The sequence below is a fragment of the Pedococcus sp. P2_E4 genome (genome assembly GCF_056403935.1).
In genome coordinates this window covers 1-55,059 of sequence record NZ_JBFUEO010000023.1, presented here as the reverse complement: position 1 = coordinate 55,059, position 55,059 = coordinate 1, and the positions used below count along the sequence as shown (strand labels likewise).

The window sequence follows — 55,059 nt, the reverse complement described above, 5'->3', positions numbered from 1 at the left end:
CCGCCCAGCTGCGCGAGGACGCCGACCTCCTCGACGAGCTCGCGGCGGCGGCGGTCACGTCCCTCGGGGCCGGCCCCTGGGAGGTCGACGCGCTGTCCGCGCTGCCCCGCCCCGTGCGCACGCGCGTATGGCGCCGGCTCGCCATCGCGGCGGGCGCGCCGCCCGGGCAGGTGGGCACCCGTCATACCGAGGCATGTGACGCCCTGCTCACCCACTGGCACGGGCAGGGCCCGGCCCACCTGCCCGGCGACCTGAGGGTCACCCGATCCGGTGGCCGGGTATCCATCGCGTCGCGGGCTCGGGTTGAATAGCCTCGCACCGGAGCCATCGACCTAGGAGTTGTGCCGTGGACGCTGCCCACATGGGAGCCGATCTCGAGAAGGTCCTCATCACCGAGGAGGAGATCCACAGCCGGCTCGACGAGCTCGCGACCGAGATCTGGGCGGAGTACGCAGGCAAGGACCTCCTGCTGGTCGGGGTCCTCAAGGGCGCCGTCATGGTTATGGCAGACCTGTCCCGGGCGCTCCCGGGCACCGCCCCCGTCGACTGGATGGCCGTCTCGTCCTACGGCTCCGGCACCAAGTCCTCGGGCGTCGTGCGGATCCTCAAGGACCTCGACACCGACATCAGCGGCAAGCACGTGCTGATCGTCGAGGACATCGTCGACTCCGGGCTGACCCTGTCGTGGATCAAGTCCAACCTCGAGTCCCGCTCCCCGGCCTCGGTCGAGATCTGCACGCTGCTGCGCAAGCCGGAGGCGGCCAAGGTCGAGATCGACGTCAAGTGGGTCGGGTTCGACATCCCCAACGAGTTCGTCGTCGGCTACGGCCTCGACTACGCCGAGCAGTACCGCAACCTGCGGGTCGTCGGCACGCTGGCCCCCCACGTCTACGCCTGACGCCATGGCGCCCACGGTCCACAGCGACGTGACCTCCGTGGCTCCCGCGACCCCCGCGCCCACGCCGGTGTTCTTCCTGGCGGGCGGCACCGGGATCTCCGCCGAGACGCTCGGCAACCTCATGCTGGCCCAGTTCCCGACCCTTCGGTTCGCCCGCCGCAAGATCCCCTTCATCACGACGGTCGAGCAGGCCAGGGTCGTGGTCGAGGAGCTCGACGCCGCCATGACCGACTCCGTCACCCCCCTGGTGTTCTCGACGGTGTCCGACGAGGAGGTCCGCAAGGAGCTGCAGCGCACCCAGTGCGCGTTCATCGACCTGTTCGGGTCCCACCTCGACACCGTCGAGCGCGTCCTGCACGTCAACGCGACCCACGGCGTCGGGGCGCTGCACGGCGTCGGAGACACCCGCCGCTACGACCTGCGGATGAAGGCCATCGAGTTCGCGATGGAGCACGACGACGGCGCCAGCCTGCGCAACCTCGAGCAGGCCGACCTGATCCTCGTCGCACCCTCCCGGTGCGGCAAGACGCCGACGTCGATGTACCTCGCCCTGCAGCACGGGCTCAAGGTGGCCAACTACCCCCTGGTCCCCGAGGACTTCGACACCGGCAACCTGCCCCGACCCATCAAGGACCTCGGTGACCGCTGCTTCGGCCTGCTGTCCACCGCGGCCCGGCTCAGCCAGGTGCGCGGCGAGCGGCGGCCGGGGTCGACCTATGCCAGTCTCGCCCAGTGCAGCTTCGAGCTGCGCCGCGCGGAGGCGATGTACCGGGCCCACCGGATCCCCTCGATCAACTCCGCCTCCATGTCCGTGGAGGAGATGGCTGCCGTCATCATGCAGAGCAGCCGCCTGCCCAACCTCGGCTAGCGCCGAGCTGACGAAAGGAACGCCGTGAGCGGCACCCCGACCGGCAACGACGCCGGCACCGACCCCGGCACCGACTCCGCCGAGTCGGCCGCCAACATCGCCTGGTTCGCCGACCTTGGCCTGCACGACGTCGAGACGGTGGGGGGCAAGAACGCCTCGCTCGGTGAGATGGTGCAGCACCTGTCCAAGGCAGGAGTGCGCGTGCCCGACGGCTTCGCGACGACGGCCGACGCCTACCGCCGCTTCCTGTCGCACGAGGGCCTGGCCGACCGGATCAACGCCGTCCTCACCGACCTCGACGTCGAGGACACCCGGGCGCTGGCGCTCGCGGGCAGCCAGATCCGCGAGTCGGTCGAGCAGCAGCCCTTCCCGGAGGACCTCGAGAGCGACATCCGCGCTGCCTACGAGCGGCTCGTCGGCGACACCGGCGACGAGGTCAGCTGGGCGGTGCGATCCAGCGCCACGGCGGAGGACATGCCCGACGCGTCGTTCGCCGGGCAGCAGGAGACCTTCCTCAACGTGCGGGGGATCGACAACATCCTGCTCGCGATCAAGCGCGTCTTCGCCTCGCTCTACAACGACCGCGCCATCGCCTACCGCGTGCACAGCAGCTATGACCACGAGGCGGTCGCGCTGTCCGCGGGCATCCAGCGCATGGTGCGCTCCGACATCGGCTCCTCCGGCGTGATGTTCACCATCGACACCGAGTCCGGCTTCCCCGACGCCGTCTTCGTGACCAGCAGCTACGGCCTCGGCGAGGCGGTCGTGCAGGGCGCGGTCAACCCTGACGAGTTCTACGTCTACAAGCCCGCCCTGCGGGCCGGGCGTCCCGCGATCCTCAAGCGCGGCGTGGGCGGCAAGGCGACCAAGATGGTCTACACCCAGGACTCCGAGGTCGGCCGGTCGATCGACTTCGTCGACGTCGACCCCGCCGACAGCGCCCGCCTCAGCCTCACCGACGCCGAGGTGACCGAGCTCGCCGAGCACGCCCTCAAGATCGAGGAGCACTACGGCCGCCCGATGGACATCGAGTGGGGCAAGGACGGCGTCGACGGCTTGCTCTACATCCTCCAGGCGCGTCCCGAGACGGTGAAGTCGCGGCAGTCGGGCTCGACCCTGCAGCGGTTCCGGATGGACGAGCGCGGCCCGGTGCTGGTCGAGGGGCGTGCCATCGGCCAGAAGATCGGAGCAGGCGCCGTGCGCGTGCTGACGTCCCACGCGGCGATGCACGAGTTCAAGCCCGGCGAGGTGCTCGTCGCCGACATGACCGACCCCGACTGGGAGCCGATCATGAAGAGGGCGAGCGCGATCGTCACCAACCGCGGTGGCCGCACCTGCCACGCCGCCATCATCGCCCGCGAGCTCGGCATCCCCGCGGTCGTGGGCACCGGCTCGGCGACGCACGACCTGGCCGACGGGCAGGAGGTCACGGTCTCGTGTGCCGAGGGCGACACTGGTCTGGTCTACGACGGGCTGCAGAAGTTCTCGGTCACCGAGACCGAGCTCGACGACATGCCGGACGTGCCGGTCAAGATCATGATGAACGTCGGGACGCCCGAGCAGGCCTTCGAGTTCTCCCGCCTGCCGCACCGGGGGATCGGCCTGGCCCGGCTGGAGTTCATCATCAACCGCCAGATCGGGATCCACCCGCGGGCGCTGCTCGAGCTCGACGACCAGGAGCCGGGGATCAAGTCCGAGATCGAGGGCCTCATCGCGGCCTACGAGAGCCCGCGTGACTACTTCGTCAAGCGCGTCGCCGAGGGCATCTCGATGCTGGCGGCGGCGTTCGCGCCCGAGCCCGTGATCGTGCGGATGTCCGACTTCAAGTCCAACGAGTATGCCGGGCTGCTGGGTGGGGCCCGCTACGAGCCGAACGAGGAGAACCCGATGATCGGCTACCGCGGCGCGGCGCGGTACCTGTCGGCGGACTTCGCGGAGTGCTTCGCGATGGAGTGCGAGGCGATGCGGCTGGTCCGCGACGAGATGGGCCTGACCAACGTCAAGGTGATGATCCCATTCGTGCGCACGCTGGCCGAGGCGGAGGGAGTGATCGACCTGCTCGGCCAGAACGGCCTGCGCCGCGGCGACAACGACCTCCAGGTCGTCATGATGTGCGAGGTCCCGTCGAACGCGGTGAACGCCGACGCGTTCCTTGACCACTTCGACGGCTTCTCGATCGGCTCGAACGACCTCACCCAGCTGACGCTCGGGCTCGACCGCGACTCCTCACTCGTGGCCGGCAGCTTCGACGAGCGGGACCCCGCGGTCAAGAAGATGCTCAGCATGGCGATCGAGGCGTGCAAGGCCCGTGGCAAGTACGTCGGCATCTGCGGTCAGGGCCCGTCGGACCACCCCGACCTGGCCGACTGGCTGCTCGACCAGGGCATCGAGTCGATGTCGCTCAACCCCGACACGGTGGTCGAGACGTGGCTGCGGCTGGCCAAGCACGCCCAGGAGCCGGTCTCCTGACCTGCGCGCGCACAGGTGCCTGGCCCACCGCGGAACACGCGGTGGGCCAGGCACGTTGTGCAGGTCGTTGAGCAGCAGGAACGGCGCCGCCACCGCCGTAGTACCGTCGTGGCATCGTCACGCCCAGGCCGGGCGTGCACGCGCAGGCTGATCGAGCAGGAGGCACGGGGCGCCCAGCCCCGCTACACACATGGATTTCAAGCGCATCCTTCGGGCCCCACTGTTCTGGGTGGTCGCGATCATCGCGATCACGTTGATGGTGTTCACGTTCAGTGACACCGGCGGCTACACGCGCATCGACACCTCCGCAGCCCAGCAGCTGATCACGGAGAAGAAGGTCGAGCGGGTCGTCGTCACCAACAACGAGGTCGTCGACCTGGAGCTCAAGAACGGCCAGGCGTACTCCGACGGCAAGAACGTCAAGGACGCCACCAAGGTCCGCACCCAGTACGTCGAGGCGGCCGGCCCCGGCTTCATCCAGCTGCTCAAGGACAACCCGCCCCCCGGTGGCGTCAACCAGCAGATCAAGGACAGCAACCCGCTGCTGGCCCTGCTCGGGTCCCTGCTGCCGATCATCATCCTGCTCGGCCTGTTCTGGTTCCTCATGAACCAGATGCAGGGCGGCGGCTCGCGCGTCATGCAGTTCGGCAAGTCCAAGGCCAAGCTCGCGACCAAGGACACCCCCAAGGTCACCTTCGCGGACGTCGCGGGGGCCGACGAGGCCGTCGAGGAGCTCCACGAGATCAAGGAGTTCCTGGCCGAGCCAGCCAAGTTCCTGGCCGTCGGGGCCAAGATCCCCAAGGGCGTCCTGCTCTACGGCCCTCCCGGCACCGGCAAGACCCTGCTGGCCCGCTCCGTGGCCGGTGAGGCCGGGGTCCCGTTCTACTCGATCTCCGGCTCGGACTTCGTCGAGATGTTCGTCGGTGTGGGCGCCTCGCGGGTCCGCGACCTCTTCGAGCAGGCCAAGGCCAATGCCCCCGCCATCATCTTCGTCGACGAGATCGACGCCGTCGGCCGGCACCGCGGCGCGGGCCTCGGCGGTGGCCACGACGAGCGCGAGCAGACCCTCAACCAGCTGCTCGTCGAGATGGACGGCTTCGACGTCAAGACCAACGTCATCCTGATCGCGGCCACCAACCGGCCCGACATCCTCGACCCCGCCCTGCTGCGTCCCGGTCGCTTCGACCGCCAGATCGCCGTCGAGGCCCCCGACATGATCGGCCGTCACCGCATCCTCGAGGTGCACTCCCAGGGCAAGCCGATGGCCACGGGTGTCGACCTGCTCGCCGTCGCGCGTCGCACCCCCGGCTTCACGGGCGCCGACCTGGCCAACGTCCTCAACGAGGCCGCGCTGCTCACGGCTCGTGGTGACCGCAAGCTGATCGACGACGCCGCCCTCGACGAGGCGATCGACCGTGTCATCGCCGGTCCCCAGAAGCGCACCCGGATCATGTCCGCCAAGGAGCGCAAGATCACGGCCTACCACGAGGGTGGGCACGCCCTCGTCGCCTCGGCGATGAACCACACGGACCCGGTCACCAAGGTGACGATCCTGCCGCGCGGCCGGGCCCTCGGCTACACGATGGTCATGCCGACCGACGACAAGTACTCCACCACGCGCAACGAGATCCTCGACCAGCTCTCCTACGCCATGGGTGGCCGCGTCGCCGAGGAGGTCGTCTTCCACGACCCCACCACCGGCGCCTCCAACGACATCGAGAAGGCCACCGCCATGGCCCGCAAGATGGTGACCGAGTACGGCATGAGCGAGCGCGTCGGCGCCATCAAGCTGGGCCAGAGCCAGGGCGAGGTCTTCCTCGGTCGCGACATGGGACACCAGCGCGACTACTCCGAGGAGGTCGCGAGCATCGTCGACGAGGAGGTCCGCAAGCTCATCGACGCGGCCCACGACGAGGCGTGGCACGTCATCAACGACAACCGCGACATCCTCGACAAGCTCGTCCTCGACCTCCTCGAGCACGAGACGCTCAACGCCAAGGAGCTCGCCGAGCTGTTCGCCCCCGTCCGCAAGCGGCCGCTGCGCCCCACCTGGCTGTCCAGCGAGGCGCGTCACCTGTCCAGCCAGCCGCCGGTCCTGACCCCGGCCGAGAAGGCCGCGCTCAACGGCTCCGCTCCCGGTGGGCACGAGTCCGCCGGCTCCAACGCCGAGACCGCCGAGGCGATCGACCGGGCTGCCGAGGCCGGGGCGGTCAAGACCGAGGAGCACCCGCCGACCCAGGTCATCGAGGTGCCCGAAGGCGGCCAGGTCGATCCGAATGGCCACTGACGAGCGACGCCACCCGGTCGACGTCGCGCGGGCGGAGGCAGCGGTCCGTGAGCTGCTGATCGCCGTGGGCGAGGACCCCGACCGCGACGGCCTCGTCGAGACGCCGGGCCGGGTGGCCCGCGCGTACGGCGAGTTCTTCGCGGGCCTGGCGCTCGACGCCGGTGAGGTGCTCTCCAAGACCTTCGAGATCGACCACGAGGAGATGATCCTGGTGCGCGACATCGAGGTCTTCTCGATGTGCGAGCACCACCTCGTGCCGTTCCACGGCGTCGCCCACGTCGGCTACATCCCTGCCAAGGACGGCCGCGTGACCGGGCTGTCCAAGATGGCCCGCCTCGTCGAGATGTACGCCCGCCGTCCCCAGGTCCAGGAGCGCCTCACGACGCAGGTCGCGGACGCGCTGTGCACCCACCTGGGCGCGCAGGGAGTCATCGTCATCATCGAGTGCGAGCACCTGTGCATGTCGATGCGCGGCATCCGCAAGCCCGGGTCCCGCACCATCACCTCGGCCGTCCGCGGGCAGCTGCGCGACCCCGCGACCCGCGCGGAGGCGATGTCGCTGCTGCTGGGCGGCAAGCGGTGAGCACCAGCTCACCTGCTCGTACCCCCTCCGGCCGGCTCCCCGGCATACTCACGGCCTCGCGGGCGCCGCGCCTGCTCGGCAACCTCACGTATGTCGTCGGGGCGGTCGACCTGCTCACCGGGCTCCTGCACTCCTGGCGGGTGCGCCTGGCGGAGCTGACCGAGGTGCTGCCGGGCGCGCTGTCCGACGCGGCCGCCGCCGCGACGGTCGTGTCGGGCATCCTGCTGGTCGTCCTGGGGCACTCCCTCAAGCGCCGCAAGAAGCGCGCCTGGCGCGCGGCCGTCGTGCTGCTGGTCGTCTCGGTCGTGCTGCACACGGTCAAGCTCGAGCCGCTCTCAGGGCTGGTGTCCCTCGTGGGGCTGGTGCTGCTGGTGCGTCACCGCTCCCAGTTCCGGGCCCTCGGCGACCCGACCACGCGCTGGCGCGCCGTGCGCGTCTTCGTGATCCTCGCCGTCGTCTCGGTGGCGGCGGGTGTCACGGTGGTGCTGCTCAACGGCCGTGAGGTCGTCGGGGGCCGCCCGGGGGTCGGCGCGGTGCTCCAGGAGGTCTTCGCCGGTTTCGTGGGCCTGTCGGGGCCGCTGGTGTTCTCCCGCGACCGGTCCGCCGACATCGTGGGGTCCGTGCTGCTCGGGCTCGGCCTGATGACGCTGCTGACGACCGTCTACCTCGCGCTGCGGCCGCCGGAGCCCGCTCCCGAGCTCACCCTCGACGACGAGGCCAGGCTGCGCGAGCTCATGACGCGGCACTCGGACTCGCTGGCCTACTTCAACACCCGCCACGACAAGTCGGTCATCTGGTCGTCCTCGGGCAAGGCCGCCGTCGCCTACCGGGTCGTCTCGGGGGTCATGCTGGCCAGTGGGGACCCGGTGGGTGACCCCGAGGCCTGGCCGGGCGCGATGCGGGCCTTCGTCGAGGAGGCCGCCGCCCACGCCTGGACCCCTGCCGTGCTCGGGTGCTCCGAGCAGGCCGGCACCGTGTGGGTGCGCGAGACCGGCTGGTCAGCGCTCGAGCTGGGCGACGAGGCGGTGGTCGACACCACGCGCTTCACCCTGGAGGGCCGTCCGATGCGCAACGTGCGCCAGATGGTCGGCCGGGTCTCGCGAGCGGGGTATGCCGTGGAGGTGCAGCGGGTGCGTGACGTCGCGCCCGCCCTGCGCGAGCTCGCCCTGCGCGATGCCGCCGCCTGGCGCTCGTCCGACACCGAACGCGGCTTCTCGATGGCGCTGGGGCGCCTGCTCGACGGAGCCGACCCCGACTGCGTCGTCGTCACGGCCCGCCACGAGGGCGTCGTCCGGGCGTTCCTGCAGTTCGTGCCCTGGGGGGCTGACGGCATGTCGCTGGACGTGATGCGCCGCGACTCGGCCGCCGACGCCGGGGTCAACGAGCTGATGATTGCCGAGGCCCTGCGGGCCGCCCCCGCGCTGGGCGTGCAGCGGGTCTCGCTCAACTTCGCGGCCTTCCGCTCGGCCCTCGAGCGCGGCGAGAAGCTGGGCGCCGGGCCGGTGCTCAAGATCTGGCGACGGGTGCTGCTGTTCGCGTCACGCTGGCTCCAGATCGAGAGCCTCTACCGGTTCAACGCCAAGTTCCAGCCGACCTGGCAGCCGCGCTTCCTCGTCTACCCCACCGGGTCCGACCTGCCCCGGGTCGCGCTGGCTGCGCTCGAGGCGGAGGCGTTCCTCACGTGGCCGCGACTGGGTCGCCTCGGCCGGCTCGGGGGTGCGGCATGAGCGGCGGTTTCCCCGGGTGGCCCCTGCGGCGCGACGACGGCCTGCCCGTGGTGATGGGCGTCGTCAACGTCACGCCGGACTCGTTCAGCGACGGCGGCCAGTGGTTCGAGCCGTCGGCCGCGATCGCGCACGGGCGCGAGCTGCGCGAGCAGGGGGCCGACATCCTGGACATCGGCGGGGAGTCCACCCGGCCGGGTGCCCAGCGGCCGTCGCTCGACGAGGAGCTGCGGCGGGTCGTCCCCGTCGTCACGGCGCTGGCGGCCGACGGGGCGATGGTGTCGGTCGACACCATGCGAGCGTCCGTGGCAGCCGCTGCCCTCGACGCGGGCGCGGCGGTCGTCAACGACGTCAGCGGCGGTCTGGCGGACCCGCAGATGGCAGGGGTCGTCGCCGCCGCCGGGGTCCCGTTCATCGCGATGCACTGGCGGGGCCACAGCGTCGACATGCAGGCGCGGGCCACCTACGACGACGTCGTCGCAGACGTCTGCGCCGAGCTCGCCAAACGTGCCGAGACCCTGGTGGCGCAAGGCATCCTGGCCGATCGGCTGGTCCTCGACCCGGGCTTCGGCTTCGCCAAGACGGCAGCCCACAACTGGTCCCTGCTGAGGCGCCTCGACGAGGTCATCGCCCTCGGGCACCCGGTGCTCGTGGGGACCTCGCGCAAGACCTTCCTGGGTCGCCTCGGTGTGCCCGACGGAGCCGAGCCCAGACCCCCTCTCGACCGGGACGTGCAGACGGCTGCGACGTCGGTGCACGCGGCGATGATGTCCGCCTGGGCCGTACGGGTCCACCACGTGCCCTCGACCCTCGACGCCCTGCGCGTCGCCCAGGCCATCAAGGAGGCCGACTGATGCAGGTGACCCGATGACCGACCAGATCGTCCTCCGGGGGATCTCCGCGCGTGGCTTCCACGGCGTGCTCGACTTCGAGAAGCGCGACGGCCAGACCTTCGTCGTCGACGTGACGATGGACGTCAACCTGGCGGCCGCCGGTGCCAGCGACGACCTCACGGACACGGTCAACTACGCCGAGGTCGCCGGTGACGTCGTCGCCCTCATCGAGGGCGAGTCGCTCGACCTGATCGAGGCCCTGGCCGCGCGCATCGCCGACCGCGTGCTGTCGCGCCCGCTCGTCGAGGCCGTCGAGGTCGTGGTGCACAAGCCCGAGGCGCCGGTGGGGCACCCGTTCACCGACGTGCAGGTCCGCGTCGTGCGGGAGCGGCAGACGCCGGTCGTCATCGCGATGGGCTCCAACATCGGCGACTCGGTCGAGACGCTCCACGACGCCACGATCGCCCTGTACGGCCTGATCGACATCGTCGAGGTCTCGCCCCTGGTCGAGACGGACCCGGTCGGCGGACCCGACCAGCCGGCATACCTCAACGCGGTGGTCACGGGCACGACCCACCTGGCGCCGGCGTCCCTGCTCGCGAGCCTGCACGACATCGAGCGTGAGCACGGCCGCACCCGCGAGGTCCACTGGGGCCCGCGCACCCTCGACCTCGACCTCATCCAGTACGGCGACCCCGTGTTCGACACGGACGTCCGCATGGCGAGCCCCCACCTGACGCTGCCGCACCCGCGGGCGCACCAGCGGGCGTTCGTCCTCATCCCCTGGCTCAAGGCCGAGCCCGAGGCCGCGCTGCGGGTCGACGGACAGGTGCGCCGGGTCGCAGACCTGGTCGCGGGGCTCGACACCTCCGGGGTGCGCCCCGGGCCCGACGTCGACCTCCTGGAGGGGCCGTGGTGAACGAGGGGCACGGCCTGCGCTGGGCCCACCTGGCCGGCGTGGCCCTCGTGGTCGCGATGCTGGGGTGGCTCGGCTGGCGGCTCTACCTCAACTCCGGCCGCCTGCTCGGGCCGGTCTCGTGGGTGTCCCTGGTCCTGCTGGTCGCGATGGCCTCGCTCGTGGTCGCCGCCGGCCTGCCGGTGCGCCGGTTCCTGCGCGGCGAGGCGCGCAAGTCGCTCAACCCGCTGCGCGCGGCACGCACGCTGGTGCTCGCCCAGGCCGCCGCGCTGACCGGGGCGGGCGTGTTCGGGTGGTATGCCGCCCAGGCAGTGCACGCGCTCGCCGACCTGCAGCTGCCGGGTTACCGCGAGCTGCTGTGGCGCCTCGTGGCGCTGTCCGTGGGTGCTCTGGTCCTCGCGACGGCCGGCATGCTGACCCAACACATGTGCCGCGTCGACCCGCCCCGCAAGGACGACGACGACTGAGGGGCTACTTGTCGATGTCCCCGACGACGAAGAACATCGAGCCCAGGATCGCGACCATGTCGGCGACCAGGTTGCCGGGCAGGACCTCGCCGAGCACCGACACGTTGTTGAACGACGCCGAGCGCAGCTTGAGCCGCCACGGCGTCTTGTCGCCGCGCGAGACGAGGTAGTAGCCGTTGAACCCCAAGGGGTTCTCGGTGGCGGTGTAGAGGTCGCCCTCGGGCACCTTGAGGACCTTGGGCAGCTTGACGTTGACCGGCCCCTGCGGCAGTGACCGCAGCCGGTCGAGGCAGGCGTCCGCGAGGTCCAGGCTGACCCGCGTCTGCTCGAGCAGCACCTCGAGGCGGGAGAGGCAGTCGCCGGCGGTGCGCGTGACGACGCGACCGGGGCCGCCGGGCGCGAACAGCTCGGCGTAGGCGAGGTAGGGCTCGTCCCTGCGCAGGTCCATGTCGACTCCCGAGGCGCGGGCGATCGGACCTGAGACCCCATGTGCTGCAATGGTTTCCGGCGACAGCACCCCCACGCCGCGCGTGCGCGCCTCGAGGATCTCGTTGCCCACGACCATCGCCTCGAGGTCCGGCAGTCGGCCGCGGACGGCCGACACGGCAGACGCCACGCGGTCGAGCCAACCCAGGGGGAGGTCCTCCTTCAGCCCGCCGACGCGGTTGAACATGTAGTGCATCCGACCACCGGACGCCTCCTCCATGACCGCCTGGAGCTCCTCCCGCTCGCGGAACGCGTAGAAGATCGGGGTGATGGCGCCGAGCTCGAGGGGGTAGGAGCCGAGGAACATCAGGTGGTTGAGCACCCGGTTGAGCTCGGCGAGCAGGGTCCGGGCCCAGACCGCCCGCTGCGGCACCTCCATGCCGAGCATCCGCTCCACCCCGAGGACGACCCCGAGCTCGGAGGAGAACGCCGACAGCCAGTCGTGCCGGTTGGCCAGCACGATGATCTGGCGGTAGTCGCGCACCTCGAAGAGCTTCTCGGCGCCGCGGTGCATGTAGCCCACGATCGGCTCGGCCGACACGATGCGCTCGCCGTCGACGACGATGCGCAGCCGCAGCACGCCGTGGGTGGCCGGGTGCTGCGGGCCGATGTTGAGGACCATGTCGGCGGTGGCGAGACCGCCGGCGCCCATGCCGACGGTGAGCTCGCGCCGGCCCTCGGTGGTGGTCACGGCCTCAACCTACCGAAGTGCCGCGCCGGCGGACCCGGACCGCGCTGGCGGACCCGGACCGCGCGGCGGACCCGGACCGCGCGACGCGCAGCGGGCTCAGCCGGGGCAGCCGGGGATGTTCTCGGCCGCGGTGGCATGACCCTGCGCGTCGAGCGTGACGAGGACGGTGTTCTCGCGGTCCGCCAGGCCTGCCAGCTGGTCAGCCGACACCGACTTGGTCTGCAGGGGCTGGTCGGCCGCCACACAGTGGTGCTGCAGCACCCTGGCGCCGGCGGTGACCGGGATCGTGTAGGTGAGCTTGGCGTTCTGGTTCGTGTAGGGCGGGTCACCCTTGAACGGCCCGACCGGCACACCCTGCTGGGCGAGCTTGGCGTCGTCGAGCTTCTTCCACGTCCAGCGGTCGAGCTCGAGGACGATGACCCCGGCGACCTTCTTGGCGCTCACGATCGTGCCGAAGTCGAACTTGCGTCCCTTGACGTCGGAGGTTGGCACGGTGGGGGTGGTGGGCTTGGCCGGGCCCGAGGCCGTGACCGTGGGGGTGACGGTCACCGTCACGTCCTGGCCGGACGGGGGCGGGCCGCCGCAGGCGCTGAGGACGGTGACCGAGCCGGCGCAGAGCAGGGCGAGCATGGCGGGGCGGCGCTGGTGCTTCATGGGGACAGGGGGTCCTTTCGACGTACAGCAGCGATCCAGTCTGCCCGCCTGCCGACCGCCTGACAAAACCGTGACGACGCGGCAGGCTGCAGCTGTGCCAGACGCCTCCACCACGAACGCCTCGGTCGACGCCGCCGACCACCTCGACCTCAGCGACCCCACCGTCGTCGCCGATCCCTACCCGCACCTCGCCTCGCTGCGCTCTGCCGCGCCGATGGCCTGGCACTCGGGCATGGGCATCTGGCTGGCCTCGGGCCACGCCGAGGCGGGCGCCGTGCTGCGCGACCGCAGGCTCGGTCGCATCTTCGGCGAGCGTGCCCCGGCGGACGCGTGGGAGACGTTCAACTGGCTGCACGCCGACTCGATCCTGGACAGCGAGCCGCCCAAGCACACCCGGCTGCGCCGGCTGGTCGCAGGGGCGTTCGGCCGGGGTCACGTGCAGCGCCTCGCGCCGCGCATCGAGGAGCTGGCCGCGGGGCTGCTGGCCGAGCTGCCCGACGGCGGGTTCGACGTCCTCGCGGACTACGCCGAGCCGCTGCCCGTGCTGGTCATCGCCGAGCTGCTGGGTGTGCCGGAGGAGGACCGCCACCACCTGCGCCCGTGGTCGCAGGCGATCGTGCGCATGTACGAGGTCGACCGCACCCCCGCGGACGAGGAGGCCGCCCGGGCGGCGAGCGAAGCCTTCGCGTCCTACGTCGAGGAGCTCGCCACGGCGCGCGCCCAGTCGCCGGGCGACGACCTGTTGACCGACCTCGTCCAGGCCCGAGACGGCTCCGACCGGCTGTCGGCGCACGAGCTCGTAGCCACCGCCGTCCTCCTCCTCAACGCCGGCCACGAGGCGAGCGTCAACGGGTTCGGCAACGGCCTGCACTCGTGGCTCGCGGCTCCGGACCGGACGGCGGTGGACGTCGCCGACGACGCGGCGCTGGGCCGGCTGGTCGAGGAGTTCCTGCGGCACGACTCGCCGCTGCACCTGTTCGAGCGGACCGCCAAGGAGGAGGCCGAGGTGGCTGGCGTGGTGCTCCGCCCGGGCGACAAGGTGGCCGCACTGCTGGGCGCGGCGAACCGTGACCCGGCCGTGTTCGCAGACCCCGACCGCTTCGACCCGACACGCGACCCGAACCCGCACCTGGCCTTCGGTGCCGGCATCCACTTCTGCATCGGTGCACCGCTGGCGCGCCTCGAGCTCGAGATCTCGCTGCGCACCCTGCTGGGCCGGTTCCCCGACCTGGAGGTCGTCCGCGCCGAGCGTCGGCCCACGTTCGTCCTGCGCGGGTTCGAGCGGCTCGAGGTCAGCCCACGCTCTTGACCGCCCAGAGGAACCCGCCGAACCCGTTCGGGTCGAGCAGGGCTGCGGCCGCAGAGGCGCGCTCCAGGCCGCGCAGGTACACCGCCGGCTCGGTGCGGGCCAAGGCGTGGTCCGGATGCGAGGCGCGAACTCCCAAGTGCTGCAACGCCGTTCGCTGGTCGAGGAGCTCGTCGTGGTCGAGCGAGTCCATCGCCACGTGGGCGGTGAGGTCGCAGGTCCCGTCCGGCACGGGGTCGGTCTCCCGACCGCGCCGGTATGCCGTGAGGGTGCCTCGGGCGGCGGGCCGGTTGGCCCGCGTGTGCCCGTAGTCCACGGCGAGGGCGACTCCTGTGTCGATGCGCCCCAGCAGGCCCGCCCAGGCCTGGTCCCGGCTGAGCCCCACCTCGACCCGGGCGCCCGGCTCGTGGTCCGGCCAGTGCTCTTCGACCCAGCGCAGGCCGTGACCGTCGAGGGGGGCGCCGTCGCTCTCGTCACCGGTGCGGGGGTCGACGACGAGCCGACGCAGCACGCCGCGCTCGTCGACCCGCGCCACCGGGCACGGCACGACGTCAAGCCACTCGTGGGCGACGACGAGGACGTCGGTGAGACCCGTGAGTCCTTCCGGCAGCAGCGTTCCGCCGGGTGACTCGAGCCACGAGACCTCGTCCGGCAGGTCGCCGGGACGCGAGACGACGTCGACGCCGGTGAGCCGCAGTCCCGGCTCCACGGCATACAGGTGGGTGAGCAGCTCGCCGCGCCCGGCCCCGACGTCGACCACGCCGGTGAGGCCACGTTCGTGGACCATCGCGACCAGGGCCCGGGCGAGGACCGCGCCGGTCGCGCCGTGGGTCGCAGTGCTGAAGTGCCCCGCGGGGCCGGCGTCCGAGCGGTAGAAGCCGGACGGTCCGTACAGCGCCTCGTGCCACGCGCGCTCCCAGTCCACGCGCCCAACCTACGAGGTCGGGTGCCTGGGGCGGGCCCATGGCCACGTCTCGCGCCCACGACCCGGGGGATAGGTTGGGGGAGTGACTTCGGCCGGTGAGCGTCCCGCGCGTCTCGACGTGGGCGTGGTCGGCGCAGGGCGGGTCGGTGCCGTGCTCGGCGCGGCGCTGCAGCGCGCCGGTCACCGCATCGTCGCGGTGTCGGGGGTGAGCGAGGAGTCGCGCGGCCGTGCGGCCGACCTGCTGCCGGGGACGCCCGTGCGTACGCCTGAAGAGGTCGTGGCCGCCGCCGAGCTGGTGCTGCTGGCCGTGCCCGACGACGCCCTCGAGGGCCTCGTGTCCGGGCTCGCGGCCACCGGCTCCTGGCAGGCCGGGCAGCTGGCCGTGCACACCTCGGGCCGGCACGGGCTCGAGGTCTACGCCACGGCCCTGCCGCACCACGTCATGGGCCTCGCGATGCACCCCGCCATGACCTTCACGGGCACCGCGATCGACCTCGACCGGCTGGCGGACTGCTGCTTCGGAGTCACTGCCCCGGAGCCGTTGCGGCCCGTCGTCGAGGCGCTCGCGCTGGAGATCGGCGGCGAGCCGGTGTGGATCGACGAGGCGGCCCGCCCGATGTACCACGCAGCCCTCTCGCACGGGGCGAACCACCTGGTCACCCTGGTCTCCCAGTCGTTGCAGGCGTTGCGGGCCGCCGGGGTGGACGAGCCGGCCCGGGTCCTCGGTCCCCTCGTGGCGGCCTCGCTCGACAACACGCTGCGCGCGGGTGACGCCGCTCTCACCGGACCCGTCGCCCGCGGCGATGCGGGTACCGTGGCCGAGCACCTGCGACAACTTCAGAGCCTCACCCCCGACGTGCGACCGACCTACGTCGCCCTCGCCAGGGCCACCGCCGAGCGTGCCCTCGCCAGTGGGCGCCTGCGCCCCCACGTCGCCGAACCCCTGCTGGACATCCTCGCGAACGACCAGGAGCCACCCCGTTGAGCGAACACACCGCTATGCCGACCGCGCCGGCGCGCGAGCCCCTCGCCGAGTCCGCCGGTCCCGACGGGTCGGCTGCGCCCGACTCCGCTGCTCCCGACCCCACCGCCCCCCACCCGGCTGAGGCCGACTCGGGCCCGGTCGTGGCCCGCACCCGGGACGAGCTGAAGGCCGCACGCGCCCGGCTGACCGACGGCGACGTCGCGGTCGTCATGACCATGGGCGCGCTGCACGAGGGTCACGCCAGGCTGATCGAGACGGCCCGGCAGCGCGCCGCGCACGTGGTCGTGACGATCTTCCTCAACCCGCTGCAGTTCGGCCCCCGCGAGGACCTCTCGCGCTACCCCCGCACCTTCGACTCCGACATGGAGATCTGCCGCAAGGCCGGGGTCGACCTCGTGTTCGCCCCCACCCCCGACGTGATCTACCAGGACGGCGACCCGGGGGTGCGGATCTCGGCCGGCCCGCTGGGCAACGTCCTCGAGGGCCAGGCCCGTCCCGGGCACTTCGACGGCATGCTGACGGTCGTCGCCAAGCTGTTGCACCTCACTCGCGCCGACTCCGCGTACTACGGCCAGAAGGACGCCCAGCAGCTGCTGCTCATCCGGCGGATGGTGCGCGACATCGACTTCCCGGCGACGGTCGTCTCGGTGCCGACCGTCCGTGAGGCAGACGGCTTGGCGATGAGCAGCCGCAACACCTACCTGACCGAGTCGGACCGGCAGACCGCCCTCTGCCTGTCCACGGCGCTACGGGCCGGCGCCGCTGCAGCCGCTGAGGGGCCGTCCGCGATCAGGCGTGCGGCCCGGGCCGTGCTCGTCCGCGAACCGCTGGCCCTGATCGACTACCTCGTCCTCGTGCACCCGTCGACGCTGGAGGACGTCCCCGAGTGGTACCGCGGCGAGGCGCTGCTGGCCGTCGCTGGTCGGGTCGGGACGACCCGGCTCATCGACAACATGCCGATTGCCGTGGGCCCCGGTGGCGGGGCGTTGGAGGTCTTCTCCGACGTGCCCTCGGCGGCCCCCACCCGCTAGCTCGACCCACGAGGAGGCAGCAGCCGTGCAGCGCTTCATGCTCTACGCGAAGATCCACCGTGCCACGGTCACCCAGGCCGACCTGCACTACGTCGGGTCGCTCACCATCGACCGCGACCTCATGGACGCTGCCGGCCTGCTGCCCGGCGAGCAGGTGGACGTCGTCGACGTGGACAACGGCAACCGGCTCACGACCTACGCCATCGAGGGGGAACGGGGGACCGGGATCGTCTGCATCAACGGTGCGGCCGCCAGGCTCATCTCGCCCGGTGACACCGTCATCATCATCGCCTACGCAGCGATGGACGACCACGAGGCCAAGACCTTCGAGCCGCAGGTCGTGTTCGTCGACAGTGACAACAAGATCGTCGAGATCGGGCACGACGGTGGCGATGTCCCCGACGGCTTCGGGTTGAGGACCTCGGCCGTGACGCACCGCCACCATGACTGAGGACGGGCCTGGTCCGGACCAGCTCACGGACCTGACGATCCCGGGGCGCTTGGTCGCGCCCGCGCCCGGCTGGACGAGCTCGGCCGACGTCATCGTGGTCGGCTCCGGCATCGCCGGACTGACGACCGCGCTGCGCCTGCGGCAGCGAGTCGACCGCGTCCTGCTGGTGACCAAGACGGTGCTCAACGAGGGCTCGACCCAGTGGGCGCAGGGCGGCATCGCCGCTGCGCTCGACCCCGCCGACTCACCCCAGGAGCACCTGCACGACACCCTGGTTGCCGGCGTCGGCATCTGCGACGTGGCGGCGGTCACCGCGCTGGTGCATGAGGGCCCCGCCCGCGTGCGCGAGCTCGTGGCACTGGGTGCGGAGTTCGACCTCGACGACGACGGCGAGCTCAAGCTGACCCGCGAGGGCGGGCACCACCGTGACCGCATCGCCCACGCCGGCGGCGACGCGACCGGCAAGGAGATCTCTCGAGCCCTGATCGCCGCCCTGCACCGGGTGCAGGACGACCCGGGCATCGAGGTCATCGAGCACGCCCTCGTCGTGGACCTGTTGCAGGACAAGGACTCCCGGGTCTGTGGCGTCACCCTGCACGTGATCGGCGAGGGCCAGATGGATGGCGTCGGTGCCGCCCTCGCGCGCGCAGTCGTGCTCGCCACCGGTGGGCTGGGTCAGGTCTACTCGGCGACGACGAACCCGAGCGTGGCGACCGGTGACGGCATGGCGGCGGCGATGCGAGCGGGGGCGATCCTCGCCGACGTCGAGTTCGTGCAGTTCCACCCCACCGTCCTGTGGCTGGGTGCCGGGTCGAGTGGCCAGCAACCCCTCATCTCCGAGGCCGTTCGCGGCGAGGGCGCCTTCCTCGTCGACGGTGACGGGGTGCGGTTCATGCGGGACGTCCACCCACTCGCCGACCTCGCGCCGCGTGACGTCGTCTCCCGGGCGATCGTCGCCCGCATGCACGCGACCGGCACCGACCACCTCTACCTCGACGCCCGCCACCTCGGGCGCGAGTTCCTCGAGGAGCGGTTCCCCTCCATCGTGGCGCGCTGCCGCGAGCTGGGCTTCGACCCCGCCGTGGACCTGCTGCCGGTCGCGCCCGCCCAGCACTACGCCAGTGGTGGGGTCCGCACGGACCTGCGCGGCCGCTCGAGCCTGCCCGGGCTCTATGCCTGTGGTGAGGTGTCCTGCACGGGGGTGCACGGCGCCAACCGCCTGGCGTCCAACTCGCTGCTCGAGGGGCTCGTCTTCGCCCATCGCATCGCCGACGACATCAGCGAGCGGCTGGGCGCGGGCGAGCTGCCCCCGTCGACCCCGGTCACCCCCGCGGGCGTCCCCGCGCTGGTGCGCGCCGACCAGCGAACGGCGCTCCAGTCCGCGATGACGAGGGGTGCCGGTGCCGTGCGGTCGGCGGAGGGCCTGGCCGAGACGGCCGCGAGCCTGGCGGGGCTCTATGCGACCGGACCGGCCGACGAGCCGGGGCCCCAGTCGTGGGAGACGACGAACCTGCTGCACATCGGCCAGGCGCTCACCCTCGCTGCGGCGCTGCGCGAGGAGACCCGTGGTGGTCACGTGCGGTCCGACCACACCGAGCTGGTCGACCCCGGGTGGCGTGGACACACCGTGCTGTCGCGGACTGCCGACGGACGCGTCGCCACGACCTTCGAGCCCGTCCCGGAACAGGACCTCACATGACCGACCTGGCCTTCCCCGACACCGCCGCCCGTGAGCTGGTGCGCACGGCGCTCGACGAGGACCTCGGCGGCGAGTCGGGCGTCGACGTCACCACGTCGGCAACCATCCCGCCCGGACAGGTGAGCACCGCCCACGTCGTGGCGCGGGCGGCCGGGGTGCTGGCCGGCATACCCGTCCTGGCGCTGGTCTTCGACGAGGTGGCACGGAGGCTGGGTGCCGCCCCGCTCGACATCGTGGCGCAACGGGCCGACGGCGAGGCGCTCGTCGAGGGCGACGTGGTCGCCACCCTGCACGGCTCCACCCAGGTGACCCTCGTCGGCGAGCGCACCATGCTCAACATCCTGTGCCGCACCTCGGGCATCGCGACCCACACCCGTCGATGGGCCGAGCAGCTGGCCGGCACCGGGGCGACCGTCCTCGACACCCGCAAGACGACGCCCGGGCTGCGTGCGCTGGAGAAGTACGCCGTGCGCGCGGGTGGTGGCACGAACAAGCGCATGGGCCTCTACGACGTGGCCATGATCAAGGACAACCACAAGCTGGCCGCGGGGTCCCTGAGCAAGGCGTATGCCGCGGTGCGGGCCCAGTTCCCCGACGTGCCGGTGCAGGTGGAGGTCACCACCACGGAGGAGGCCCTCGAGTCGGTCGGGGTCGGTGCGCGTTTCCTGTTGTGCGACAACATGTCCGTGGACCAGCTGCGCGCCACTGTCGAGGCCGTGCGGGCGACGGGGGAGCGGGTCGAGCTCGAGGCCACGGGCGGCCTGACCCTCGAGGTGGCTCACGCCTACGCCGAGACCGGCGTCGACTACCTGTCCGTCGGCGGCCTCACCCACTCCAGCCCGATCCTCGACCTCGCGCTCGACCTGGTGGACTGACCGGGCGTCGGCCGAGCCAGCGCGGAATCCCCGCCGTGCGGGGTGCCGCGGGTGCATCGGTACCCTTTGCGGGTGAGCGAGACCCCCAGCCAGACAGCCGTGGCCGCACCGGACGCCGACCTGCCCGAGCAGATGCAGGTGCGTCGCGACAAGCGCGACCGGTTGCTGGCCGAGGGCAAGCAGGCGTTCCCCGTCTCGGTGCCGCGCACGCACACCCTCGCCGACGTGCGCGAGCAGTGGGGCCACCTCGAGACGGGCGAGGAGACCCAGGACGTCGTGGGCGTGGCCGGCCGGGTCATCTTCATCCGCAACACCGGCAAGCTCGCGTTCGCCACGCTCCAGGAGGGCATCGGCACGCGCCTGCAGGTCATGCTCAGCCTCGCCGAGGTCGGCGAGGACCAGCTCGCGGCGTGGAAGGCCGATGTCGACCTCGGCGACCACGTGTTCGTCCGGGGCCGGGTCATCTCGTCGCGGCGTGGGGAGCTGTCGGTCATGGCGACCGGCTGGGAGATGGCCTCCAAGGCGCTGCGTCCACTGCCGGTGCTGCACAAGGACCTGTCCGAGGAGTCGCGCGTGCGCCAGCGCTACGCCGACCTCATCGTGCGCCAGGAGGCGCGCGACATGGTGCGCACCAAGGCGGCTGCCCTCTCCGCGATCCGCCGGGTGCTCGAGGGGCAGGGCTACCTCGAGGTCGAGACCCCCATCATCCAGCTCGTCCACGGCGGGGCGGCGGCGCGGCCGTTCCGCACCCACATGAACGCGTTCGACCAGGAGATGACCCTGCGGATCGCGTTGGAGCTCAACCTCAAGAAGGCCGTCGTCGGCGGGGTGGACCGTGTCTACGAGATGGGTCGCATCTTCCGCAACGAGGGTGTGGACGCGACCCACAGCCCCGAATTCACGATGCTCGAGGCCTACCAGGCATACGGCGACCAGACGTCCATCGCCGGCCTCATGCGAGACGTCTACCTCGGCGTCGCCGACGCGCTCGGCTCACGTCAGGTGGAGACGGCAGTCGGCACCGTGGACCTCGACGGTGAGTGGCGCTGGCTGCCCGTCTACGACGGCGTGTCCGAGGCGGTCGGCGAGACCGTGACCGTCGACACCGACGTCGAGACGTTGCGCGGGTACGCCGCCAAGCACGACGTCGAGGTCGACCCGTCCTGGGACAAGGACAAGGTCTTCCTCGAGCTGCTGGGCGAGCTGGTCGAGCCCAGCCTGCTGCAGCCGACGTTCCTGTGCGACTACCCGGCCGTCGCCCAGCCGCTGGCCCGACCGCACCGCAGCGAGCCCGGGCTGATCGAGGCCTGGGACCTCATCATCGCCGGGGTCGAGCGCGGCACCGGCTTCTCCGAGCTCATCGACCCGGTCATCCAGCGTGAGGTCCTGACCGCCCAGTCGGTCAAGGCAGCCGGCGGTGACCCCGAGGCGATGCAGCTCGACGAGGACTTCCTGCGCGCCCTCGAGTACGGCGCCCCGCCGATGGGCGGCCTCGGGTTCGGGGTCGACCGGATGGTCATGCTCTTCACTGACGCCAATATCCGCGAAACCATTCTGTTTCCGCACCTGAAGCCTGAGGTGACCCGATGAGCTCGGTTTGGCCCTATATCGCCGCCCTCATTCCGTCGGCCGGGGTGGGATTCCTTTTCTACGTCGTCATCAAGAACATGGTCGAGGGTGACCGCAAGGAGCGACTGGCGCATTCCCAGTGGGACCGTGAGCACGATTCCGGTACTCCTGACGTGAACAATCCGGACGGCTCGACCCGCCCATCCTGACCATTTCGGCAAAGGCGTCACCTTTTCGTCACTGCGCATTCTTTCCTTTTGCCCGGCCGAGGCATTAGTTTCCTGATGTCCCTGAATTTTCTTGTGAAAGGAACACGATGGCCCAGCGCGTCAACATTGTCCTCGAGGATGACCTCGACGGAACGGACGCCGACGAGACGGTGACCTTCTCCCTCGACGGTGTCGGTTACGAGATCGACCTGAGCTCGGCCAACTCGGCCAAGCTGCGCGACGCCCTGGCGCCGTACGTCGGACACGCACGCCGCACCTCGGCCCGTCGTCCCGGTGGCCGACCGGCCGCGCGGGCAGCGGGCAAGCGCGACCTCAGCGAGGTGCGCGAGTGGGCGCGCAGCAAGGGGCACAAGGTCAGCGACCGCGGTCGCATCTCGGCCGAGATCCAGGCTGCCTTCGACAAGGCGCACTGACCCTGGAGCTGCGGGTCGCCTCGCCCTCGGACCCGGACCTCGCCTGGGACTGGGCGCGCTTGCTGCGCGAGCAGTCCGGGGGCGGCGACCCGACCGCCGACTGGCGTGCGCGGCTGGCCCGTAGCACCGAGCGGCAGTACGCCGCGTCGGTGCCGGCCGCCATGCCCGCGGCCTTCGTCCTGCAGTGGACCCTCGAGGTCGCCGCCACCGCCGGGGCGTATGCCGCGTTGCACCACGCGTGGGTCGTGAGCCCCGAGGGGGCGGGGCTCACGTTCACCCTGCACCCGCAGCAGCTCTACCCGGTGGCAGCCCAGTGGCGGCACCACACCGTCACGCCCGCTCTCCTGGACGACCGGGTCGAGGCCGCGCGCGCGGCATACCTCGGTCCTGCGGGGGAGCTCGCGCGGTCCTACGACCCCGGCGTCAACCTCGGCACTCGCACGCGGCTGGCCATGGTGGACGACGTCTGGGCCATGGCCGTGGCCCGCGTGAGGGGAGGGCGGCCACCGCGCCGGGAGTCCTGCTGCTTCATCTACGTGCTCCCCGGGGTGCACGAGTGCTCGGGCTGCCCGCGCCTCGCGCCGACGGGGACCGCGCCGACGGGGACCAGGCCGACGGGGACCGCGGCGACCCAGCCGTCGCCGCCCACCTAGGAGCTAGGCGAGTAGGTCGGCGACGAGGTCGCCGTCGTCGTTGAGCCGCTCGAGCACCTCGTCGAACATCAGCTGCTGCAGGACGTCCGGCTTCGCGGCGCCGGCCTCGACCTCGTCCCAGGTGCGGGGCGCCGCGACGGTCGGCGTCTCCTTGCCGCGCAGCGAGTACGGGCAGATGGTCGTCTTCGCGGCGACGTTCTGGCTCCAGTCGAGGAACACCTTGCCGGGCCGCATCGACTTGGTCATCTTCCAGACGATGAGGTCGGGGTGGGCCTTGGTGAGCTCCTGGGCCAGCTGCTGGGTGAGGTCGCGGACCTGGTCCGAGGACAGGTCGCCGGACAGCGAGGCGTACAGCTGCATCCCCTTGCTGCCACTGGTGACGGGGAAGAGGTCGAGCCCGAGGGCGCCGAGCCGGTCGCGCACCATGAGGGCCACCTGGGCGCACTCGTGCAGGCCGGCCGGTGCCCCCGGGTCGAGGTCGATGACCAGCCGGTCCGGGTTCTGGCGACCACTGTCGGAGACGCGCCACTGGGGGATGTGCAGCTCGATCGAGTTGAGGTTGACGAGGTAGGTCAGCTCGGCGAGGTCCTCGACCATCGGGTAGGTGACGTCGTCGATCTTCACGCGCGGCAACCAGGCCGGCGCACCCGACGGGAGGTTCTTCTCGAAGAAGCTCTGGTCGGCCGTGCCGTGCGGCCAGCGGACCCGCGTCAGCGGACGGTCGGCCAGGTGCGGCAGCAGCACCGGCGCCACCTGGGCGTAGTAGCTGAGCACCTCRCCCTTGGTCGTCTCGGTCGACGGGTACAGCAGCTTGTCCAGGCTCGTGAGCTTGAGCCTGCGGCCGGCCACCTCGACCCGGGTCACCTCGCCACCCTCAGGCACCATCCACCTCCTGCAGGTCGTCGGGGGTGAGGTCGGTGCGCATCCCGAGGTAGGCCGGCTGGCGCAGCCGTCCGTCGCGCGTCACCTCGAGGGCGCGCGCCTCGACGACGACCACCGGGTCGACCCAGGTCGCACCCACGGCGTCGATGCAGGGGACCTCGTCGCTGAACGGGGAGTCGGCCCGGGTGTGCGGGGCGAGGGCGGCTGCCAGCTGGATGGCCGCGCGGCCGGCGATGCCGCTGCCCATCCGTCCCGCGAAGTGCCACCCACCAAGGCCATCCGGCCGGCCCAGCAGGACCGCGCCCAGACGCCCCGAGTCGTTGGTCTTCTCGGCGCGCCAGCCGCCGACGACGGCGGAGAACGAGGCGCGGTGCGGCGACTTGAGCCAGTCGGTCGACCGGCGACCCGGTAGGTACGACGAGGCTCGCCGCTTGCTGACGACCCCTTCGAGACCCTGCTCCAGCGTTGCCTGGAACAGCTCCTGTCCGTCGTCGTAGACGGGCGGGACCTGCCAGTGCCTGCCGTGCAGCTCGAGCTGCTCCAGCAGCTCGCGGCGGGCGGCGAGCGGCTGGGCGGTGACGTCGTTGCCGAGCAGGCGCAGCACGTCGAAGACCATGAAGGTCACCGGGCGCACGGTCGCCAGCCGCTCTGCCTTGGCGCGGTCCCTGACGTGCATGCGGTCCGCGAGGGCCCCGAACGAGGGACGCCCGTCCTGGAGCGCGACCACCTCGCCGTCGAGCAGCATGTCGTCGAAGGCGTCAGCCAGGGGTGCCAGCTCGGGGAAGCTCACCGTCACGTCGTTGCCTGCTCGGGACGAGAGGGTCAACCGGCCGCCGTGGACGTCGGCCAGCACCCGCATGCCGTCCCACTTCACCTCGTGCAGCCACTCGGGGCCGGCCGGGACGGCGGGCGCGGGGCTGGCCAGCATGGGGCGCATCCCCGCATTCTGTCAGTGGCCGGCGACGACCCGCAGGGCACGCGCTGTAGCGGTGAGCAGGGCGGATGGGCGAAGATCGGTGTCATGCGAGCGATCTGGAAGGGCGCAGTGTCCTTCGGTCTGGTGAACGTGCCCATCCGGCTGTACTCCGCGACCGAGAACCACGACGTGCAGTTCCGTCAGGTGCACCGCGAGGACGGCGGCCGCATCAAGTACCAGCGGATCTGCTCGATCGACGGCGCCCAGGTGTCCTACGACGACATCGCCAAGGGTTACGAGACCGAGGACGGCGAGATGGTCGTCCTCACCGACGAGGACTTCAAGGACCTCCCGGCCAGCAGCAGCAAGGAGATCTCGGTCGCCAAGTTCGTTCCGGCCGACCAGATCGACCCGATGCTCTACGACAAGTCGTACTACCTCGAGCCGGACAAGGCGTCCACCAAGCCCTACATCCTGTTGCGCGACGCCCTCGAGAAGGAGAACCGCGTCGCGGTCGTCACCGTCTCGATCCGCACCCGCATGACCATGGCGGTGCTGCGCGTGCACGAGGGCGTGATCCTCATGCAGACGATGTTGTGGCCCGACGAGATCCGCAAGCCCGACTTCGCGACCCTTGACGACGACGCCAAGGCCACCAAGCAGGAGCTCGCGATGGCCGACCTGCTGATCGAGCAGCTCGCGGGCGACTACGACCCCAGCGAGTACGAGGACGACTACGCCGCGGCGTTGCAGTCGCTCGTCAAGGCCAAGGTCGAGGGTGGCGAGGTGCAGTTCGCCCCGGAGTCCAAGGACGACTCGGGCGAGGTGGTCGACCTGCTGGCCGCCCTCAAGAAGTCCGTCGACAAGGCCAAGGCTGCCCGCGGCGAGACGACCTCGACGACGTCGACCGCGACGAAGGCGACCACGAAGAAGGCGGCGGCCAAGAAGGCTCCGGCCAAGAAGGCCGCCAAGAAGGCCGCCAAGAAGGCGAGCTGACCGGCCGCCACCGCCTTCGCGCTGGGGCCACCGCGAGGTGTGCCCCCCCGGACGCAGGTATGCCGCGTGGCCCGGCCACGCGGCATACCTGCGTCTTGGGGGTGGGCTAGGCGTTCTCCTTGCGGAACGTCGAGGTGCCCCACCAGAGCGCGATGGCGAACAGGCCCACCGCCCAGAGACTGCCCCACAGGAGGGAGTTGCCGGCGAACTCGCCGACGAACGAGCCGCGGACCGCGTCGGTGATCCAGCGGAACGGCATGAAGTCGCTGGTCCGCTGCAGCCAGTCCGGGCCCATCGTCATCGGCAGCAGGATGCCCGACAGGAGCAGCACCGGCATCATCACGACGTTGATCACCGGGGCCATGACGTCCTCGCTCTTGGTCGTCAGGGCCAGCGCGTTGGAAGCCGCGGCGCAGGCACCCCCGACCAGCAGGGTGAGCACGACGCCGAGGACGACCCCGCGAAGCGGCGCCTCCATGCCGACCCAGTAGCCGAGGCCGACGAGGACCAGGGCCTGGACCAGCAGCTGGAGCAGGTCGCGCCAGAGCCGGCCCATCAGCAGGGCGGTGCGGTTGGCGGGGGTGACCCGCTCGGCCTCGATGACGCCGTCGCGCCACTCGGAGATCAACCCGAACCCGGCGAAGAAGGCGCCGAACATGCCGAGCTGGATGAGCATGCCCGGCACGAAGAAGGTCCAGGTGTTCTCGTAGCCGAGCTGCTGGGCCATCGGCTTGAGGAGCGGCCCGAAGAGGAACAGGTAGAGGATCGGCTGCATGAGGCCGATGAGCACCCAGGCGGGGTTGCGCAGGTTCATCCGCAGCTGACGGCGGAAGACGATGAAGGACTCGCGCAGGAACTGCATGTCACTTCTCCTTCGAGGTCGGGTCGGCCGGGGCGGCGGCGTCCGCATCGCGCAGCGACCGCCCGGTGAGGGTGAGGAAGACGTCGTCGAGCGTCGGGCGGATGACCTCGATCGACTCGAGGTCGATGTCGGCGCCACGCAGGTCGGCCAGCAGCCCCGGGACGGCCTTGCCCGCCCGCTGGACCCGCGCCCGGACGTGGTTGCCGTCGATCTCGACGGCGTCGCGGCCCTCGCGACCGGTCTCGGCGATGGCGTCGAGCCGCGTGGCGGCCTCGGTCACCAGGTCGGGGTCGGCCACCTCGAGGTCCACGAGGTCGCCCGACACCTGCGCCTTGAGGTTGTCGCTGGTGTCGGAGGCGATGATCCTGCCGTGGTCGATGATGATGATCCGGTCGCTGAGCGCGTCGGCCTCGTCGAGGTAGTGCGTGGTGAGGAAGACCGTCGCCCCGCGCCGCTTGCGCAGGTCGCCGATGTGCGTCCAGAGGTTGGCCCGGGCCTGGGGGTCGAGCCCGGTCGTGGGCTCGTCGAGGAACACCAGGGTCGGCTCGTGGATGAGGCCCATCACGATGTCGAGGCGACGCCGCTGGCCACCCGACATCGTCTTGGGCTGACGGGTCCACAGGCCGTCGAGGTCGAGCTGGCTGAACAGTTCGTGGCCGCGCGCCCGGGCGTCGGCCGCCTTCATGCCGTAGAGCATGCCGTGGTCGACGACCTCGTCGCCGGCCCGGGCGAACTGCCCCGTCGACCCGCTCTGCGAGACGTAGCCGATGCGACGCCGGACCTGCTCGGAGTCCTTGACGACGTCGTAGCCCGCCACCGTGGCCGTCCCCTCGGTCGGGCGCAGCAGGGTGGTGAGCATCCGCAGCGTGGTCGTCTTGCCGGCGCCGTTCGGCCCCAGGAAGCCAACGACCTCGCCCTCGGCCACGTCGAGGTCGACACCGTCGACCGCGCGCACCTGCGTCTTCTTCTTGCCCTCGCGTGTCTGGAACGTCTGCACCAGACCCCGTGCGTGGATCATCCCCAGCTCCTTGTGCTCATGTGTCCGTACCCCAGGTTCGTCACGTGTTCAACCTTGAACATCGCTCAGTGTTCAACATTGAACACAGGCGCGTCAAATGCCCAGCTCAGCAGCATCCGAGAGGGTAGACCCGCGCGCCGACAGGAACTCATCGCCGGCGCGGCCCGCTCCGGTGCCACGGCCAGTGACGAGACTCAGCGGCGCCGGGAGATGAGCTCGAGGTAGCGGGTGCGGTCGCTGGCCATCTGCCACCCCGGGTCGTCGGCGGGCGCCTGCCAGCTCACGGGCTCACCCTTGAGCTCGAGCTCGCCCCGGTCGACTCGTCCGAGCAGGTCCACGAGCCACTCGCGCTCGGTCTGCCCGAGCCCCATCCAGAGGTCGGCCAGCGCCCGGACGTGCGGGGGGACGGCCTCGACCGGGGGGTTCTGGGCCAGCTGGTCGCGCGCCTTGGCGTCCATGGCCGCGAGCCTGGCCTGCAGTGCGTCCCGGACGGCGCCCCGGCCGACGAGGGGCATGAGCGCCATGGCCGTGTGGAAGGGCAGGGGCGAGAGCACGTCGACGGTCTCGACCGCTGCCCTCCAGAGCCGGTCGAACTCCCGCCGACCCTGCGTCGTGCTGGTGTAGACCGCCACCTCGCGGGTGCCGTCGACCAGGTCGTGTCGGTCGAGGTTGCCCTGCCGGGCCAGGGTCGCCAGTCCGGAGTAGATCGAGCCGGGGTTGACGTGGGCCCAGTCCTCGACCTGCCAGGACAGCAGCTCGCGGCGCAGCTGGTAGCCGTTGACCGGCTCGAAGAGCATGACCGTGCCGAGGAGCAGGAGTCGCGTCTCGGTGGCCGCCATGTGACGCAGTGTAGGAGCAGGTCATGATGGGGCCATGCCCGAAGGCCACACCCTGTTCGCGCTGGCCCGCGACCTCGACTCGGCCTTCCGGGGCACCCGCCCGGTGGCGAGCAGCCCCCAGGGGAAGTTCGCCGCGGGGGCGGCGCTGTTGTCGGGTCGGACCTTCGTCCACGCGACGTCGTGGGGCAAGCACCTGTTCGCCGAGTTCGAGGACGATGCCTGGTTGCACGTGCACCTCGGGCTGATCGGCACCTTCACGATCGACGAGCGGTCGTATGCCGGGGAGGTCCCGGTGGTGGGGCAGGTGCGCCTCCGGCTCGCCACCGACGAACACGTGGCGGACCTGCGCGGGCCCAACCTGTGTGCCGTGATCACGCCCGACCAGGTCGAGGCCGTGACCTCCCGCCTCGGGCCGGATCCCCTACGGCCAGAACCAGATCCGGAGCTGGCCTGGCGCAAGATCTCGCGCAGCGGCAAGTCGGTCGCCGAGCTGCTGATGGACCAGTCCGTCCTCGCGGGCGTGGGCAACGTCTATCGCAGCGAGGTGCTGTTCCGGCAGCGCATCGACCCGTTCCGGCCCGGCCGCGAGCTCCGGCGCTCGTCGTGGGACGCGATCTGGCTCGACCTGGTCGGCCTGCTGCCGCTGGGGGTGGCGACCGGCAAGATCGTCACGGTCGCGGAGCAGGTCGAGCAGATCCGGGCCGAGGTCGAGGCCGGCGAGGTGGACCGCCTGACCGAACGGCTGTCCTACGTCTACAAGCGCCAGGGCGAGCCGTGCCGCGTCTGCGGGTCGAAGGTCCGCACCCGGGTCGTGGGTGGCCGCAACCTGTTCTGGTGCGGCCGCTGCCAGCGCCGCCGCTGACCCACTCGCCGCGGGGGCGCCTCTGGTGAAGACAGCACCTAACCGGTTAACATCAACCAAACGGTTAGTGCGTCGAAGGAGTCGTCAAGCGTGGTCGATGGTCCGTACTGGGTGGAGGTTCGCGGACTCGTGCTGCCGCGGCCGGTCGGCGGCGACCCCGCCCTGGACTTCGTCAACACCTATGCGGGGTGGGGGGAAGCGGCAGGCGGCGAGTACCTCAAGACCTACGACCACCTGGCTGTCTTCACCGAGCAGGCCGGCCTCCTGGACGCCCCTGCCGTGGCCGCGTTGCGGCGACGCGCCGCCACCCGACCGCGGGACGCCGAGCAGATCGTGGTGCAGGCCCGCACCCTGCGGGCCAGGCTGCGCGCGGTCCTGCTGGACCCCTACGACCGGCGGGCGATGGACGCCTTCGCGCGACTGCTGCAGCCGGCGCTGACCCAGCTGCACCTCGTGCCAGGCGCCCGGCCGCACTGGGACGTCGGGGGCGGACTCGACCGACCCCTGTCGGCCGTCGCCTGGGCGGCAGCCCACGCCGTGACCACCGAGGACCTCTCCGCCGTCCGCGCCTGCCCCGGCCACGAGTGCGGATGGCTCTTCCTCGATCCGCGCGGTCGGCGGCGCTGGTGCAGCATGCGGTCCTGCGGCAACCGCGCCAAGGTCGCCGCCCACGCCGAGCGACACCGGGCAGCGCTGCCCGCCTAGGGCACGTCACCGCGCCCGGCCCACGCCAGTGCGCCTGGCCCACGACCCCTCGTGGGCCAGGCGCACGGGCATGGGCTGGGTGACGTGACCCGGACCCGCTGGTGGCACCCGCGTCAGCGGGGGCCGGTGCTCCACCGGCCGGCGAGCCACAGCCCGAGCAGCAGCAGGAGCGCCGCCAGCCCGGCGAAGCCGGCACTGATCTCGACGTCCCGCTCCTGCAGGTCGACGTGCTTGGGCAGGTCGTCGAGGACGCCCTGGAGCTGGTCGGCGTCGCTGGCCTTGAAGTACTCGCCACCCGTGGTCCGCGCGACGGTCTGCAGCGCCTCCTCGTCCACGACCAGGAAGTTGCGCCCGCCCGGGCCGAGGCCTCCGCGGAAGCCACCGGGTGGTCCGTCGAACAGGCCACCTCCCAGCTGGGCGCGCGTGCAGACCATCTGCGTGGGCTCGGTGGTGCCGAAGCCGATTGGGAAGACCCTGACCCCGCGGGCCGCAGCCTGCTTGGCGGCCTCCTCGGGGGTGATGCCACGGGTGTTGGCGCCGTCCGTCAGCAGCACGATGATCTCGGGGGCGACCGTGGCCGGGCTCGTCCCCGGGTCGGCGCCGGTCGGCCCCGGGCTCGGCTGGCCGGGCGTGACCTCGCCGGGGTTGGTGTCGCCGGAGTCCGGGTTGAAAGCGCCACCGTCGGCAGGGGCGACATCCGGGTTGATCTCGGCGATGGCGTCGATGGACTTGAGGATGGCGGCGCCGATGGTCGTGCCCCGGCCGGTGGTGAGCGTCTCCACGGCCTGGTTCAGCTCGTCGTGATCGGTCGTGGGCGCCACCGCGACCTGGGCGAAGCCCGAGAACACGACGAGCCCGATGCGGGTGCGCTCGTCCTGCTTCTCGATGAACCGCGCCACCGCTTCCTGCGCTGCCGCAAGGCGGTTCGGCTCGACGTCGGTGGCACACATGGAGCCGGACACGTCGACGGCGAGGATGACCGCCGAGCTGGACGTGGGCACCTGCGCCCGGACCTGCGGGCGCGCGGCGGCCAGGCCGAGCAGGACGAGGCTGGCCAGCACCAGGCCGATCGGGACGTGCCGCTTCCAGCGGCGCTGCCGGGGCAGCGCCGCGCGGATCAGGGCGACGTTGGAGAACCGCACGGCGTCGCGGCGGCGTCGCCGCAGCTGCCAGAGGTATGCCGCCACGAGGAGGGGCACGGCCAGCAGACCGAGCAGCGCGTAGGGCAGGGAGAACGTCACGTCAGATCACCCGTCCGGACCGCAGGACCGAGATCCCCGCGCCGCCCAGCAGGAGCAGCGCCGCTGCGGCGGCGAACCACGACGTCACCTCGCGCTGCTCGGTGCGGGCAGTCCAGGCCAGGTCGATGGAGTCGTAGACCTTGCCGAGCGCGGCGGCGTCGCCCGCGGCGTGGTAGCTGCCGTCGGTGGTGTCGGCGATCTGCGTCAGGGTCTGCTCGTCGAGGCGCGTGGAGATCTGGAAGCCGTCCACGTCGAGGACTGCGCCTTGCGGGCTGCCGAGACCGATCGTGTGGATGCGCACCCCGGCCGTCGACGCCAGCTCCGCCAGGACCTGGGGGTCGGGGTCGGTGGTGTTCTCGCCGTCCGACAGCAGGACGACCGCCGCCGACCCGTAGTAGCCGATGTCGGCGTCGTCGAGGCCTCCCTCGGCGGTGTCCTCGTCGACGGTGATGGTGCGACCGGCGATGGCGCTGAGCGAGGCGGCGATGCCGCGGCCGAGGGCGGTGCCTCCCTCGGGCCGCAGCCGGTCGATCGCGGCGCGCACCGCCGTGCGGTCGTCGGTCGGTCGCTGGGTGATCACCGCCGAGTCCCCGAAGGCCACGATCCCGAGCCGGATGCTGGCCGGCTGCTTCGCGGCGAAGTCCCTGGCAGCTGCCTTGGCCGCCTCGAGCCGCGTGGGGCTCACGTCCTTGGCGGCCATGCTGTTGGACACGTCGAAGGCGAGGACGATGGTGCCCTCCCGGTGCGGCTCGGCGACGGTCGCGCTCGGCCGGGCGAGTGACAGCAGCAGCAGGGTCAGGGCCCCGAGCAGCAGCAGGGGACCAACGTGGCGCAGCCGGTCGGGGCGACCCGCGCCGGGCGCCACGATGCCCGTCGCGGCCAGCCGCTCACGCCGCTCCTGCGCCCGCCGCAGCTGGCGCCGGTAGGCGACGACGAGCAGCGGCACCGTCAGGAGGCACCACAGGACCCAGGGCCACTCGAAGCTCATCGCCGTCTCCGCTTGCGCAGGTCGGAGATCCTCGCCAGGGCGCGGACGAGGTCGTCGTCCGTCGCGACGACGTGGATCTCGGTCCCAGCCCGTCGGGCAGCGGCGACCAGCTCGTCCTGACGCTGTGCAGCGAGGTCGTGCAGGCTCTGTCGGAACACGGGGTCGTCGGTGTCGACGAAGATCTGCTCGCCGGTCTCGGGGTCCTCGACGTAGACCATGCCCACCGCCGGCAGCTCGGACTCGCGCGGGTCGACGACCTGGATGGCCACCACGTCGTGGCGTCGGGCGAGCAGTGCCAGCGGGCGTTCCCACCCGGGCTGGGTGATGAAGTCCGACACGATGACCAGCACGGACCGCCGTCGGGCCAGGCCCAGTGCGGCGCGCAGGAGCGCCCCCAGGTCGGTGGTGGCCCGGTCGCGGTCGGTGCTGCCGGACGTGCGGGACGCCCTGCCGGACGTGCGGGACGCCCTGCCGGACGTGCGGGACGCCTTGCCACCGGTCTCCCAGCCAGCGGTGTCGGACGCCGGCTGCAGCAGCGCCTGGCTGATCCGCAGCACCTGGTTGCGGCCCTGCCCGGGCGGGATCGTCGAGATCGTGCCGTCGTACATCGCCGCGCCGACCCGGTTGCCGCCGCGGACGAGGATGTGCGCGATGGTCGTCGCGATCTCGGCCAGCACCAACGACTTCTGGCGGTCGACGGGCCCGAAGGCCATGGACGCCGAGCGGTCGAGCAGGAGCCAGGCAGTCACCTCGCGGTCCTCGACGTACTCCCGGACGAAGGGCGTGTCCATCCGCGCCGTGACGTTCCAGTCGATGTGCCGCAGGTCGTCGCCCGGCTCGTACTCGCGCAGGTCGGTGAAGTCGACGCCGCTCCCGCGAAACATCGTGCGGTAGTCGCCCTGCAGCCGGCCGTCGAGCCGGCGCACGACGCGCCACTCGAGCCGGCGCAGGAGCCGTTCGGCGTTCAGCGGTGCTGGCCGGTCCACTGGACCTCCGGGGTGGGGCCGGGCTGCTGGCGACGGTCGCGCATGGGCTCCTCGGGCATGGTCACCGCGGCGAGGATCGGGGCGAGCAGGTCGTCGGCCGTGACGCTCTCGGCGAGCGCCTCGTACGACAGGACCAGCCGGTGCCGCATCACGTCGAGCGCGAGGTCGCGCAGGTCCTGCGGGCGGGCGAAGTCCCGCCCCCGCAGGAAGGCGAGGGCCTTGCCCGCGAGCACCAGGTTGATCGAGGCGCGAGGGCTCGCCCCGAACGACAGGTAACGGGCGAGGTCCGGCAGGCCCACGGTGTCCGGTGCCCGGGTCGCCGTGGTGAGCCGGACGGCATACTCGATCACCGCAGGGTCGACGTAGACGGCGTCGGCCCTCTTCTGGAACTCGACCAGCTGGCCCGGCTCCAGCACCTTCTGCGCCGCCTCGAAGGTCGTGGTCATGCGCTCGACGACGACGAACTCCTCCGAGGCAGAGGGGTACCCGACCATCGTCTTGAGCATGAAGCGGTCGACCTGCGCCTCGGGCAGGGCGTACGTGCCCTCGGACTCGATGGGGTTCTGGGTGGCCATCACGAGGAAGGGGTCGGGGGCCGTGAAGGTCTCGCGGCCGATGGTGACCTGGCGCTCCTGCATGACCTCGAGCAGGGCGCTCTGCACCTTGGCCGGGGCGCGGTTGACCTCGTCGGCGAGGACGAGGTTGGCGAACACGGGCCCGAGCGAGACCTGGAACTCACCGGCCTTCTGGTTGTAGATACGGGTGCCGATGACATCCGCGGGCACGAGGTCCGGCGTGAACTGGATGCGCTGGAACTCGCCACCGATGGCCTTGGCCAGCGTCTTGATGGCCATCGTCTTGGCCAGGCCGGGCACCCCCTCGACGAGGAGGTGGCCTCGGGCGAGCAGCGCGACGAGCATCCGCTCGAGCAGCTCGTCCTGCCCGACGATCGTCTTCTTCACCTCGTACAGCGCCTGCTCCAGCGGGTGCTGCCGGCCGAGCTCGGGTCGGTGGGGGTCCATGGGCTCTCCTGTGGGCGGGGGCTGGATGGGCTGTGCTGGGTGGCCTGGCTATTGGGCGGGTCCGCCGGCGACTCCGCCGGCCGTGGCGATCGGCACGGCGAAGCCGATGCCGACGAAGAAGTTCTGCTCCGACGGGTTCGCCAGCCCGGTCACGATGCCGACGACCTGGCCGGCCTTGTTGAGCAGCGGCCCCCCGGAGTTGCCGGGGTTGACCGCTGCGTCGAACTGGATGAGGCCCTCGAGGGTGCGGTTCGAGGCGACCTGGATGTTGCGGTCGAGGGCTGACACGACGCCGGCGGACAGCGAGCCCCGCAGCCCGAGCGGGTGGCCGAGGGCGAACACCGGGTCGCCGACCTGCGGGCCGCCCCCCATGACCGCGGGGACGACCACCTGGGGCAGCTCGTCGACGGAGAGCACCGCGATGTCCGTGGCCTCGTCCTTCTCGGCGACCCGGGCGGGCGAGCGGGTGCCGTCGCTGAACGTGACCTCGACGGACCGGGCGCCGTCGACGACGTGCAGTGCCGTGAGGACGGAGCCGTCGGCGTTGATGACCACGCCCGCGCCCGTACCCGTGCCCGTCGCGGTCGAGGTCGCGACCCGGACGAGGGAGGGCTGGACGACCTGGTAGGCGACGGTGGCATCCGCCGGCGCCTTCGCGGCGTCCTCCTGGGCCTTCTCGAGGCCCTGGCTGACGGCCTTGTCGACGTCGGCGGTCGTGAGGGGTGGTGTGGCCGGGCCGCGCGTCAGGGCGAAGACGGCGACGGCCACGAGGGCGATCGCCACGAGGGCGGTCAGGAGGATCCTGCGGGACGGCTGCCGGCGCGGGGCGCGCGGCGGTTCGTCGGCCACTGCCCCGGGGGGTGGTGCGACGACCTGCGGTGCGCCCAGCCGGTCCACCTTTGCGAGCGTACGTCCGATCAGGGTGGGGCGACACGGCTGCAGCGGATTCACGGGAAGTTCTCAGGTTCGGGCGTGCGCGCGGCAGGTTCGGCCCGCGCACCTCCGGCGTGGGTATGCCGCGTGGCCGGCCACGCGGCATACCCCACCTCGTCGCCCGGTGCGAGGATCGCGGGCATGGACACCGTCGTCTCCACCACCTCGGAACTGCGCGAGCTCCAGCTGGACCGGCTGCGCTGGAGCCTGCGCCACGCATGCGACAACGTGCCGCACTACCGCGCGGCCTTCGACGATGCCGGGGTGTCGCCGGACGACCTGCGCGAGCTGGGCGACCTGGCGCGCTTCCCCTTCACCGGCAAGGCCGACCTGCGGGCCAACTACCCGTTCGGGATGTTCGCCGTTCCACGTGACCAGGTCGTGCGGGTGCACGCCTCGAGCGGCACGACGGGGAAGCCGACGGTGGTCGGCTACACCCGCGACGACATCGACACGTGGGCCGAGGTCATGGCGCGCTCGATCGAGGCGGCAGGTGGACGACCGGGCGACCTGCTGCACGTCATCTACGGCTACGGGTTGTTCACCGGGAGACTGGGCGCGCACTACGGCGCGGAGCGGCTCGGCTGCACCGTCGTGCCGGTCAGCGGCGGCATGACCGAGCGGCAGGTCCAGCTCATCGTCGACTTCCAGCCGCGGATCGTCATGGTGACGCCGTCGTACTTCCTCGCCATCCTCGACGAGATGGAGGCCCAGGGCGTCGACCCCAAGGACACCTCCCTCGAGATCGGGATCTTCGGCGCCGAGCCGTGGACGGAGCAGATGCGCCAGGAGGTGCAGGAGCGCAGCAACATCCGGGCCGTCGACATCTACGGGCTCTCGGAGGTCATGGGTCCCGGGGTCTCGCAGGAGTCGGGGCAGACCCAGGACGGCCTGCACATCTGGGAGGACCACTTCTATCCCGAGGTCATCGACCCGGTCACCGGCGAGGTCCTGCCCGACGGTGAGGAGGGCGAGCTGGTGTTCACGTCGCTGACGAAGCAGGCGATGCCCGTGGTGCGCTACCGCACGAGGGACCTCACGAGGCTGCTGCCCGGCACGGCGTACCCGCAGTTCCGCCGGATGGCCAAGATCACCGGGCGGACCGACGACATGATGATCGTGCGCGGGGTGAACGTCTTCCCGTCACAGATCGAGGAGCACCTGCTGGCGGTCAATGGGCTGGCCCCGCACTACCTGTGCGTCCTGACCCGCCCCGGACGGATGGACGAGCTGACCGTGCAGGTCGAGGCGGCCCACGCCGCGAGCAGCGGGTCGGCGCGGACCGCGATGGCTCGCGAGCTGCAGCGGCGGGTCAAGGACCACGTGGGCGTGACGGTGCAGGTCGAGGTGCTCGACCCGCACGCCCTCGAGCGCTCGCTGGGCAAGGCCAGGCGGATCAGCGACCGGAGACCGAAGGAGGCGTAGCCCTGCTGTTTCGCCCTGAGCGGACGGCTCTGGTGCATGCGCTGTAATCATGTAATCGTCGTTGCATGACACAGCGCACCACTGCCGAGGCCTGGCTGGCCGGCCGCCTCCCGCAGGACTGGTTCACCGGCCCCGTCGAGATCTCCCGTGACCGCGACGAGCTCATCATCCGCGGCGACCTCGCCGCCCCCGACCTGCCCGACGACGCCGACGCCACCGAGCGCGGCCTGGCCGCCAAGGGCAGGGCCACGACCTTCCGCGAGGAGACCCGCGAGCGCCGCATCGAGATCGCCCGCGAGCTCGAGCACCTGAGCGGCAAGAAGGTCTCGTGGGCCGTCCGGGTCGGTGACGAGGAGACCCTCTTCACGCACCTCGCGGCTCCCGTGATGACCCGGCTGCGCCAGCCCGAGCGCCAGGTCCTCGACACCCTCGTCGAGGCCGGGGTCGCGCGCTCGCGCGCCGACGCCCTCGCCTGGTGCGTCAAGCTCGTCGGCGAACGTTCCGACAGCTGGCTCGCCGAGCTGCGCGAGGCGATGGCCCAGGTCGACGAGGTGCGCAAGAAGGGCCCCGGGGCCTGAGGCCGGGTATGCCGGGTGGTCGCCACCCGGCATACCCGCCGTCCCGTCCGGCCCGTCCCGTCCGGCCCGTCCCGTCCGGCCCTGTCCGGCCGGCTCGCGTCCGCTCACGGCGAACATGAGCCGACTCGGCTCAGGGCGGGGAACAGGCCGTGGGGACCCCGCGTTGTGCGGCATGAGTACCTGACGTGGCGAGGCGGGGCGGTCTGGCCGCAGGGACGGTTCGTCCCGATCTCGTATCGGAAGCCAGAAGGCGTGCGCCACGGTCAGGTAACACGGATAGCATCGAGGTGATCTCGATAGGCAGGAGCAGAAGAGATGTTTGAGCGGTTTACCGACCGGGCCCGTCGGGTCGTGGTGCTCGCGCAGGAAGAAGCGCGCATGCTCAACCACAACTACATCGGCACGGAGCACATCCTGCTCGGCCTCATCCACGAGGGTGAAGGCGTCGCCTCCAAGGCTCTCGAGAGCCTCGGCATCTCGCTGGAGTCGGTCCGCGAGCAGGTCCAGGAGATCATCGGCCAGGGTCAGCAGGCCCCCAGCGGCCACATCCCCTTCACGCCGCGTGCGAAGAAGGTCCTCGAGCTGAGCCTGCGCGAGGCGCTCCAGCTCGGCCACAACTACATCGGCACCGAGCACATCCTGCTCGGCCTCATCCGCGAGGGCGAGGGCGTCGCAGCCCAGGTCCTCGTCAAGCTGGGCGCCGACCTCAACCGCGTGCGGCAGCAGGTCATCCAGCTCATCTCCGGCTACCAGGGCAAGGAGGGCGGCTCGGGCGCCGGCGTCGGCGCCGGGGTCCAGCAGGAGGGCACCCCCGCGGGGTCGCTCGTCCTCGACCAGTTCGGTCGCAACCTCACCCAGGCCGCCCGCGAGGGCAAGCTCGACCCGGTCATCGGGCGCGAGAAGGAGATCGAGCGGGTCATGCAGGTGCTGTCCCGCCGCACCAAGAACAACCCCGTCCTTATCGGCGAGCCCGGCGTCGGCAAGACCGCCGTCGTCGAGGGCCTGGCCCAGGACATCGTCAAGGGCGAGGTGCCCGAGACCCTCAAGGATAAGCAGCTCTACACCCTCGACCTCGGCGCGCTCGTGGCCGGCAGCCGCTACCGCGGTGACTTCGAGGAGCGGCTCAAGAAGGTCCTCAAGGAGATCCGCACCCGCGGCGACATCATCCTGTTCATCGACGAGATCCACACCCTCGTGGGTGCGGGTGCCGCCGAGGGCGCGATCGACGCCGCCAGCATCCTCAAGCCGATGCTGGCCCGCGGTGAGCTCCAGACGATCGGCGCCACCACGCTCGACGAGTACCGCAAGCACATCGAGAAGGACTCGGCGCTCGAGCGTCGCTTCCAGCCGATCCAGGTCGCCGAGCCGACGCTCAGCCACGCGATCGAGATCCTCAAGGGCCTGCGCGACCGCTACGAGGCGCACCACCGGGTGTCCATCACCGACGGCGCCCTCGTCTCCGCGGCCAACCTCGCCGACCGCTACATCAACGACCGCTTCCTCCCCGACAAGGCGATCGACCTCATCGACGAGGCAGGCGCGCGGTTGCGCATCCGTCGCATGACCGCCCCGCCGGACCTGCGTGAGTTCGACGAGAAGATCGCCGCGGTGCGCCTCGAGAAGGAGTCGGCCATCGACGGCCAGGACTTCGAGAAGGCCGCCAGCCTGCGCGACGACGAGAAGAAGCTGCTCACCGCCAAGGCCGAGCGCGAGGCGCAGTGGAAGTCCGGCGACATGGACGTCGTGGCCGAGGTCGATGAGGAGCTCATCGCCGAGGTCCTGGCCGCCAGCACGGGCATCCCGGTCTTCAAGCTCACCGAGGAGGAGTCCAGCCGACTGCTCCACATGGAGGACGAGCTGCACAAGCGCGTGGTCGGCATGGACGACGCCATCAAGGCGATGTCCCAGGCGATCCGGCGCACCCGTGCCGGGCTCAAGGACCCGCGCCGTCCCGGTGGCTCGTTCATCTTCGCCGGCCCCACCGGTGTCGGTAAGACCGAGCTCGCCAAGACGCTTGCCGAGTTCCTCTTCGGTGACGAGGACAGCCTCATCCAGCTCGACATGTCGGAGTTCTCCGAGAAGCACACCGTCTCGCGGCTGTTCGGCTCGCCTCCCGGCTACGTCGGCTACGAGGAGGGCGGCCAGCTCACCGAGAAGGTCCGCCGCAAGCCGTTCTCGGTCGTGCTCTTCGACGAGGTCGAGAAGGCCCACCCCGACATCTTCAACACGCTGTTGCAGGTGCTCGAGGACGGCCGGCTCACGGACTCGCAGGGTCGGATGGTCGACTTCAAGAACACCGTCATCATCATGACGACCAACCTCGGCACCCGTGACATCACCAAGGGCTCGCTCGGCTTCTCGGCCGGTGCCGACACCCGCAGTGACTACGAGCGCATGAAGAACAAGGTGACGGACGAGCTCAAGCAGCACTTCCGTCCCGAGTTCCTCAACCGCGTCGACGACATCATCGTCTTCCCCCAGCTCACGCAGGAGGAGATCGTCGCGATCGTCGACCTCGAGATCGCCAAGCTCGACAAGCGGCTCAAGGACAAGGACATGGGCATCGAGCTCACCCTCGAGGCCAAGAACGTCCTGGCCAAGAAGGGCTACGACCCCGTGCTCGGTGCGCGCCCGCTGCGTCGCACCATCCAGCGCGAGATCGAGGACGTCCTGTCCGAGAAGATCCTCTACGGCGAGCTCAAGGCCGGCGAGCTGGTGCTCGTCAACGCCGAGGGCGAGGGCAAGGCCGCGACGTTCACCTTCGTCGGCACGCCCCACCCGGGCAGCATCGAGCTGCCCGTCGTCGAGACCGTCGGGGACGCAGCCGACGCCGGCTGACAGCTGATCCGGTATGCCGCGTGGTCACCACGCGGCACACCCACTGCAACGGCCCGGAACCACCACGGTTCCGGGCCGTTGCGCGTGCGGGTGCGCTGCGCAGTGGTCGCCGGGCGCTCTGCGGGCGTCGCGGCGGGGCKGGTCAGGCCAGCCGGTCCTGCATCTCGCGCATCTGACCGATCTGGACCGACTGCGTCACGTGGATCTCGTCGCCCAGCTGGGTGACGACCTCGTCGACGCCGTCGCGGTGCTGGTCGAGCACCATCCGCAGGGCGCCTGCGTGGTGGGCGACCATCAGCTTCAGCCACAGCTGGTCCGCGGCGGTGCCACGTGCCCTCGACAGCTCGGTGAGCTGGGCCCTGGTCGCCATGCCGGGCATGCCGGCGTGGTGGCTGTCGTTGACCCCGAACTGCGGGTTCTTCGCCTGCGGCGGGACCTCTTGCCCCTTGGCCTCCAGCCACCTGGCCATGGCGTCGATCTCCGGGCGCTGCTCTTCGGCGATGCGGGCCGACAGCGCCCTGACCTGGGTGTCGGTGAGCTGGTCCTTGACGAGACCGACCATGACGACCGCCTGGGCGTGGTGGACGATCATGTCCTGCATGAACGCCACGTCGGCGGCCTTCGGGGCCCCGGTGGCGGACGGCAGGGCCGCGCTGCCGGTCAGTGAGGTGTTGGGGGCACCGGGCTTGCCGGGCTGGATCACGGGGGCCGTCGGGGAGGTCGCCGTGGGCGCGGGGGTCGCCGAGCCGTCGCCCGAGCAGGCGCTGCAGAGCAGGGTCGCTGCCAGGACAGCGGCCAGCGTCAGCGGGGCCACGCGGGTCGCCGGGTACCAGTTCGCCATGACCACACCCTAAACGCACTTATTTACGCAATCCGGACGTAATCGCCCTTGAGATGGGGGTCAAACCTCCGTGAGGGTGGACAAATCGGCAGCGTCCGGCCGCACCGGGCGCGCTCGACAGGAGGAGAAACCCTGATGAAATGGCGTAGCAGTCTGGTCTGCACCACTGCCGTGCTGGCCCTCACCGTCCCTGCCGCGGCAGCCTTCGCCGCCGACGGCGTGGGCAAGTCCGGCACCCAGCTGGCCCCCGACGAGGTGGGCCGCAGCAAGAACGTCGAGCACCTCAAGAACATCCCGCACAGCGGCCCCCTGGCGGGCGCGACAGGTTCCGACCTCGCGTTCCAGGGAGACAAGGCGTTCGTCGGCAACTACAACGGCTTCGTCGTCTACGACGTGACCAACCCCGCCTCGCCGACGATGGTGGCCCAGGTCAACTGCCCCGGCTCGCAGAACGACATCAGCGTCTCGGGCAACCTGCTGTACCTGTCCACGGACTCGTCGCGGTCCGACGACTCGTGCACCTCGGTGGCCCAGTCGGCGACGATCAAGACCTCGTGGGAGGGCATCAAGATCTTCGACATCTCCGACGTCACGAACCCGCGGTACATCAAGTCGGTCGAGACCTCCTGCGGGTCGCACACGCACACGCTGATCCCCGGCGCCTCGAGCGACTACCTCTACGTCTCGAGCTACGCGCCCAACGAGACCTTCCCGGACTGCGCGCCGCCGCACGACTCGATCTCGATCGTCGAGGTGCCGAAGTCGGCGCCGACGACCGCCAGCGTGGTGGCCGAGCCGAACCTCTTCCCCGACGGTGGCTACACCAACACCTCCGGCTGCCACGACATCACGGCTTACCCGGCCAAGAAGATCGCGGCCGGCGCCTGCATGGGTGACGGGATCATCCTCGACATCGCCGACCCGGTGAACCCCAAGGTCATCGAGCGCGTCCGTGACACCGTGAACTTCGCGTTCTGGCACTCGGCCACGTTCAACCAGAAGGCCACCAAGGTCGTCTTCACCGACGAGCTCGGCGGTGGCGGAGCGGCCACCTGCAACGCGCAGGTCGGCCCGACCCGCGGCGCCAACGGCATCTACGACCTGAGCGCTGACAAGAAGCTCACGTTCCGGTCGTACTACAAGATCCCGCGGCACCAGAACAGCTCCGAGAACTGTGTCGCCCACAACGGGTCGCTCATCCCCGTCCAGGGCCGCGACGTCATGGTGCAGTCCTGGTACATGGGTGGCACGTCCTTCTGGGACTTCACCGACTCCGACAACCCCCGCGAGATCGGCTACTTCGAGCGTGGTCCCAACGGTGGCGTCGGGGGTGGCGGTGGCGGCACGTGGTCGTCGTACTACTACAAGGGCCACGTCTACTCCTCGGACCTCGGCAAGGGCTTCGACGTCCTGAAGATCACCGACCCGAGCCTCAGGAAGGCCGCGACCGTGCCGATGGACACCCTCAACGTCCAGTCGCAGCCGGCCTACACCCTGAAGTGACGCCCCGCTCGCGCTGAGCGGGCGGCATACCTGCAGGTCGACGTGCGTGGCGCGGTCCGGAACCCTGTTCCGGGCCGCGCCACCCGTATGTCGTGCCCGGCCGCAAGGGCGGGAAAGTGGTGCGTCCCACGGACGCGCCGTTGTGCGTCCGGGGCCCGGCGCCGACGTACTGTGGCCCCGTGGATTTGCCGAAGCTGACCCGTCGCCCCCTGCTCGCAGGCCTGCTGGCCGCTCCCCTCCTGACCGCTGCGTGCTCCAAGGACGAGCCGTCGAAGGCTGCCCCGGCGGCCCCGTCGACGACGACCGCGAGCGCCCCGCCGAAGCCGGCCGCCACTGGCGCCGGGCTGCCGGCCGACCTGCTCGCCGTGATCTCGGCCCTGTACATCGGTGGTTCCGTGCCGTCCGGTGGGGCAGTCGCCGCGGCCCTTCGCAAGCGCAAGCCGTTCGGCAAGGCCGTCACCGTGGGCGGCTCGACCGGCACCTGGAAGGGCACGCCGGTCGCCGTCGTGACCGTGGGCAAGGACGTCACCCTGCTGACCAAGGGCAAGGGCTGGACCGTGGTCGGTGGCTGGTGGCCGTCGCTGGGGGTCGCCCGTCCGCCGATGAAGTCCATGCGGGTGCTCGCGATCGGCTCGGACGCCCGCACCAGACAGCCGGTCGAGAAGTGCCGTGGCGACGCCCTCCAGATCATCGGGGTCGACGGCAAGGGTGTCGGCGGGATCGTCGGCATCCCCCGCGACTCCTGGGTCTCCCTGACCACCGGTGGCACGTCGAAGATCAACGCGGCCTTGGCGTACGGCGGCGCCAAGGCGCAGACGGCGACCGTCGCCCGCGCTGCCGGCATCCCCATCGACGGGTACGTCGTCACCGGGTTCAAGGGTTTCCGTGGCCTCGTCTCGGCGGTCGGCGGCATCACCATCACGGTGACCTCCGCGCTCAAGAGCGTCGACGGCTTCCAGATCGTCAAGGCCGGGACCAACCGGCTCAACAGCGAGCACGCGCTCGCCTTCGCCCGGGAGCGCAAGCACCTGTCCAACGGTGACTTCGGTCGTTCCGCCAACCAGAGCCGGCTGATCAAGGCCGGCATGGTCATGGCGGCCAAGGCCGGTCCCGCGGCGCTGCCGAAGTTCCTCTCCAAGATCGGTCCGCACGTCGCCACCAACCTCTCCGTCGACGAGATCCTCAACCTGTGCGCCGGTGTCTACCTCACCAACCCGGCATCGGTCAGGATCAAGACGGCAACGGGGTCGGTCGGCACCCGCAGTGGCCAGTCGGTCGTCCTGCTGGGAGGCGCGGCGAAGTCGGCCTTCCGCGACATGAAGGACGGCCGGCTTGCCTGACGCTCCAGTCGTGGTGCGCGCCGCGCGCACCAGTGACGTGCGCGCCATCCGTGAGCTGGTGCGGCCGCTCGCCGAGTCGCGGGTGCTCGTGTCCAAGGACGCCGTCACCTACTACGAGTCGGTGCAGCAGTTCCGGGTCGCAGAGGTCGATGACGTCGTGGTCGGTTGCGGCGCCCTGCACGTCATGTGGGAGGACCTCGCCGAGATCCGCACCCTCGCGGTGACGCCCACCGCTCTCGGGCGGGGTGTCGGCTCGGCGATCCTCGGCGCGCTCGTCGAGGACGCCCGGGCGCTGGGGGTGCAGCGACTGTTCTGCCTGACGTTCGAGGTCGACTTCTTCACCTCCCACGGCTTCTCGGTGATCGAGGGCCAAGCCGTCGACCCGGAGGTCTACGCCGAGCTGGTGCGGTCGTACGACGAGGGCGTGGCGGAGTTCCTCGACCTGGAGCGCGTCAAGCCGAACACCCTCGGCAACACCAGGATGCTGCGCACCCTCTAACCCGGCCCCGACCCGGGATCTGGTGCGGGTCCTGGTCGGGGCCTCGGTCCCGGTCCAGGCCCTCGTCCCGGGCCGGCCGTGCCCGACCCGCCTTGCCCGTGATGGCGCCGCGACACCACCCGGATCCGGACGCTGGCTGCCAGCACCAGCACGAGCAGGCCGGCGATGACCCCGAAGCCGAGCTGCGGGATGAGGGGCAGCGAGATGCCGATGCCCCCGCCGACGACCCAGGCGATCTGGAGCACCGTCTCGGACCACGCGAAGACGCGGGTACGGACGTTCTCGTCGATGTCGCGCTGGACGACCGCGTCGCTGCCGAGCTTGATCAGCTGCGCGGCGAGCCCGGCCACCAGGCCCAGGGCCAGCAGCGTCCACAACGAGTAGAACGTCGCCGTCGCCACGGCCGCCAGGACGTCCAGGATCAGCGCGGCGGAGATGATGACGTCGGGACGCAGCCGGCTCAGCGCGTTGCCGACCACGGTGCCCAGGGCGTTGCCGGTGCCGGCGGCGCCGACGACGAGCGCGAGGACCAGTGTGCCGCTGTGTCCGGGGATCGGGTGCTCGCGCATCAGGAACGCCATGAAGAGTGTCAGGAAGCCGGTCAGGAGGCGGGCGCCCACCGCGCTGCACAGCGCGGCCAGCACGGTCGTCGGGAGCGCGGCCAACCGCGACCTCAGCCGCTGGCCGGGGCTGGGGCGCCCACTGGCGCGTCGAGGCAGGGGGATCGGGCCGGTGTCCTCGATGTCCTGCTCGCCCACCGCGGAGTCGACGCGGGACGGCAGCCGGATGGCGAGGACCGTGCCCACGACGTAGATGAGGAACGCCAGGCGCAGGGACCACTCGGGCCCGATGCGCGCGGCGGCACCAGCCAGGCCGCCGCCCACGGCCATTCCGGCCACCCCCGCGAGGGCGTTGCGCGAGTTGGCGTTGACGAGGCTGAAGCCCGGCGGCAGCAGCCGGGGCACCGCGGAGGCCCGCGTGACCCCGTAGGCCTTGGAGGCCACCAGGCACCCGAGGGCGGCCGGGAACAGCCACGGTGAGCCGCCCGCGACGGCTCCGGCCAGCACCCAGCAGAGGAAGGCTCGCAGCGCCAGCGTGGTGCCGATCGCCCAGCGTCGACCGTGCCGGAAGCGGTCGAGCAGGGGCCCGATGAACGGCGCGAGCAGGGCGAACGGCGCCATGGTGAGGAGCAGGAACTGGGCGACCTGACCGCGTGCCTCGTCGGTCGGGATCGCGAAGATGGTGCCGGCGAGGCTGACCGTGAGGGCGGCGTCGCCGCAGACGTTGACGAAGTGGAGCTCGACGATTCGCGCGAGGCCGCTCTCACCGGCCCCGGCGCTGTGCGTGTAGGCGCGCGCCCTGCGAGCGCCTGCTCGACCGCCGCGGCCGGCGAGCCTCGCCCCGGCGAGCGTCCCGCGCCCGAGGACCCGGCCCGTCCGCGAGGCACCTCTCCCGACCAGCGTCGCCGTGCGTCGGCCCCGGCTGCGCGCGGTGTGCGGCGTGCTTTCGTCGCCGAGGTCCCCGTGCGGGGCGTGACCGTTTCCCCCGGGCTCGTGGTCGGTGTGCGGCCCGGACATCAGCTCGCCTCGCGCCTGCCGGGCAGCCGGTAGCGACCCCGGGCCAGCGGCTCGACCAGCCCGTCGGCGACGAGGGAGTCGAGGCAGCGTTCGCGTTGGGCGACGTCCTCCGACACCGCCTCGAGTGCCGACCGCGGCACCGGACCGGCGCTGTCGCGCAGCACGGCCAGCAACGCGCCGCGCAGCTGGCGGTCGGTGCCGTGCCACGCCTGACCGCGCCGGGGTGGCCCGGTGTGGGCGGGGTGCCCCGCGGCGCGCCAGGCGCACAGGTCGGCGACGGGGCAGTCCGCGCAGCGGGGCGAGCGAGCCGCGCAGACCAGCGCGCCGAGCTCCATGACGGCGACGCTCCAGCGGCGGGCGCGCTCGGGCTCGACCGGCACCAGCCCGGCCGCGACGGTGAGCTCGGACCGCGTCGGCGACGGCGCGGCATACGCCTGTCCGCCGACCACGCGGGCGAGCACGCGGCGCACGTTGGTGTCGACGACGGTCGTGCGCTCGCCGAAGGCGAAGGTCGCGACGGCGGCGGCGGTGTAGGTGCCCACTCCGGGCAGGGCCAGCAGCTCGGCCTCGGTGGCCGGCACCCGGCCGTCGTGGCGCTCGGCCATCGCGACGGCGGCTGCGTGCAGCCGCAGSGCSCGGCGGGGGTAGCCCAGCCGCCCCCAGGCRCGGACGGCCTCACCGGGCGCGGCCGACGCGAGGTCGGCGGGCGACGGCCAGCGCTCCAGCCACTCTCGCCAGATGGGTTCGACCCGGACTACCGGAGTCTGCTGGAGCATGACCTCGGACACGAAGATCCCCCACGGGGAGGCGTCCGGACGTCGCCAGGGCAGGTCACGGGCGTTGTGGTCGTACCACTCGAGGACGCGCTCGTGCAGCACGGCGGGAGAGCTCGACCCGGCCATGCGGGTGGTCACACGTAGCGTTCGAGGATGCTCGACTCGGCGAGGCGCGACAGGCCCTCGCGGACTGCGCGGGCCCGGCCCTCACCGACGCCCTCGACGTCCATGAGCTCCTCGAGGTTGGCGGCGAGCAGCTTCTGGAGGCTGCCGAAGTGCTCGACGAGCCGGTCGACGATGGCGCCGGGCAGCCGGGGGACCTTGGTCAGCAGGCGGTAGCCGCAAGGGCTCACCGCCGAGTCGAGGGCGTCGCCACCGATGGCGAAGCCCACTGCCTTGGCGCCGGCCGACAGGTCGAGCAGCTCGGTCGAGGTGAGCTCCTCGAGCGCGGCGAGGGCCTGCTCGACGGTGAGGCTGCCCCTGGCGAGCGGCAGGTAGTCGCGGATCACGAGCTCACGGTCGTTGCCGAGGCCGCCGGTGAGCTCCTCGAGCTGGAGGGTGAGCAGCCGGCCGTCGACGCCGAGCTCGACGACGTAGCCGGAGATCTCGTCACTGATCCGGCGCACCATCTCGAGGCGCTGCAGGACGCTCGCGACGTCGCGCACGGTCACGAGGTCCTCGATCTCGAGCGCAGACAGCGTGCCGGTCACCTCGTCGAGGCGGGACTTGTAGCGCTCGAGGGTCTGCAAGGCCTGGTTGGCGCGGGACAGGATCGCGCTGGAGTCCTCGACGACGTGGCGTCGGCCGTCGACGTAGAGCGCGACGATGCGCATCGACTGGCTCACCGAGATGACGGGGTAGCCGGTCTGCTTCGCGACGCGCTCGGCGGTGCGGTGCCGGGTGCCGGACTCGCTGGTCTCGATCGACGGGTCGGGGACGAGCTGGGTGGCCGCACGCAGGATCCGTGAGGCGTCGCGGTCACAGACGATGGCGCCGTCCATCTTGGCCAGCTCGCGCAGCCGCGTCGCGGAGAACTCGATGTCGAGCGGGAAGCCGCCGGTCGCCAGCGTCTCGACCGTGCGGTCGTAGCCGAGCACGATCAGCGCACCGGTGCGACCCCGCAGGATCCGCTCGAGTCCATCGCGCAGCTCGGTGCCGGGTGCCACCGCTGCGAGGGTGGCGCGCAGCGCGTCGTCCTCGCGAAGATCCACGTCGATGTCCCCTTGGTGCCGCTGGTCTGGTTGGCGCGAGTCTAACCGGGCGCAGCCTGCAACGCGGCGCCGACCGCCCGTCGGATGTCGGCGCACTCCACGACCTGCATGCCCTCGGGGATCGGCCCACCACCGAGGACTCCGGTGGGCACGTAGGCCGTGCGGAAACCGAGGCGTGCGGCCTCGGCCAGCCGGCGCGGTATGCCGGTCACCGGACGGAGCTCGCCGGCCAGCCCGAGCTCGCCGAAGGCGATCGAGTGGTCGGCCAGCGGGCGGTCCATGACCGCGCTCGCGATGGCCAGCGCCACCGCGAGGTCGGAGGCCGGCTCGGTGAGCCGGACGCCCCCGACCGTGGACAGGTAGACGTCCTGGTTGCCGATGGGAGCCCCCGCGCGCTTGGCCAGGACGGCGATGATCATGGCGACGCGGGCCGAGTCGAGACCACTGGTGGCTCGACGGGGCGTGGGGATCTCGCTCTTGGCGACGAGGGCCTGCACCTCGGTCATCAGCGGGCGTCGACCCTCGAGCGTCACCGTGACACAGGTGCCGGGGACGCTGAGCGTGCCCCGCGACAGGAACAGCCCGCTGGGGTCGGCCAAGCCGACGATGCCCACGTCGGACAGGTCGAAGCAGCCGACCTCGTCGGTGGGGCCGTAGCGGTTCTTGACGGCGCGGACGAGGCGCAGCCGGGAGTGGCGGTCGCCCTCGAACTGCACGACGACGTCGACGAGGTGCTCGAGCACGCGCGGCCCCGCGATCGAGCCGTCCTTGGTCACGTGGCCTACGAGCAGGACCGCGATGCCACGGGACTTGGCCACCTGGATGAGGGAGGCCGCGACCTCGCGCACCTGGCTGACGTTTCCCGCCGCGCCCTCGACCTCGCCACTGGCGATGGTCTGGACCGAGTCGAGGATGACGAGCTCGGGCTGGACCGCCTCGATCTGCCCCAGGACGGTCGCCAGGTCGGTCTCGGCCGCGAGGAACAGGGACGCCGCCATCGCCTCGATGCGCTCGGCGCGCATCCGGACCTGGGCCGCAGACTCCTCGCCGGTGACGTAGAGGACGGTGCGGCCGCGGTCCTCGCGGGCGGCGCGCGCGGCGACGTCGAGCAGGAGGGTGGACTTGCCGATGCCGGGCTCGCCCGCGACGAGGACCACGGCCCCGGGCACCAGCCCACCACCGAGCACGCGGTCGAACTCGCTGACTCCGGTGCTGCGGGCCTCGGCCCGGCGCGCGTCGACCTGCCCGATCGGCACCGCGGGTCGCTCGACCCGCGTCGCCGTGGTGGTGCGCACGGTGACGGCGCCGATCTCGCTGACACTGCCCCAGGCCTGGCACTCGCCACAGCGACCGACCCACTTGACGGTGGTCCAGCCGCATTCGGAGCAGCGGAACCCGCTCGCCTTCGTGGATGCCTTCGCTGCCATGCCGGACAACCTACGGCCCGGGGCCGACAGGCCCCGACGAGCCCGAGCCACCGAGCGCGGCGCGCCGAGCCGGGGCCCTGGCCGGGGCCCCGACGCTCAGCCCTGCTCGGCGACCTTCTTGAGGCCGTCGAGCATGCCCTGCCAGTTCTGCGAGAACTGCTCGGCCTGCTCGGCGCTGTCGCAGCCGTCCTGGGTGAGCTGCACCGTCGTGGAGTCGCCGGACGGCGACAGCTCGTAGCGCACCCGGTGGTAGTTCTCGGGCACGTCGTCGGCGCCCGTCATCGGGCTGTAGTGCGTCACCTCGAGGAGGCGGCCGGGCTCGGCCTGGAGCACCTCACCCTTGTCCTGGTAGGGCTTGCCCTCCCACTCGCCGGTCCAGGTGATCGGGCTCCCGGGCTGCCAGTCGCTGGCCACCTCGCTGCCCCTCATGTACTCGGCGACGAGCTTGGGATCCGTCATGGCCCGCCACACCCGGTCCGGGTCGGCCTCGACGGTGGTGCTCGCAGTGGCGACGTGGTCGGTCATGGTGCCTCCTGGGGGTCCGGGGTGTCCGGTTCCTCCCACCCTGTCCCGGGGCGGCCGCGCTGTCCAGACCTCCGTGAGCCCAGACCTCCCTGACCCCGGACCTCCGTGAGCCCGGACCTCAGAACCGGCGCCACCACAGGTCGACGGCGTAGTCGACGCCGGTGCCCTCGTGCTCGGTCAGGATCCCCTCGGCAGCGGTCTCGGGGAACTCGATCCGCACCACCGCCTCGAAGTCCTCGCGCGTGCTGAAGTCCCAGCGGATCGTGAGCCGCTCACGCGACCACCCCTGACGGGCCCAGAACCGCTCGACGGCGAGCGGGTCGTAGGACGGGTAGGCGCGGGAGAACCACCGCCCGAACGTCGAGCGGGTCGCGTCGTTGTCGATGACGTATGCCGTGCCGCCGGGTCGCAGCACCCGCTCGAGCTCGGCGAGCCCCGGCTCGCAGCCGGCGCCGAAGAAGTACGCCCAGCGTGCGTGGGCGATGTCGACAGAGTCGTCGGGCAGGGGCAGCGACTGGGCGACGCCCTCCTCGACGCGGACCCCGGACAGGCCCGTCACGCGGTCGCGGGCCAGCTCGACGAGGGGCGGGTGCGGCTCGACCCCGACCACCGAACGGCAACCGAGCGTGCGGAACCGGGGGAGGTGGAACCCGCTGCCGCAGCCGACGTCCACGAGGTCGGCGCCCTCGAACGGGTGCTGCGCGGACATCGCGGCCTCGATCACGCCGACGCGGTCGACGCCGAGGTTCTCGACCTCGTAGACGTCGGGGGAGTCCCAGATGTTGGGGCTGCGGGTGGGGTCGGGCAACTGGTCCACTAGCGCTTGCGGGTCCTCGCCGCGGACTCCTGGGCCGCGAGCGTCGCCGGGTGGACGAGCAGCGGCAACATCTTGCGGGAGTAGGCGTTTCGCGCAGCCTTCACGCTCGCGAGGTGAGCCTCGCAGCGCAGCTCCAGCTCGGCATACGCGCTCTCGCCCATCAGCTCGACGAGCTCGCCCCTGTTGCTGCGGAAGACGGGCTCGCGACCGACGTGCGCCTCCGGGTTGCCCGAGCAGTACCAGTCGAGGTCGTGGCCGCCCGGCCCCCAGCCTCGGCGGTCGTACTCGGTGATGGTGACCTCCTGCCAGCTCGACCCGTCGGGCAGCTCGACCGTGCGGTAGGTGCGCCGGATCGGCAGCTGCCAGCACACGTCCGGCTTGACGGTGTGCGGCTCCTTGCCGGTGAGGACGGCGTGCTGGTGCAGGGCGCAGCCCGCGCCCGCAGGGAAGCCGGGACGGTTGAGGAAGATGCAGGCTCCGTCGACGACCTTGGTCTTGATTGCGTCGTCCTCGTGCTCGGTCCAGGCGGAGACCTTGGTCGAGCCCGGGTGCAGCTGCCACTCGTCCTCGCCGAGCTCCTTGACGACCTTCTTGACGCGCTTGAGGTCATCGTCGTCGGTGAAGTGCGCGCCGAGCGTGCAGCAGCCGTCGTCCGGCCGGTCGGCGTAGATGCCCTGGCAGCCGCTGCCGAAGATGCAGGTCCAGCTCGAGGTGAGCCAGGTCAGGTCGCACCGGAACCGCTGCGGGTGCTCGGAGGTGTCGGCAGGGTCGGTGAACTCCACCCAGATGCGGGGAGTGTCGAGCGGGGTCTCTGCCACGTCGTCACCCTACGTCGTGCGTTGCCACTCCTAGGGATCGGCTCGCTCCGCGGACCGTCGGCGCCTCCACGACAGCAGCGACACGGCCACGAGCAACAGCCCCGCCGCCAGCCAGTTGGGCCGGGTGAGGTCCTGGAAGGCGTCGCCGAGCCGGACCGGCCGGTCGCGGTCCGGGTGGCCGTCGCCACCGAGGCGGCCCAGCTGGTCGACCCCCATCGCGACGGCTGCGGCACCGGGGAGGGCGAGGAGGACGAGCCCCCATCGTGACCCGAGCAGCCAACCCAGGAGGCAGAGCAGGGCGACGGGGACGACCGAGGTGACGAGCAGCATCCCCGCCTCGACGTACCTGTCGCGTGACGGGGTCTCCCCGAAGAAGGGAGCCGTGCTGATGACGGCGGCCACGACCTCCCACCCGAGCAGCAGCAGGCCGAGCAGGACGACAGCCGCGGTCACGGGCCAGACCGGCCGCCGGGGCGCGGGCGCGGGCCCGGGGCGCGCGGTCGTGAGGTCGGGGCGGTCGGTGTCAGCCGGCATACCCCCCAGTCTGGCGGGGATCTCCGCGGTGCACCTGAGCAGCAGCCCCCACGCCGATAGGTTGCTCGCATGCGCCTCGGGGTGGTCGACGTCGGCTCCAACACCGTGCACCTGCTCGTCGTGGACGCCCACCGGGGCGCCCAGCCGCTGCCGGCGACGTCGCACAAGATCGAGCTGCGGCTCTCGGAGCACGTCACCGAGGACGGGCTGGTCGCCGAGTCCGGGACGCGGGCGCTCGTGGGCTTCATCCGCGAGTGCCTGACGGTGGCCGAGGACCAGGGGGTCGAGGAGGTCATGGCGTTCGCCACCAGCGCGATCCGCGAGGCGCCGAACGGCGAGGCGGTCCTCGCCCGCGTGCGCGACGAGACCGGTGTCGCGCTCGAGGTGCTTTCCGGCGAGGACGAGGCGCGGCTGACGTTCCTCGCCGTGCGCCGCTGGTTCGGGTGGTCCAGCGGCACGTTGCTCGTGGTCGACATCGGCGGCGGGTCGCTGGAGCTCGCGGCAGGGATGGACGAGGTGCCCGATGCCGCCGTGTCGTTGCCGCTCGGGGCCGGGCGGCTGACGCGTGACCTGCTCGCCGGGGACCCGCCCGGGCCGGACGTCGTCCGCGAGGCCCGCCGGGTGGTCCGGCAGCGGCTCGCCGGAGCCGTGCGCCCCCTCGCGAAGGCGGGCCCGCCCGACCGCGCGGTGGGCACCTCCAAGACGATGCGCTCGCTCGCCCGCGCCCTGGGTGCCGCCCCCAGCAGCGACGGCCCGTATGCCGTGCGCTCGCTCTCGCGGGCCGACCTCACGCTGCTCGTGGGCCGGCTCTCGGAGATGAAGGCGACCCAGCGCGCCCAGCTGCCGGGCATCTCGCCAGGCCGCTCGCGCCAGCTGCTGGCCGGCGCCCTGGTCGCCGAGGCGGCCATGGACCTGCTGGGGCTGGAGCGGCTCGAGATCTGCCCGTGGGCGCTGCGCGAGGGGCTCATCCTCGACCGCCTCGACGCCCTGCGCTGACCCGCGCCGGGTACGCCTGGGAGGGGCGACCTTGCCGCGAGGGCCGCACGGTGCCGCGGGTGCGCTCGCGGCAACCTGCGGTGACCGCGGCAACGTCGAACGGTGACGGCTGGGTAGTCTCGAACCATGTCCTCGGCGGTCTCGATCCCCGGCGCGACGGTGGCGCTGTCGAGCGCCTCGGTCTACCCGGAGGGCTGCGCAGGCGCGTTCGCGACCGCCGCCCGGCTGGGCTACGACGCCGTCGAGGTCATGGTCTTCACCGACCCGGTCTCGCAGGAGGCCGGTGCCCTCAGCGCGCTGGCCGAGCTGCACGGCATCCGCATCGTGTCGGTGCACGCCCCGACCCTGCTGCTGACGCAGCGGATCTGGGGTCCGGACCCCTGGACCAAGGTCGACAAGTCGATCGAGCTGGCCCAGGAGGTCGGCGCCGACACCGTCGTGCTGCACCCACCGTTCCGGTGGCAGAAGGAGTACGCGCGCGACTTCGTCGAGGGGATCGCGCTGCGTGAGCACGAGACCGGGATCCGGCTCGCCGTCGAGAACATGTTTCCCTGGCGGGCCAGGCAGCGCGAGTACCAGGCCTACCTGCCGCACTGGGACCCCGTGCCGCAGGCCTACGACAACGTGACCCTCGACCTCTCGCACACCGCGACGGCCGGGTCCGACGCGATGGAGATGGCCCGCACCCTCGGCCCGCGGCTGGCGCACGTCCACCTCGCCGACGGGCTCGGCTCGCTCAAGGACGAGCACCTCGTGCCGGGGCGCGGCGCGCAGCCGTGCGCCGAGTTCCTCGAGATGCTGGCCACCCGGGGCTTCGCCGGCTCCGTCGTCGTCGAGGTCGGCACCCGCAAGCTGACCCCCGACCAGCGCGAGCTCGACCTCGCCGAGGCCCTGGCGTTCGCCCGGCTCCACCTCGCCGCGGCCCCGACCGTCTCCACGGGCGTGCGGTGAGCCCCCGCGGCCGGCGTCCGGGCGGTGTCGACACCAAGGCGGCCATCCTCGAGGCGGCCAGGGGCGAGTTCGCGGACAACGGCTATGACGCGACGTCGCTGCGCGGGGTCGCCCGCCGGGCGGAGGTCGACCCCGCGCTGGTGCACCACTACTTCGGGGGCAAGGGCCAGCTGTTCGCCGCGGTGATGGACATCCCGGCCGACCCCGCCCAGCTCGTGGGCGCGGTGCTCGCCGGCCCGCACGACCAGGTGGGGGAGTCGCTCGTGCGCACGTTCCTCGCGGTGTGGGACTCGCCGTCGGGGCGCCAGCGGTTCCAGGCGCTGATCCGGTCGGCCGTCACCCATGAGGAGGCCACCCGGATGCTGCGGGAGTTCCTCACCCGCGAGGTGTTCGGCCGGGTCGTGGCCGGGATCGAGTCCAGGGGTGGCGACGGCGACGCCGACATCCGCGCCGGGCTGGCCGCGTCACAGATGGTCGGGCTCGCCTTCATGCGCTACATCGTCGAGTTCCCCGCCGTGGTCGAAGCGTCGCACGACGACCTGGCCCGGCTGGTGGGTCCCACGATCCAGCGCTACCTCGCTCCCTGAGGCGAGCCCGCGCCATACGGCGGCGGCGTCCAGTGGGCGCGAGGTGCGTCACCGGCGCGGCTGTGGCGCACATCGCGCTCACTCGGTGGTCCTCGACCCTTGCCGCGCGCCCGGACGGGAGGTATTATTCAGCACATGATGAATAACGCGGTGGAGGTGCGGAACCTCCGAGTCGTGCGCGGTGGGCGCACGGTGCTGCCCGACCTCTCCGTCGACATCCCGACCGGTCAGGTCGTCGGGCTGCTCGGACCCAGCGGCAGCGGCAAGTCGACGCTCATCCGGGCCGTCGTCGGCGTCCAGGTCGTCGAGTCCGGCGAGATCACGGTGCTCGGCGAGCCGGCGGGCTCCGCCGGTCTGCGGCACCGCATCGGCTACGTCACCCAGAGCCCCAGCGTCTACGACGACCTCTCGGTGCGCGCCAACATCCGCTACTTCGGCTCCATCCTCGGTGTGCCGAGGTCGGCTGCCGACGACGCGATCGAGGCCGTCGACCTGGCCAGCCACGCCGACGTCCTGGTCGGCCGGCTCTCGGGTGGTCAGCGCTCACGTGTCT

General features: G+C 71.5%; 56 protein-coding genes. 33 read left to right on the top strand and 23 right to left on the bottom strand.

Translation table 11 applies throughout. The annotated features are described in order from the left end of the window. The 10 genes from AC1DV7_RS12165 to AC1DV7_RS12120 all read left to right on the top strand — a co-directional run. The coding region (locus AC1DV7_RS12165) for a TilS substrate-binding domain-containing protein (protein WP_477597387.1) at window positions 1-311 on the top strand (311 nt) is incomplete at its 5' end. Window positions 312-346: 35 nt separating this feature from the next. Then, window positions 347-898: a hypoxanthine phosphoribosyltransferase gene (gene hpt / locus AC1DV7_RS12160; protein WP_477597386.1), complete on the top strand. Its 552-nt coding sequence runs from the start codon at window positions 347-349 to the stop codon at window positions 896-898. A 4-nt stretch (window positions 899-902) separates the two neighbouring features. Next, window positions 903-1,766: a pyruvate, water dikinase regulatory protein gene (locus AC1DV7_RS12155; RefSeq protein WP_477597385.1), complete on the top strand. Its 864-nt coding sequence runs from the start codon at window positions 903-905 to the stop codon at window positions 1,764-1,766. A 96-nt stretch (window positions 1,767-1,862) separates the two neighbouring features. Next, window positions 1,863-4,235 (top strand): phosphoenolpyruvate synthase, encoded by a 2,373-nt coding sequence (ppsA, locus tag AC1DV7_RS12150; RefSeq protein ID WP_477597391.1) that lies wholly within the window; start codon window positions 1,863-1,865, stop codon window positions 4,233-4,235. A gap of 190 nt (window positions 4,236-4,425) precedes the next feature. After that, a complete protein-coding gene (gene ftsH / locus AC1DV7_RS12145) occupies window positions 4,426-6,522 on the top strand; it encodes an ATP-dependent zinc metalloprotease FtsH (protein WP_477597384.1) in 2,097 nt (698 codons plus the stop codon). Further along, window positions 6,512-7,105, top strand: a complete 594-nt coding sequence (gene folE, locus AC1DV7_RS12140) for a GTP cyclohydrolase I FolE (protein ID WP_477597383.1) — start codon at window positions 6,512-6,514, stop codon at window positions 7,103-7,105. The genes ftsH and folE overlap by 11 nt, the downstream gene beginning before the upstream one ends. Continuing rightward, window positions 7,102-8,832 (top strand): phosphatidylglycerol lysyltransferase domain-containing protein, encoded by a 1,731-nt coding sequence (locus AC1DV7_RS12135; protein WP_477597382.1) that lies wholly within the window; start codon window positions 7,102-7,104, stop codon window positions 8,830-8,832. Before folE ends, AC1DV7_RS12135 begins: the two co-directional genes overlap by 4 nt. Further along, a complete protein-coding gene (folP, locus tag AC1DV7_RS12130) occupies window positions 8,829-9,683 on the top strand; it encodes a dihydropteroate synthase (protein ID WP_477597381.1) in 855 nt (284 codons plus the stop codon). Before AC1DV7_RS12135 ends, folP begins: the two co-directional genes overlap by 4 nt. Before the next feature lie 13 nt (window positions 9,684-9,696). Further along, the gene (gene folK / locus AC1DV7_RS12125; protein WP_477597380.1) at window positions 9,697-10,581 is read left to right on the top strand and encodes a 2-amino-4-hydroxy-6-hydroxymethyldihydropteridine diphosphokinase; all 885 of its coding nucleotides are present in this window, start codon (window positions 9,697-9,699) and stop codon (window positions 10,579-10,581) included. Further along, on the top strand, window positions 10,578-11,045 hold the full coding sequence (locus AC1DV7_RS12120; RefSeq protein ID WP_477597379.1) for a DUF3180 domain-containing protein: 468 nt from the start codon (window positions 10,578-10,580) through the stop codon (window positions 11,043-11,045). Before folK ends, AC1DV7_RS12120 begins: the two co-directional genes overlap by 4 nt. A 4-nt stretch (window positions 11,046-11,049) precedes the next feature. Here the strand turns inward: AC1DV7_RS12120 and AC1DV7_RS12115 are convergent, their stop codons facing one another. Both AC1DV7_RS12115 and AC1DV7_RS12110 read right to left on the bottom strand, forming a co-directional pair. Next, window positions 11,050-12,183, bottom strand: coding sequence for an NADH-quinone oxidoreductase subunit D (locus AC1DV7_RS12115; RefSeq protein WP_477597390.1), 1,134 nt, complete (start codon window positions 12,181-12,183; stop codon window positions 11,050-11,052). Between the two features lie 135 nt (window positions 12,184-12,318). Continuing rightward, window positions 12,319-12,876: a hypothetical protein gene (locus AC1DV7_RS12110; protein ID WP_477597378.1), complete on the bottom strand. Its 558-nt coding sequence runs from the start codon at window positions 12,874-12,876 to the stop codon at window positions 12,319-12,321. A gap of 94 nt (window positions 12,877-12,970) precedes the next feature. Between AC1DV7_RS12110 and AC1DV7_RS12105 the strand changes: the two genes are divergently transcribed. Beyond that, window positions 12,971-14,185, top strand: a complete 1,215-nt coding sequence (locus tag AC1DV7_RS12105; RefSeq protein WP_477597377.1) for a cytochrome P450 — start codon at window positions 12,971-12,973, stop codon at window positions 14,183-14,185. On the opposite strand, the gene AC1DV7_RS12100 is transcribed toward AC1DV7_RS12105, so the two are convergent. Next, window positions 14,169-15,107 (bottom strand): SAM-dependent methyltransferase, encoded by a 939-nt coding sequence (locus AC1DV7_RS12100; protein WP_477597376.1) that lies wholly within the window; start codon window positions 15,105-15,107, stop codon window positions 14,169-14,171. The two genes, AC1DV7_RS12105 and AC1DV7_RS12100, sit on opposite strands and share 17 nt — an antisense overlap. An 82-nt stretch (window positions 15,108-15,189) precedes the next feature. Between AC1DV7_RS12100 and AC1DV7_RS12095 the strand changes: the two genes are divergently transcribed. The 9 genes from AC1DV7_RS12095 (at window position 15,190) to AC1DV7_RS12055 (ending at window position 23,013) form a co-directional block, all read left to right on the top strand. Next, the gene (locus AC1DV7_RS12095; RefSeq protein WP_477597375.1) at window positions 15,190-16,092 is read left to right on the top strand and encodes a Rossmann-like and DUF2520 domain-containing protein; all 903 of its coding nucleotides are present in this window, start codon (window positions 15,190-15,192) and stop codon (window positions 16,090-16,092) included. Next, a complete protein-coding gene (gene panC, locus AC1DV7_RS12090; protein ID WP_477597374.1) occupies window positions 16,089-17,123 on the top strand; it encodes a pantoate--beta-alanine ligase in 1,035 nt (344 codons plus the stop codon). Before AC1DV7_RS12095 ends, panC begins: the two co-directional genes overlap by 4 nt. Before the next feature lie 25 nt (window positions 17,124-17,148). Continuing rightward, window positions 17,149-17,574, top strand: a complete 426-nt coding sequence (gene panD, locus AC1DV7_RS12085) for an aspartate 1-decarboxylase (protein ID WP_477597373.1) — start codon at window positions 17,149-17,151, stop codon at window positions 17,572-17,574. Continuing rightward, a complete protein-coding gene (locus AC1DV7_RS12080; protein WP_477597372.1) occupies window positions 17,567-19,273 on the top strand; it encodes an L-aspartate oxidase in 1,707 nt (568 codons plus the stop codon). The genes panD and AC1DV7_RS12080 overlap by 8 nt, the downstream gene beginning before the upstream one ends. Next, on the top strand, window positions 19,270-20,148 hold the full coding sequence (gene nadC / locus AC1DV7_RS12075) for a carboxylating nicotinate-nucleotide diphosphorylase (protein ID WP_477597371.1): 879 nt from the start codon (window positions 19,270-19,272) through the stop codon (window positions 20,146-20,148). Before AC1DV7_RS12080 ends, nadC begins: the two co-directional genes overlap by 4 nt. 66 nt (window positions 20,149-20,214) lie before the next feature. Then, the gene (gene lysS, locus AC1DV7_RS12070; protein WP_477597389.1) at window positions 20,215-21,738 is read left to right on the top strand and encodes a lysine--tRNA ligase; all 1,524 of its coding nucleotides are present in this window, start codon (window positions 20,215-20,217) and stop codon (window positions 21,736-21,738) included. Continuing rightward, on the top strand, window positions 21,735-21,926 hold the full coding sequence (locus tag AC1DV7_RS12065) for a hypothetical protein (protein WP_477597370.1): 192 nt from the start codon (window positions 21,735-21,737) through the stop codon (window positions 21,924-21,926). Before lysS ends, AC1DV7_RS12065 begins: the two co-directional genes overlap by 4 nt. Window positions 21,927-22,033: 107 nt before the next feature. After that, complete coding sequence (locus AC1DV7_RS12060; RefSeq protein ID WP_477597369.1) at window positions 22,034-22,360, top strand: histone-like nucleoid-structuring protein Lsr2; 327 nt, start codon at window positions 22,034-22,036, stop codon at window positions 22,358-22,360. 59 nt (window positions 22,361-22,419) lie between these two features. Next, the gene (locus tag AC1DV7_RS12055) at window positions 22,420-23,013 is read left to right on the top strand and encodes a (2Fe-2S)-binding protein (protein WP_477597368.1); all 594 of its coding nucleotides are present in this window, start codon (window positions 22,420-22,422) and stop codon (window positions 23,011-23,013) included. Window positions 23,014-23,016: 3 nt separating this feature from the next. Here the strand turns inward: AC1DV7_RS12055 and ligD (AC1DV7_RS12050) are convergent, their stop codons facing one another. Further along, window positions 23,017-23,898, bottom strand: coding sequence for a non-homologous end-joining DNA ligase (gene ligD / locus AC1DV7_RS12050; protein WP_477597367.1), 882 nt, complete (start codon window positions 23,896-23,898; stop codon window positions 23,017-23,019). Continuing rightward, on the bottom strand, window positions 23,888-24,832 hold the full coding sequence (ligD, locus tag AC1DV7_RS12045) for a non-homologous end-joining DNA ligase (protein WP_477597366.1): 945 nt from the start codon (window positions 24,830-24,832) through the stop codon (window positions 23,888-23,890). The genes ligD (AC1DV7_RS12050) and ligD (AC1DV7_RS12045) overlap by 11 nt, the downstream gene beginning before the upstream one ends. A gap of 84 nt (window positions 24,833-24,916) precedes the next feature. On the opposite strand from ligD (AC1DV7_RS12045), the gene ku reads away from it, so the two are divergent. Then, on the top strand, window positions 24,917-25,807 hold the full coding sequence (gene ku, locus AC1DV7_RS12040) for a non-homologous end joining protein Ku (protein WP_477597365.1): 891 nt from the start codon (window positions 24,917-24,919) through the stop codon (window positions 25,805-25,807). Window positions 25,808-25,913: 106 nt separating this feature from the next. Here the strand turns inward: ku and AC1DV7_RS12035 are convergent, their stop codons facing one another. From AC1DV7_RS12035 to AC1DV7_RS12025, 3 genes are all read right to left on the bottom strand, one after another. Then, on the bottom strand, window positions 25,914-26,669 hold the full coding sequence (locus AC1DV7_RS12035; protein ID WP_477597364.1) for an ABC transporter permease: 756 nt from the start codon (window positions 26,667-26,669) through the stop codon (window positions 25,914-25,916). Window position 26,670: 1 nt separating this feature from the next. After that, the gene (locus tag AC1DV7_RS12030) at window positions 26,671-27,687 is read right to left on the bottom strand and encodes an ATP-binding cassette domain-containing protein (protein ID WP_477597363.1); all 1,017 of its coding nucleotides are present in this window, start codon (window positions 27,685-27,687) and stop codon (window positions 26,671-26,673) included. A gap of 194 nt (window positions 27,688-27,881) precedes the next feature. Continuing rightward, window positions 27,882-28,526 carry a PadR family transcriptional regulator gene (locus tag AC1DV7_RS12025; protein WP_477597362.1) on the bottom strand — a complete coding sequence of 215 codons (645 nt, stop codon included), beginning with the start codon at window positions 28,524-28,526 and terminating at the stop codon, window positions 27,882-27,884. Window positions 28,527-28,560: 34 nt separating this feature from the next. On the opposite strand from AC1DV7_RS12025, the gene AC1DV7_RS12020 reads away from it, so the two are divergent. Both AC1DV7_RS12020 and AC1DV7_RS12015 read left to right on the top strand, forming a co-directional pair. Beyond that, complete coding sequence (locus AC1DV7_RS12020) at window positions 28,561-29,388, top strand: Fpg/Nei family DNA glycosylase (protein WP_477597361.1); 828 nt, start codon at window positions 28,561-28,563, stop codon at window positions 29,386-29,388. 90 nt (window positions 29,389-29,478) lie between these two features. Further along, on the top strand, window positions 29,479-30,093 hold the full coding sequence (locus AC1DV7_RS12015) for a CGNR zinc finger domain-containing protein (protein ID WP_477597360.1): 615 nt from the start codon (window positions 29,479-29,481) through the stop codon (window positions 30,091-30,093). Between the two features lie 113 nt (window positions 30,094-30,206). Here AC1DV7_RS12015 and AC1DV7_RS12010 read toward each other — a convergent pair whose 3' ends face one another. From AC1DV7_RS12010 to AC1DV7_RS11985, 6 genes are read right to left on the bottom strand one after another with little or no spacing between them, the layout of a single operon-like run. Beyond that, on the bottom strand, window positions 30,207-31,334 hold the full coding sequence (locus AC1DV7_RS12010; protein ID WP_477597359.1) for a VWA domain-containing protein: 1,128 nt from the start codon (window positions 31,332-31,334) through the stop codon (window positions 30,207-30,209). A gap of 1 nt (window position 31,335) precedes the next feature. Next, the gene (locus tag AC1DV7_RS12005; RefSeq protein WP_477597358.1) at window positions 31,336-32,322 is read right to left on the bottom strand and encodes a VWA domain-containing protein; all 987 of its coding nucleotides are present in this window, start codon (window positions 32,320-32,322) and stop codon (window positions 31,336-31,338) included. Beyond that, window positions 32,319-33,308, bottom strand: a complete 990-nt coding sequence (locus AC1DV7_RS12000) for a DUF58 domain-containing protein (RefSeq protein ID WP_477597357.1) — start codon at window positions 33,306-33,308, stop codon at window positions 32,319-32,321. The genes AC1DV7_RS12005 and AC1DV7_RS12000 overlap by 4 nt, the downstream gene beginning before the upstream one ends. Next, a complete protein-coding gene (locus AC1DV7_RS11995; protein ID WP_477597356.1) occupies window positions 33,287-34,330 on the bottom strand; it encodes an AAA family ATPase in 1,044 nt (347 codons plus the stop codon). The genes AC1DV7_RS12000 and AC1DV7_RS11995 overlap by 22 nt, the downstream gene beginning before the upstream one ends. A 48-nt stretch (window positions 34,331-34,378) precedes the next feature. Beyond that, window positions 34,379-35,227, bottom strand: a complete 849-nt coding sequence (locus AC1DV7_RS11990; RefSeq protein WP_477597355.1) for a S1C family serine protease — start codon at window positions 35,225-35,227, stop codon at window positions 34,379-34,381. Window positions 35,228-35,277: 50 nt separating this feature from the next. Next, window positions 35,278-35,406, bottom strand: a complete 129-nt coding sequence (locus AC1DV7_RS11985) for a hypothetical protein (protein ID WP_477597354.1) — start codon at window positions 35,404-35,406, stop codon at window positions 35,278-35,280. On the opposite strand from AC1DV7_RS11985, the gene paaK reads away from it, so the two are divergent. From paaK to AC1DV7_RS11970, 3 genes are all read left to right on the top strand, one after another. Further along, complete coding sequence (paaK, locus tag AC1DV7_RS11980) at window positions 35,405-36,688, top strand: phenylacetate--CoA ligase PaaK (RefSeq protein WP_477597353.1); 1,284 nt, start codon at window positions 35,405-35,407, stop codon at window positions 36,686-36,688. The two genes, AC1DV7_RS11985 and paaK, sit on opposite strands and share 2 nt — an antisense overlap. Before the next feature lie 65 nt (window positions 36,689-36,753). Then, window positions 36,754-37,266: a hypothetical protein gene (locus AC1DV7_RS11975; protein ID WP_477597352.1), complete on the top strand. Its 513-nt coding sequence runs from the start codon at window positions 36,754-36,756 to the stop codon at window positions 37,264-37,266. Between the two features lie 315 nt (window positions 37,267-37,581). Continuing rightward, complete coding sequence (locus tag AC1DV7_RS11970) at window positions 37,582-40,104, top strand: ATP-dependent Clp protease ATP-binding subunit (protein WP_477597351.1); 2,523 nt, start codon at window positions 37,582-37,584, stop codon at window positions 40,102-40,104. A 142-nt stretch (window positions 40,105-40,246) separates the two neighbouring features. Here the strand turns inward: AC1DV7_RS11970 and AC1DV7_RS11965 are convergent, their stop codons facing one another. After that, window positions 40,247-40,945: a DUF305 domain-containing protein gene (locus AC1DV7_RS11965; protein WP_477597350.1), complete on the bottom strand. Its 699-nt coding sequence runs from the start codon at window positions 40,943-40,945 to the stop codon at window positions 40,247-40,249. 135 nt (window positions 40,946-41,080) lie between these two features. Here AC1DV7_RS11965 and AC1DV7_RS11960 point away from each other — a divergent pair, with 135 nt between their 5' ends. The 3 genes from AC1DV7_RS11960 (at window position 41,081) to AC1DV7_RS11950 (ending at window position 44,287) form a co-directional block, all read left to right on the top strand. Continuing rightward, the gene (locus AC1DV7_RS11960) at window positions 41,081-42,448 is read left to right on the top strand and encodes an LVIVD repeat-containing protein (RefSeq protein WP_477597349.1); all 1,368 of its coding nucleotides are present in this window, start codon (window positions 41,081-41,083) and stop codon (window positions 42,446-42,448) included. A 179-nt stretch (window positions 42,449-42,627) separates the two neighbouring features. Next, a complete protein-coding gene (locus AC1DV7_RS11955; protein ID WP_477597348.1) occupies window positions 42,628-43,788 on the top strand; it encodes an LCP family protein in 1,161 nt (386 codons plus the stop codon). After that, entirely contained in the window at window positions 43,781-44,287 is a 507-nt protein-coding gene (locus tag AC1DV7_RS11950; RefSeq protein WP_477597347.1) for an amino-acid N-acetyltransferase, read from the top strand. The genes AC1DV7_RS11955 and AC1DV7_RS11950 overlap by 8 nt, the downstream gene beginning before the upstream one ends. Here the strand turns inward: AC1DV7_RS11950 and AC1DV7_RS11945 are convergent. From AC1DV7_RS11945 to AC1DV7_RS11910, 8 genes are all read right to left on the bottom strand, one after another. Then, window positions 44,284-45,864, bottom strand: a complete 1,581-nt coding sequence (locus AC1DV7_RS11945; protein WP_477597346.1) for an MFS transporter — start codon at window positions 45,862-45,864, stop codon at window positions 44,284-44,286. The two genes, AC1DV7_RS11950 and AC1DV7_RS11945, sit on opposite strands and share 4 nt — an antisense overlap. Beyond that, on the bottom strand, window positions 45,864-46,766 hold the full coding sequence (locus AC1DV7_RS11940; RefSeq protein ID WP_477597388.1) for an HhH-GPD family protein: 903 nt from the start codon (window positions 46,764-46,766) through the stop codon (window positions 45,864-45,866). The genes AC1DV7_RS11945 and AC1DV7_RS11940 overlap by 1 nt, the downstream gene beginning before the upstream one ends. Window positions 46,767-46,774: 8 nt before the next feature. Next, a complete protein-coding gene (disA, locus tag AC1DV7_RS11935) occupies window positions 46,775-47,851 on the bottom strand; it encodes a DNA integrity scanning diadenylate cyclase DisA (protein ID WP_477597345.1) in 1,077 nt (358 codons plus the stop codon). A 41-nt stretch (window positions 47,852-47,892) separates the two neighbouring features. Further along, the gene (gene radA / locus AC1DV7_RS11930) at window positions 47,893-49,278 is read right to left on the bottom strand and encodes a DNA repair protein RadA (RefSeq protein ID WP_477597344.1); all 1,386 of its coding nucleotides are present in this window, start codon (window positions 49,276-49,278) and stop codon (window positions 47,893-47,895) included. Window positions 49,279-49,374: 96 nt separating this feature from the next. Further along, window positions 49,375-49,803, bottom strand: coding sequence for an SRPBCC family protein (locus tag AC1DV7_RS11925; RefSeq protein WP_477597343.1), 429 nt, complete (start codon window positions 49,801-49,803; stop codon window positions 49,375-49,377). 118 nt (window positions 49,804-49,921) lie between these two features. Beyond that, the gene (locus AC1DV7_RS11920; RefSeq protein WP_477597342.1) at window positions 49,922-50,620 is read right to left on the bottom strand and encodes a class I SAM-dependent methyltransferase; all 699 of its coding nucleotides are present in this window, start codon (window positions 50,618-50,620) and stop codon (window positions 49,922-49,924) included. Continuing rightward, window positions 50,620-51,438 (bottom strand): DUF3109 family protein, encoded by an 819-nt coding sequence (locus tag AC1DV7_RS11915; protein WP_477597341.1) that lies wholly within the window; start codon window positions 51,436-51,438, stop codon window positions 50,620-50,622. Before AC1DV7_RS11915 ends, AC1DV7_RS11920 begins: the two co-directional genes overlap by 1 nt. 30 nt (window positions 51,439-51,468) lie before the next feature. Then, window positions 51,469-51,972: a hypothetical protein gene (locus AC1DV7_RS11910; protein WP_477597340.1), complete on the bottom strand. Its 504-nt coding sequence runs from the start codon at window positions 51,970-51,972 to the stop codon at window positions 51,469-51,471. Window positions 51,973-52,041: 69 nt separating this feature from the next. Here AC1DV7_RS11910 and AC1DV7_RS11905 point away from each other — a divergent pair, with 69 nt between their 5' ends. The 4 genes from AC1DV7_RS11905 to AC1DV7_RS11890 all read left to right on the top strand — a co-directional run. Then, a complete protein-coding gene (locus AC1DV7_RS11905; RefSeq protein WP_477597339.1) occupies window positions 52,042-52,968 on the top strand; it encodes a Ppx/GppA family phosphatase in 927 nt (308 codons plus the stop codon). A 126-nt stretch (window positions 52,969-53,094) separates the two neighbouring features. Continuing rightward, the gene (locus tag AC1DV7_RS11900) at window positions 53,095-53,919 is read left to right on the top strand and encodes a sugar phosphate isomerase/epimerase family protein (protein ID WP_477597338.1); all 825 of its coding nucleotides are present in this window, start codon (window positions 53,095-53,097) and stop codon (window positions 53,917-53,919) included. Further along, window positions 53,916-54,506 (top strand): TetR/AcrR family transcriptional regulator, encoded by a 591-nt coding sequence (locus AC1DV7_RS11895; RefSeq protein WP_477597337.1) that lies wholly within the window; start codon window positions 53,916-53,918, stop codon window positions 54,504-54,506. Before AC1DV7_RS11900 ends, AC1DV7_RS11895 begins: the two co-directional genes overlap by 4 nt. Window positions 54,507-54,641: 135 nt before the next feature. Beyond that, the coding region (locus AC1DV7_RS11890; protein WP_477597336.1) for an ATP-binding cassette domain-containing protein at window positions 54,642-55,059 on the top strand (418 nt) is incomplete at its 3' end.

Coding starts and splice junctions, on each gene's coding strand:
- AC1DV7_RS12155 (WP_477597385.1), top strand. CDS start 903: ATGGCGCCCACGGTCCACAGCGACGTGACCTCCGTGGCTCCCGCGACC.
- ftsH (WP_477597384.1), top strand. CDS start 4,426: ATGGATTTCAAGCGCATCCTTCGGGCCCCACTGTTCTGGGTGGTCGCG.
- folE (WP_477597383.1), top strand. CDS start 6,512: ATGGCCACTGACGAGCGACGCCACCCGGTCGACGTCGCGCGGGCGGAG.
- folP (WP_477597381.1), top strand. CDS start 8,829: ATGAGCGGCGGTTTCCCCGGGTGGCCCCTGCGGCGCGACGACGGCCTG.
- folK (WP_477597380.1), top strand. CDS start 9,697: ATGACCGACCAGATCGTCCTCCGGGGGATCTCCGCGCGTGGCTTCCAC.
- AC1DV7_RS12115 (WP_477597390.1), bottom strand. CDS start 12,183: ATGGGCGCCGGCGGTCTCGCCACCGCCGACATGGTCCTCAACATCGGC.
- AC1DV7_RS12110 (WP_477597378.1), bottom strand. CDS start 12,876: ATGAAGCACCAGCGCCGCCCCGCCATGCTCGCCCTGCTCTGCGCCGGC.
- AC1DV7_RS12080 (WP_477597372.1), top strand. CDS start 17,567: ATGACTGAGGACGGGCCTGGTCCGGACCAGCTCACGGACCTGACGATC.
- nadC (WP_477597371.1), top strand. CDS start 19,270: ATGACCGACCTGGCCTTCCCCGACACCGCCGCCCGTGAGCTGGTGCGC.
- AC1DV7_RS12065 (WP_477597370.1), top strand. CDS start 21,735: ATGAGCTCGGTTTGGCCCTATATCGCCGCCCTCATTCCGTCGGCCGGG.
- AC1DV7_RS12060 (WP_477597369.1), top strand. CDS start 22,034: ATGGCCCAGCGCGTCAACATTGTCCTCGAGGATGACCTCGACGGAACG.
- ligD (WP_477597366.1), bottom strand. CDS start 24,832: ATGCGCCCCATGCTGGCCAGCCCCGCGCCCGCCGTCCCGGCCGGCCCC.
- ku (WP_477597365.1), top strand. CDS start 24,917: ATGCGAGCGATCTGGAAGGGCGCAGTGTCCTTCGGTCTGGTGAACGTG.
- AC1DV7_RS12035 (WP_477597364.1), bottom strand. CDS start 26,669: ATGCAGTTCCTGCGCGAGTCCTTCATCGTCTTCCGCCGTCAGCTGCGG.
- AC1DV7_RS12030 (WP_477597363.1), bottom strand. CDS start 27,687: ATGATCCACGCACGGGGTCTGGTGCAGACGTTCCAGACACGCGAGGGC.
- AC1DV7_RS12025 (WP_477597362.1), bottom strand. CDS start 28,526: ATGGCGGCCACCGAGACGCGACTCCTGCTCCTCGGCACGGTCATGCTC.
- AC1DV7_RS12020 (WP_477597361.1), top strand. CDS start 28,561: ATGCCCGAAGGCCACACCCTGTTCGCGCTGGCCCGCGACCTCGACTCG.
- AC1DV7_RS12005 (WP_477597358.1), bottom strand. CDS start 32,322: ATGAGCTTCGAGTGGCCCTGGGTCCTGTGGTGCCTCCTGACGGTGCCG.
- AC1DV7_RS11995 (WP_477597356.1), bottom strand. CDS start 34,330: ATGGACCCCCACCGACCCGAGCTCGGCCGGCAGCACCCGCTGGAGCAG.
- paaK (WP_477597353.1), top strand. CDS start 35,405: ATGGACACCGTCGTCTCCACCACCTCGGAACTGCGCGAGCTCCAGCTG.
- AC1DV7_RS11985 (WP_477597354.1), bottom strand. CDS start 35,406: ATGCCCGCGATCCTCGCACCGGGCGACGAGGTGGGGTATGCCGCGTGG.
- AC1DV7_RS11975 (WP_477597352.1), top strand. CDS start 36,754: ATGACACAGCGCACCACTGCCGAGGCCTGGCTGGCCGGCCGCCTCCCG.
- AC1DV7_RS11970 (WP_477597351.1), top strand. CDS start 37,582: ATGTTTGAGCGGTTTACCGACCGGGCCCGTCGGGTCGTGGTGCTCGCG.
- AC1DV7_RS11965 (WP_477597350.1), bottom strand. CDS start 40,945: ATGGCGAACTGGTACCCGGCGACCCGCGTGGCCCCGCTGACGCTGGCC.
- AC1DV7_RS11960 (WP_477597349.1), top strand. CDS start 41,081: ATGAAATGGCGTAGCAGTCTGGTCTGCACCACTGCCGTGCTGGCCCTC.
- AC1DV7_RS11945 (WP_477597346.1), bottom strand. CDS start 45,864: ATGTCCGGGCCGCACACCGACCACGAGCCCGGGGGAAACGGTCACGCC.
- radA (WP_477597344.1), bottom strand. CDS start 49,278: ATGGCAGCGAAGGCATCCACGAAGGCGAGCGGGTTCCGCTGCTCCGAA.
- AC1DV7_RS11925 (WP_477597343.1), bottom strand. CDS start 49,803: ATGACCGACCACGTCGCCACTGCGAGCACCACCGTCGAGGCCGACCCG.
- AC1DV7_RS11910 (WP_477597340.1), bottom strand. CDS start 51,972: ATGCCGGCTGACACCGACCGCCCCGACCTCACGACCGCGCGCCCCGGG.
- AC1DV7_RS11905 (WP_477597339.1), top strand. CDS start 52,042: ATGCGCCTCGGGGTGGTCGACGTCGGCTCCAACACCGTGCACCTGCTC.
- AC1DV7_RS11900 (WP_477597338.1), top strand. CDS start 53,095: ATGTCCTCGGCGGTCTCGATCCCCGGCGCGACGGTGGCGCTGTCGAGC.